This is a genomic window from Massilia genomosp. 1, from assembly GCF_011682185.1.
Taxonomy (GTDB): domain Bacteria; phylum Pseudomonadota; class Gammaproteobacteria; order Burkholderiales; family Burkholderiaceae_D; genus Telluria_A; species Telluria_A rubra.
In genome coordinates this window covers 1-57671 of sequence record NZ_WHJF01000018.1, presented here as the reverse complement: position 1 = coordinate 57671, position 57671 = coordinate 1, and the positions used below count along the sequence as shown (strand labels likewise).

Annotated in this window: 39 protein-coding genes; 22 read left to right on the top strand and 17 right to left on the bottom strand. The window is 64.5% G+C overall.

The window, feature by feature from the left end; all coding sequences use genetic code 11:
- Positions 1–186 precede the first annotated feature (186 nt).
- Together F1735_RS09265 and F1735_RS09260 are read left to right on the top strand one after the other, a co-directional pair.
- Positions 187–8937 carry a GH36-type glycosyl hydrolase domain-containing protein gene (locus tag F1735_RS09265; protein WP_373888490.1) on the top strand — a complete coding sequence of 2917 codons (8751 nt, stop codon included), beginning with the start codon at positions 187–189 and terminating at the stop codon, positions 8935–8937.
- A 434-nt stretch (positions 8938–9371) separates the two neighbouring features.
- A complete protein-coding gene (locus tag F1735_RS09260) occupies positions 9372–11834 on the top strand; it encodes a CehA/McbA family metallohydrolase (protein WP_167236668.1) in 2463 nt (820 codons plus the stop codon).
- Between the two features lie 254 nt (positions 11835–12088).
- Here the strand turns inward: F1735_RS09260 and F1735_RS09255 are convergent, their stop codons facing one another.
- Positions 12089–12667, bottom strand: coding sequence for a TMEM165/GDT1 family protein (locus tag F1735_RS09255; RefSeq protein ID WP_166895255.1), 579 nt, complete (start codon positions 12665–12667; stop codon positions 12089–12091).
- A gap of 158 nt (positions 12668–12825) precedes the next feature.
- Here F1735_RS09255 and F1735_RS09250 point away from each other — a divergent pair, with 158 nt between their 5' ends.
- Complete coding sequence (locus F1735_RS09250; RefSeq protein WP_167236667.1) at positions 12826–14691, top strand: M1 family metallopeptidase; 1866 nt, start codon at positions 12826–12828, stop codon at positions 14689–14691.
- 22 nt (positions 14692–14713) lie between these two features.
- Positions 14714–16366 carry a serine hydrolase gene (locus tag F1735_RS09245; protein ID WP_167236666.1) on the top strand — a complete coding sequence of 551 codons (1653 nt, stop codon included), beginning with the start codon at positions 14714–14716 and terminating at the stop codon, positions 16364–16366.
- Positions 16367–16373: 7 nt separating this feature from the next.
- On the opposite strand, the gene F1735_RS09240 is transcribed toward F1735_RS09245, so the two are convergent.
- From F1735_RS09240 to F1735_RS09225, 4 genes are all read right to left on the bottom strand, one after another.
- Entirely contained in the window at positions 16374–17540 is a 1167-nt protein-coding gene (locus F1735_RS09240; RefSeq protein ID WP_167236665.1) for a hemin-degrading factor, read from the bottom strand.
- Between the two features lie 26 nt (positions 17541–17566).
- Positions 17567–19906 (bottom strand): TonB-dependent receptor domain-containing protein, encoded by a 2340-nt coding sequence (locus F1735_RS09235; protein WP_167236664.1) that lies wholly within the window; start codon positions 19904–19906, stop codon positions 17567–17569.
- Positions 19907–20053: 147 nt separating this feature from the next.
- Complete coding sequence (locus tag F1735_RS09230; RefSeq protein ID WP_167236663.1) at positions 20054–21601, bottom strand: S1C family serine protease; 1548 nt, start codon at positions 21599–21601, stop codon at positions 20054–20056.
- Positions 21602–21729: 128 nt separating this feature from the next.
- Positions 21730–22527, bottom strand: a complete 798-nt coding sequence (locus tag F1735_RS09225; RefSeq protein ID WP_167236662.1) for a class I SAM-dependent methyltransferase — start codon at positions 22525–22527, stop codon at positions 21730–21732.
- Between the two features lie 387 nt (positions 22528–22914).
- Between F1735_RS09225 and F1735_RS09220 the strand changes: the two genes are divergently transcribed.
- From F1735_RS09220 to F1735_RS09170, 11 genes are all read left to right on the top strand, one after another.
- A complete protein-coding gene (locus F1735_RS09220; protein WP_167236661.1) occupies positions 22915–24552 on the top strand; it encodes a TldD/PmbA family protein in 1638 nt (545 codons plus the stop codon).
- Positions 24553–24567: 15 nt separating this feature from the next.
- Positions 24568–25905 carry a TldD/PmbA family protein gene (locus F1735_RS09215; RefSeq protein ID WP_167236660.1) on the top strand — a complete coding sequence of 446 codons (1338 nt, stop codon included), beginning with the start codon at positions 24568–24570 and terminating at the stop codon, positions 25903–25905.
- A gap of 136 nt (positions 25906–26041) precedes the next feature.
- Positions 26042–27679, top strand: coding sequence for a TldD/PmbA family protein (locus F1735_RS09210; RefSeq protein ID WP_167236659.1), 1638 nt, complete (start codon positions 26042–26044; stop codon positions 27677–27679).
- A gap of 12 nt (positions 27680–27691) precedes the next feature.
- Complete coding sequence (locus tag F1735_RS09205) at positions 27692–29029, top strand: TldD/PmbA family protein (protein WP_167236658.1); 1338 nt, start codon at positions 27692–27694, stop codon at positions 29027–29029.
- Between the two features lie 14 nt (positions 29030–29043).
- Positions 29044–29664, top strand: coding sequence for a DUF4159 domain-containing protein (locus F1735_RS09200; RefSeq protein WP_187364197.1), 621 nt, complete (start codon positions 29044–29046; stop codon positions 29662–29664).
- A gap of 2 nt (positions 29665–29666) precedes the next feature.
- Positions 29667–30665, top strand: coding sequence for an AAA family ATPase (locus F1735_RS09195; RefSeq protein ID WP_445081573.1), 999 nt, complete (start codon positions 29667–29669; stop codon positions 30663–30665).
- A 7-nt stretch (positions 30666–30672) separates the two neighbouring features.
- The gene (locus F1735_RS09190; RefSeq protein WP_167236657.1) at positions 30673–31560 is read left to right on the top strand and encodes a DUF58 domain-containing protein; all 888 of its coding nucleotides are present in this window, start codon (positions 30673–30675) and stop codon (positions 31558–31560) included.
- Entirely contained in the window at positions 31557–32540 is a 984-nt protein-coding gene (locus F1735_RS09185; protein WP_167236656.1) for a BatA domain-containing protein, read from the top strand. Before F1735_RS09190 ends, F1735_RS09185 begins: the two co-directional genes overlap by 4 nt.
- Positions 32524–34479: a DUF4175 family protein gene (locus F1735_RS09180; protein WP_167236655.1), complete on the top strand. Its 1956-nt coding sequence runs from the start codon at positions 32524–32526 to the stop codon at positions 34477–34479. Before F1735_RS09185 ends, F1735_RS09180 begins: the two co-directional genes overlap by 17 nt.
- Positions 34476–36005: a hypothetical protein gene (locus tag F1735_RS09175; protein ID WP_167236654.1), complete on the top strand. Its 1530-nt coding sequence runs from the start codon at positions 34476–34478 to the stop codon at positions 36003–36005. Before F1735_RS09180 ends, F1735_RS09175 begins: the two co-directional genes overlap by 4 nt.
- Before the next feature lie 190 nt (positions 36006–36195).
- On the top strand, positions 36196–36963 hold the full coding sequence (locus F1735_RS09170; RefSeq protein WP_229505693.1) for a DUF817 domain-containing protein: 768 nt from the start codon (positions 36196–36198) through the stop codon (positions 36961–36963).
- A gap of 16 nt (positions 36964–36979) precedes the next feature.
- On the opposite strand, the gene F1735_RS09165 is transcribed toward F1735_RS09170, so the two are convergent.
- The 10 genes from F1735_RS09165 to F1735_RS09120 all read right to left on the bottom strand — a co-directional run bounded on the left by F1735_RS09165 (position 36980) and on the right by F1735_RS09120 (position 48534).
- Complete coding sequence (locus tag F1735_RS09165) at positions 36980–37261, bottom strand: type II toxin-antitoxin system RelE/ParE family toxin (protein ID WP_167236652.1); 282 nt, start codon at positions 37259–37261, stop codon at positions 36980–36982.
- On the bottom strand, positions 37258–37542 hold the full coding sequence (locus F1735_RS09160) for an antitoxin of toxin-antitoxin stability system (RefSeq protein ID WP_167236651.1): 285 nt from the start codon (positions 37540–37542) through the stop codon (positions 37258–37260). The genes F1735_RS09165 and F1735_RS09160 overlap by 4 nt, the downstream gene beginning before the upstream one ends.
- A gap of 147 nt (positions 37543–37689) precedes the next feature.
- Complete coding sequence (locus tag F1735_RS09155) at positions 37690–40167, bottom strand: TonB-dependent receptor plug domain-containing protein (RefSeq protein WP_167236650.1); 2478 nt, start codon at positions 40165–40167, stop codon at positions 37690–37692.
- Between the two features lie 244 nt (positions 40168–40411).
- On the bottom strand, positions 40412–41185 hold the full coding sequence (locus F1735_RS09150) for a spermidine synthase (RefSeq protein ID WP_167236649.1): 774 nt from the start codon (positions 41183–41185) through the stop codon (positions 40412–40414).
- A 46-nt stretch (positions 41186–41231) separates the two neighbouring features.
- Positions 41232–42575 (bottom strand): sensor histidine kinase, encoded by a 1344-nt coding sequence (locus tag F1735_RS09145; protein ID WP_167236648.1) that lies wholly within the window; start codon positions 42573–42575, stop codon positions 41232–41234.
- 3 nt (positions 42576–42578) lie between these two features.
- The gene (locus F1735_RS09140; RefSeq protein ID WP_167236647.1) at positions 42579–43907 is read right to left on the bottom strand and encodes a sigma-54-dependent transcriptional regulator; all 1329 of its coding nucleotides are present in this window, start codon (positions 43905–43907) and stop codon (positions 42579–42581) included.
- Positions 43908–43947: 40 nt separating this feature from the next.
- Positions 43948–45186 (bottom strand): ABC transporter permease, encoded by a 1239-nt coding sequence (locus F1735_RS09135; RefSeq protein WP_167236646.1) that lies wholly within the window; start codon positions 45184–45186, stop codon positions 43948–43950.
- A gap of 17 nt (positions 45187–45203) precedes the next feature.
- The gene (locus F1735_RS09130; RefSeq protein ID WP_167236645.1) at positions 45204–46517 is read right to left on the bottom strand and encodes an ABC transporter permease; all 1314 of its coding nucleotides are present in this window, start codon (positions 46515–46517) and stop codon (positions 45204–45206) included.
- 9 nt (positions 46518–46526) lie between these two features.
- Positions 46527–47243 (bottom strand): ABC transporter ATP-binding protein, encoded by a 717-nt coding sequence (locus F1735_RS09125; RefSeq protein WP_167236644.1) that lies wholly within the window; start codon positions 47241–47243, stop codon positions 46527–46529.
- Between the two features lie 22 nt (positions 47244–47265).
- On the bottom strand, positions 47266–48534 hold the full coding sequence (locus F1735_RS09120; protein WP_167236643.1) for an efflux RND transporter periplasmic adaptor subunit: 1269 nt from the start codon (positions 48532–48534) through the stop codon (positions 47266–47268).
- 222 nt (positions 48535–48756) lie between these two features.
- On the opposite strand from F1735_RS09120, the gene F1735_RS37425 reads away from it, so the two are divergent.
- A complete protein-coding gene (locus F1735_RS37425; protein ID WP_167236642.1) occupies positions 48757–50406 on the top strand; it encodes a MutS-related protein in 1650 nt (549 codons plus the stop codon).
- Here F1735_RS37425 and F1735_RS09110 read toward each other — a convergent pair.
- Positions 50400–50669, bottom strand: coding sequence for a hypothetical protein (locus F1735_RS09110; protein WP_167236641.1), 270 nt, complete (start codon positions 50667–50669; stop codon positions 50400–50402). The two genes, F1735_RS37425 and F1735_RS09110, sit on opposite strands and share 7 nt — an antisense overlap.
- A gap of 8 nt (positions 50670–50677) precedes the next feature.
- Entirely contained in the window at positions 50678–52495 is a 1818-nt protein-coding gene (locus tag F1735_RS09105) for a phosphoethanolamine transferase (protein ID WP_167236640.1), read from the bottom strand.
- Between the two features lie 277 nt (positions 52496–52772).
- Between F1735_RS09105 and F1735_RS09100 the strand changes: the two genes are divergently transcribed.
- The 6 genes from F1735_RS09100 to F1735_RS09075 all read left to right on the top strand — a co-directional run.
- Entirely contained in the window at positions 52773–53156 is a 384-nt protein-coding gene (locus F1735_RS09100; protein WP_167236639.1) for a hypothetical protein, read from the top strand.
- Positions 53157–53247: 91 nt separating this feature from the next.
- A complete protein-coding gene (locus F1735_RS09095; RefSeq protein ID WP_167236638.1) occupies positions 53248–53724 on the top strand; it encodes a hypothetical protein in 477 nt (158 codons plus the stop codon).
- Positions 53725–54029: 305 nt separating this feature from the next.
- Entirely contained in the window at positions 54030–54413 is a 384-nt protein-coding gene (gene rpsL / locus F1735_RS09090; RefSeq protein WP_025603541.1) for a 30S ribosomal protein S12, read from the top strand.
- Positions 54414–54540: 127 nt separating this feature from the next.
- The gene (gene rpsG, locus F1735_RS09085; protein WP_054265804.1) at positions 54541–55011 is read left to right on the top strand and encodes a 30S ribosomal protein S7; all 471 of its coding nucleotides are present in this window, start codon (positions 54541–54543) and stop codon (positions 55009–55011) included.
- A gap of 132 nt (positions 55012–55143) precedes the next feature.
- Positions 55144–57249 carry an elongation factor G gene (fusA, locus tag F1735_RS09080; RefSeq protein ID WP_166895198.1) on the top strand — a complete coding sequence of 702 codons (2106 nt, stop codon included), beginning with the start codon at positions 55144–55146 and terminating at the stop codon, positions 57247–57249.
- Positions 57250–57448: 199 nt separating this feature from the next.
- Positions 57449–57671: GTP-binding protein (locus tag F1735_RS09075; RefSeq protein WP_229505690.1), on the top strand; the 223-nt coding region annotated here is incomplete at its 3' end.

Below are 57671 nucleotides of genomic sequence, written 5' to 3'. Positions count from 1 at the left end.
CAGACGCAATATTTCTGCCGGATTGCGTCCAATCTGTGCAGCTTGCTTCTGGCGGACAAGCCCGAAATGTTCGCTGGCGCACAGTCGCCTACGTGTCATCGTTATAAGATTGCAACAGCCGTACGACCCGGTCGCAACTCGCTGTCCCGCAGCGTGTTGGCTACTCATGCCCACGCGAGGTCTCTGTTGAACCAAGAAAACACCAAATTAGCCGACACCCTGTATGCCTGGCGCAATGTCCACGACGGCGAACGCCTTGCCGGCGATGAATTCCCCCTGCGCTCGGAACTGTTCAGTGCCGCACAAATGGCGATGCACGGCAAGCATCTGGCTACCACGCACCAGCTCAGCGAGCGCGGCGGCCCCGACCGCCTGCTGCCGCGCCTGACCGAAAACGCCGCGATCATCACCGACACCTGCTCGGAGCTGACCGCCGCCATCAAGGCCGGGCGACAGATTACGCCGGCCTCCGAATGGCTGCTCGATAACTTCTACCTGGTCGAAGAGCAGATCCGCATCGCCCGGCGCCACCTGCCGAAAGACTATTCCAAGGAGTTGCCGCGCCTGGCCAATGAAGAGGCGGACGGCAATCCGCGCGTGTACCAGATCGCGCTCGAAATCATCTCGCACGGCGATGGCCGGGTCGATCCCGAGAGCCTGTCGCGTTTTGTGGACGCCTACCAGGAAGTAGCGACCCTCAAACTTGGCGAACTGTGGGCCATTCCGATCATGCTGCGCCTGGCGCTGATCGAGAACCTGCGCCGCGTGGCCGCGCGCGTGTACGACAACCGCGCCCAGCGCGACCGCGCCAACGACTGGGCCGACCAGATGGCCGAGACGGCCGAAAAGAACCCGAGCGACCTGATTTTGCTGGTGGCCGACATGGCCCGGTCCGGCCAGCCGATGAACAGCGGCTTCGTGGCCGAACTGGCGCGCCGCCTGCAGGGCCAGAGCCCCGCATTGACCCTGGCGCTGCAGTGGGTGACCACGCGCCTGGCCGACGCGGGCCTGACCATCGAACAGCAGATCCAGGCCGAAATCGGCCAGCAAGCGGCCGACCAGGTCTCGATCAGCAACAGCATCGGCAGCCTGCGCTTCCTCGGCACCATGGACTGGCAGGAGTTCGTCGAGACCATGAGCGCGGTCGAACAGACCTTGCGCCTGGACCCGGCCGGCACCTACGGCAAGATGGAGTTCGCCACGCGCGACAACTATCGCCACGTCGTCGAAAAGCTGGCCAAGCGCAGCGACTTCACCGAAGTGCAGGTGGCCGAAATCGCAGTCGAACTGGCGCTGGCGAACCGCTCGGCGGCCGCCGGCGGGCTCGATGAACGCACCCGCCACATCGGCTACTACCTGGTCGGCAGCGGCCAGGAGCAACTTGAACAGCGCCTGGCGGTACGCAATCGGCCGCTCGAAGCGTTGAACAAGAGCGGGCGCGCCTCGCCGCTGTCGACCTATTTGGGCGGCATCGTGGTGCTTACCCTGCTGTTTACCGGCACCGCCATCATCCACGCGCGCGCCGACGGCGCCGACGACTGGATGCTGGTCGTGCTGGGCGTACTGGCCCTGCTGGGATCGAGCCAGCTGGCCTTAGCGCTGGTCAACTTCATGGCCACCCAGCTCACGCGCCCGCACCCGTTGCCGCGCATGGACTTCAAAGAAGGCATTCCGACCGACGCGCGCTCGATGGTGGTGGTGCCGACCTTGCTGTACAGCCGCGACAACGTCGCCTCGCTGTGCGAAGCGCTGGAAGTGCGTTACCTGGCCAACCGCGATCCGAACCTGCGCTTTTGCCTGCTGACCGATTTCGTCGACGCGCCCAAGCAGCACATGCCGGGCGACGAGGAACTGGTCGAACAGGCGCGCGCCACCATCGCCGAACTCAATGACAAATACGGCTGCGACGTCGACGAGGAAATCCTCGGGCCCGACGGCGAGACGAGCATGTCGCGCTGCCACCTGCAGCCCTTCCTTCTGCTGCACCGTCCGCGCATGTGGAGCGCCAGCGAAAACGCCTGGATCGGCTTCGAGCGCAAGCGCGGCAAGCTGGCCGCCCTCAACGCGTTCCTGCGTGGCGGCGCGCGCGACCAGTTCTCCATGGTCGCCGGCTCCACCGACGGCCTGGCGCACGTGCGCTACGTGATCACGCTCGATACCGACACCCAGCTGCCGCGCGACGCCGCGCGCCAGTTCATCGCCACCATGGCGCACCCGCTGAACCGTCCCACCCTCGACAAGGCCGGCCGCCGCGTGGTCGAAGGCTACGGCATCCTGCAACCGCGCGTGGCGGCGGCGCTGCCGGGCGACACCGCCTCGCGCTACGAGCACCTGTGCGGCGGCGAACCGGGCATCGACCCGTACACCCGCACCGTCTCCGACGTGTACCAGGATGTGTTCTACGAAGGCTCTTTCGTCGGCAAGGGCATCTACGATGTCGACACCTTCGAAACGGTGCTCGGCCACCGCCTGCCCGACAACCAGATTCTCAGCCACGACCTGCTGGAAGGCTGCTACGTGCGCGCCGGTTTGCTGAGCGACGCCCAACTGTACGAAGAATACCCGGCGCGCTACAGCGACGACGTGAGCCGGCGCCACCGCTGGATCCGCGGCGACTGGCAACTGGCCGGCTGGCTGCTGCCGCGCGTGCCCGGCGCGAACGGCAAGCGCGAACCGAATCCTCTGAGCGCGCTGTCGCGCTGGAAGCTGTTCGACAACCTGCGCCGCAGCCTGATCGCCACCACCCTCACCGCCTTGCTGATCTTCAGCTGGGCCTTGATGCCAACCCCGCTGTTCTGGACCCTGGGCGTGCTGTCGGTGATCTTCCTGCCGACCTTCTTTTCCACCATGTTCGACATCATCGAAAAACCGCACGACGTGCTGTGGGAGCAGCATCTGGCCACCGCCTCCAAGAGCGCGCGCCTGATGTTCGGCCACTCGGCGCTGCAACTGGCCTTCCTGCCGTACGAAGCGCACTTCAGCCTGGACGCCATCGTGCGCGCCTCGTGGCGCATGCTGGTCACGCACCGGCGCTTGCTGGAATGGCGTCCATCGAGCCTGAACCGCTCCAGCACCGACATGGAGAGCAACTGGAAGAGCATGTGGATTTCGCCGGTGCTGGCCGTGGCCACCGCGCTTGTGCTCGCCTACTTCCACCGCGCCGCCTTGCCGGTCGCCGCGCCCGTGCTGCTGCTGTGGTTCTTCGCGCCGGTGGTGGCCTGGTGGATCAGCCTTCCGCAAGAACGCGCCGCCACCGCCCTGTCGTCGCCGCAAACCATGTTCCTCGAAACGCTGGCGCGCAAAACCTGGAGCTTCTTCGAGACCTTCGTCACGGCAGAAGACAACTGGCTCGCGCCCGACAATATGCAGGAGCACCCGGTCAAGGTGGTTGCGCACCGCACCTCGCCGACCAATATCGGCATGGCGCTGCTGGCCAACCTGACCGCGTGGGACTTCGGTTTCATCACCACCGGGCGCCTGCTCAAGCGCACCCGCGACACGCTCAACACCATGGCGCGCATGGAACGCCACCAGGGGCATTTCTATAACTGGTACGACACCCTGACCTTGAATCCCCTGCACCCGATGTATGTGTCGGCGGTCGACAGCGGTAACCTGGCCGGCCACCTGCTCACGCTGGCGCCGGGGTTGACCGCCTTGGCCGACCAGCCGATCGTGGGCAAGCAAACCTTGGACGGCATCTCCATCACCCTGAACGTGGTGCAGGAGTACGCGCTTGATGCCGGGCCGGCGGTCAAGGCGGCGATCGACGCCATGCGCAGCCACCTGTCGGCCGACCGGGTACGCGAAACCGAAAACCTGCCCGGCATGGCCGCCGAACTGGCGCGCCTGTCGGGCTGCGCCGACGCCATCCTGGCCGCCATGCACCCGGTGGGCGAGCCGAACCTGCAAGGCTGGGCCGACAAGCTCGCCGACCAGTGCCACAGCGCGCGCGACGAACTGCTGCAACTGGCACCGTGGATGCGTTCGGCCCAGGAATACGTGGTCGACACCAGCCTGACCCGCATTCCGACCCTGCGCGAGCTGGCCAGCTTCGCCCTCACCGGCAGTGCCAGCACCGACCTGGCCCCGAGCGAGCGCGAACGCCAGCAAACCCTGACCGACCTGGTGGCCCAGGGCAGCACCCGCGCCGCCCAGCGCATCGAAGACATCAACCGCATGGCGACTGAAGCGCGCGCGTTCGCGAACATGGACTTCCGCTTCATGTACAACAGCACCACCAACCTGCTGGCGATTGGCTACAACGTCTCGGACCGGCGCCTGGATGCGGCCTGTTACGACTTGCTGGCGTCCGAAGTACGCCTGTGCAGTTTCGTCGGCATCGCGCAGGGCCAGTTCCCGCAAGAGCACTGGTTCGCGCTGGGCCGCCAGCTGTGCATCATCGGCAACGAGCAACTGCTGCTGTCGTGGAGCGGCTCGATGTTCGAGTACCTGATGCCGCTGCTGGTCATGCCGACCTACCAGAACACCTTGCTCGACCAGACCTACCGTTCGGTCGTCAACGCGCAGATCGAGTACGGCAAACAGCGCGACGTGCCGTGGGGGATTTCCGAATCCGGCTACAACACCGTCGACGCCAGCCTCAATTACCAGTACCGCGCCTTCGGCGTGCCGGGCACGGGCCTCAAGCGCGGCCTGGCCGACGACCTGGTGGTGGCCCCGTATGCGACCATGATGGGCCTGATGGTCCATCCCGACGCCGCCGTCGAGAACCTGCAGCGCATGGCCGACCTGGGCTTCATGGGCAAGTACGGTTTTTACGAAGCGATCGACTACACCGCCGCGCGCCTGCCGCGCGGCCAGACCTTCGCCGTGATCCGCTCCTTCATGGCGCACCATCAGGGCATGGGCTTCCTCGCCCTGAGCTATCTGCTGCACGACCGTCCGATGCAGCGCCGCTTCGAGTCCGACCCGCTGTTCCAGGCCACCTTGCTGGTACTGCAGGAACGGGTGCCGCGCGCCGGCGCCTTCTATTCCAACACTGCCGAACTGGCCGCCATGCGCGCCCCGGCGCAGGAAGTGTCGACCTCCGCGACCCGCATCATCACCCAGACCACCACGGTGCAGCCGGAAGTGCAGCTGCTCTCGAATGGCCGCTACCATGTGATGGTCACCAGCGCCGGCGGCAGCTACAGCCGCTGGAAAGACCTGGCCGTGACGCGCTGGCGCGAAGATGGCACCTCCGACAACTGGGGCAATTTCTGCTACGTGCGCGATGTCGAGAGCGGCCAATTCTGGTCGACTGCCTTCCAGCCAACCCTGGTCGAGCCGAAATCGTATGAAGTCATCTTCTCGGAAGGGCGCGCCGAATTCCGCCGCCATGACCGTGGGCTCGACCTGTACACCGAAATCGTGGTCTCGCCGGAAGACGACATCGAAATGCGGCGTACCCGCATTACCAACAAGTCGACCGTGCGGCGCACCATCGAGTTCACCAGCTACGCCGAAGTGGTCATGGCGCCGGCCGCCGCCGACAACGCCCACCCGGCGTTCAGCAAACTGTTCGTGCAGACCGAAATCCTGCGCAACGAGAATGCCATCCTGTGTACCCGCCGTCCGCGCGCCAAGGACGAGCAGATGCCGTGGATGCTGAACCTGATGACGGTGCATGACGGCGCGCTGCTGGACGTCTCGTTCGAAACGAGCCGCAGCGAATTCCTCGGCCGCGCCAACAGCACGGTGGCCCCGCGCGCCATGCTCGAACCCCAGCCGCTGGGCGGCGGCGAAGGGTCGGTGCTCGATCCGGTGGTGGCGATCCGCTACAAGGTCACGCTGGAACCCGACCAGGTGGTCGTGCTCGACGTGGTGACCGGCATGACCGACACGCGCGAGCAAGCGGTGCACCTGATCGACAAATACCAGGACCGCCATCTGGCCGACCGCGTGTTCGAACTGGCATGGACCCACAGCCAGGTCGTGCTGCGTCAATTGAACGCCACCGAATCGGACGCGCAGCTCTACAGCCGCCTGGCCAGTACGGTAATCTACCCGAACGCCTCGCTGCGCGCCGACGCCGGCATCCTGATCCGCAACCAGCGCGGCCAGTCCGGCCTGTGGGCCTACGCCATTTCGGGCGACCTGCCGATCGTGCTGATGCAAATCAAGGACCCGGCCAATATCGACCTGGCGCGCCAGATGGTGCAGGCGCACGCGTACTGGCGCCTCAAGGGGCTGGTGGTCGACCTGGTCATCTGGTACGAAGACCAGTCGGGTTACCGCCAACTGCTGCACGACCAGATCATGGGCCTGATCGCCTCCGGCATCGATGCGCAAGCGATCGACCGCCCGGGCGGCATCTTCGTGCGCCTGCTCGACCAGATCGCGCAGGAAGACCGGGTGCTGATGCAGTCGGTGGCGCGGGTCATCATTTCCGACAGCAGCGGCAGCCTGGCCGACCAGGTCAAGCGCGCCACGCCGGTGCTGCCGAAACTGCCCTTGCTGGTGGTCGAATCGCGCGGCGAGCAATACGAGCCACGTGCGAATATCCCTGCGGCCGGCGCACCGGTCGCCGCACACGAGCTGATCCTGCACAACGGACTGGGAGGCTTCAGCGCCGACGGTACCGAATACGTGATCCGCACCGATGCGCAGAACCGCACGCCGGCGCCGTGGGCCAACGTGCTGGCCAACCCGAACTTCGGCAGCGTTGTGTCGGAGAGCGGCCAGGCCTACACCTGGAGCGAAAACGCGCACGAATTCCGCCTCACGCCGTGGGAAAACGACCCTGTGTCGGACCGCGGCGGCGAGTCGTTCTATATCCGCGACGAGCAGACCGGCCGTTTCTGGTCGCCCACCGCCTTGCCGGTGCGCGCAGCCGGTCAATACATTACCCGCCACGGCTTCGGCTACAGCGTCTTCGAGCACAGCGAAGAGGGCATTCACACCGAACTGTCCACCTTCGTGGCGCTCGACGCCTCGATCAAGTATTCGGTCATCAAGATCCGCAACGACAGCACCGTGGCGCGCCGCCTGTCGGCCACCGGCTATGTGGAGTGGGTGCTGGGCGACCTGCGCGCCAAGTCGGCGATGCATGTCACCACCGAGCAGGATCCGATGAGTGGCGCGATCTTTGCGCGCAACGCCTACAACACCGAGTTCACGGGCCGCGTGGGATTCTTCCACGTCGACGCGCAGCAGAAAACCTTTACCGCCGACCGCAATGAATTCATCGGCCGCAACCGCACCTTGGCCAGTCCGGCGGCGATGGGGCGCGCGCGCCTGTCCGGCAAGATCGGCGCGGCGCTCGATCCGTGCGCCGCGCTGCAGGTGATGGTGGAACTGCAGCCGGGCCAGGAACGCGAACTGGTGTTCATGCTCGGTGTCGGTGGCCGCCGCAATGCGGATGCCAGCGGCCTGGTGCAGAAATACAGCGGCAGCGCCGCCGCCGCGGCCTCGCTGGCGATGGTGCGCAAGCACTGGGACCACACGCTCGGCGCAATCCAGGTGCAAACGCCCGATCCATCGCTCGACGTGATCGCCAACGGCTGGCTGATGTACCAGACCATCGCCTGCCGCCTGTGGGCGCGCAGCGGCTACTACCAGTCCGGCGGCGCTTTTGGCTTTCGCGACCAGCTGCAAGATGCGATGTCGATGATCCACACCGAACCGCACCTGCTGCGCGAGCACCTGCTCATGTGCGCGGCCCACCAGTTCGTGGAAGGCGACGTGCAGCACTGGTGGCATCCGCCATCGGACCGGGGCGTGCGTACCCATTGTTCGGATGACTATCTGTGGCTGCCGCTGGCGGCGCACCGTTACGTCATCGGCACGGGCGACCGCAGCGTGCTGACCGAACCGGCGCCATTCCTCGAAGGGCGCATGCTCAAGCAGGAAGAAGAGTCCTATTACGACATGCCGGGCCGTTCGAGCCAGACCGGCGACCTGTACGAGCACTGCGTGCGGGCGATCAAGCGCGGCCTGCGCTTCGGCGAACATGGCTTGCCGCTGATCGGCACCTGCGACTGGAACGATGGCATGGACCGGGTCGGCAACGAAGGCAAGGGCGAGAGCGTGTGGCTGGCGTTCTTCCTGTACGAAGTGCTGCAGCGCTTCTCGGAAGTGGCGGTGGTGTACGGCGACCATGCGTTTGCCGAGACCTGCAAAACCGAGGCGGCCACCCTGGCGGCCAATGTGGAAGCGCATGCGTGGGATGGCCAGTGGTACCGCCGCGCCTACTTCGACGACGGCACGCCGCTCGGATCGCACACCAACGACGAATGCCAGATCGATTCGATTTCGCAGAGCTGGGGTGTGATTTCGGGCGCGGCCAATCCGCAGCGCACGGCGTCGGCCATGAAGGCGGTCGACGAGCGCCTGGTGCGGCGCGACTACGGCCTGGTGCAGCTGCTCGATCCGCCGTTCGACGACGGCGTGCTCAATCCCGGCTACATCCGCGGCTATGTGCCGGGTGTGCGCGAAAACGGCGGGCAGTACACGCACGCCGCGATCTGGACCGCGATGGCGTTCGCCAAGATGGGCGACACCGAGCGTGCCTGGGAGCTGCTGCGCATGATCAATCCGGTGCAGCATGGCAGCACGCCCGAGAGCGCGGCCTTGTACAAGGTCGAGCCGTACGTGGTGGCGGCGGACGTGTATGCGGTTTCGCCGCACATCGGCCGTGGCGGATGGAGCTGGTACACCGGTTCGTCGGGATGGATGTATCGCCTGATCGTCGAGTCGCTGCTGGGCGTGAGCCTGGCCGGCGACAAGCTGACCATGACGCCGCATCTGCCGGCCGACTGGCCGGGCTTCAAGCTGCAGTACCGCTATCGCGAGACGGTGTACGCGATTTCGGTGCAGGCTGGCGACACGGATGCGATCTCGGTCGACGGCGTGGCGCAGGAAGACAAGGTGATCCAAATGGTTGATGACGGCCGGCCGCACACGGTCGACCTGCGGGTGCGCCGCCCAGGCTAAGCCGCTTAACAAACCGCCGTCATTGTCATTGTCATTGTCATTGTCATTGTCATTGTCAGTGCAGGAGCGTTTCCTGCCACTGACAATGACGGCGTTTTTGCATTTGACGGGTGTTTTGGGGGCATGCCGGTGACCGCCACCGCCCGCCATGCGCAACAAAGTGTCTCAATCTGGACATTTTCATGTTTCGCGCAACAAACGGACTATTTAGTTTTCCACAGGCGCATCGCGCTGCTCTACGGCAACAAGTCCCTCTCTCCCTGCTAGGTCCGCCTCCACCGCGTTGACTGTCGGCAAGTCACGTGTTGTTTCACCTAAGGAAATCTCCTCGCCTTCGGAAACTCATTTCCAAATGTAAATACTCTGTCACGGTAAGGTCATGCATAGTTGCGAGAATTCAGTTGTCTGTACCTATTCATGTTAACGGGATTCCCATGCGCCACCTCACCACGTTCAAGCTGTTCCGCCCGCTCGCCATCGCCCTGGCCCTGTCCGCCAGCCACGCCGTCATGGCGTCCGAAGCCGACCACCAGGAATTCGAAGCCACCTTGCATGTGCCGTACGCGGCCGCCAGCGCGGCGCGTACCTTCACGCTCGCCTTCGACTATCCGCACGTCGAGCGCCTGCAAGAGGTGAGCTGGAAACTGGAACTGCTCGGTCCATCGGGCCAGGTGGTCCAGCAATGGCACGGCGTGCAGCGCATGTTCCAGAAGCCGGTCGATGTCAAGGTGTACTGGGCGGGCAAGGCTGGCCTTGCTGACGGGGTTTACCAGGTGCGCATGCAAGCCGTTTCCAACGATGCCGCCGAGCGCGGCCGCGCGCCGGACCAGTCGCCCGAGTCCGTGGAGCGCCTGCTGGCGGCCGGCGCCGATGAGATGGTGGAACAAGGTTGGGACTTGGCGATCGGCAAGACCGTCCAGCCCGCCATGCCGGCCTTCCGCGCTTTGCCCACCAACAAGGTCAACGGCAAGGCGGGCGAACTGTCTTCCGTGCAAATGGCCACGCCAGCGCCGGGCGCGCTGCCGTACACCATCTATTTTGCCAACCTGCACAGCCAGACCAATCACAGCGACGGCGGCGGGGCCATCAGCAGTTGCAGCGGCTCGCAAGCACCGCAAAGCGCCGCCTTCGGGCCGGCCGACGCGTACGCGTACGCCCGCAACAAGGGGCTGGACATCCTGATGACGTCCGAGCACAACCACATGTTCGACGGCTCCGACGGCACCAACACCTCGGCCAGCCCGGCCACGGCCAAGGCGCTGTTCCAATCTGGCTTGACGGCCGCGGCCGGTTTCAATGCCGCCAATCCCGACTTCCTGGGCGTGTACGGCATCGAATGGGGCGTGATCAACAACGGCGGCCACCTGAACATCTTCAATACGCCGGAACTGTTGCAGTGGGAGCTCAACAGCAGCGGCCAACTGATCGGCGACACGCTCACGCCCAAGGGCGACTACAGCGGCCTGTACAGCCTGATGCGCCAGCGCGGCTGGGTGGGGCAGTTCAACCATCCCTCGTCGAGCGGGCAATTCCTGGTCGGCGGCGTGCCGCTCGGCTACAGCGCCGACGGCGACCAGGCGATGGCGCTGTGCGAAGTGCTCAATACCTCGGCGTTCTCGACCAACACCAGCGAGACCGAAACCGGGCGCAGCAGCTTCGAAGGCGCCTGCAACAAGGCGCTCGAGGCGGGCTTTCACATCGCCTTTTCCACCAATCAGGATAATCACTGCGCCAACTGGGGAGCCTCGTACACCAACCGTACCGGCGTGTTGATTCCCAACGGCACACCGCTGACGCAAGCGAGCTTTATCGAGGCGCTGAAGGGGCGGCGCGTGTTCGCCACCATGGACAAGACCTCGCAACTGGTGCTCACCGCCAACGGCAAGGTCATGGGCGAGCGCTTCAGCAACAGCGGCCCGCTCAAGCTGATCGCCAACTTCGCCAGCAGCAGCGGCAGAGTGGCGTCGACGGTATCGATCGTCGAGGGCGTGCCGGGGCGCAAGGGTACGGTCAGCCAGCTGGCCAGCACGGCCGACACCACCATCACCCCAGCGCTCGGCGAGCACTTTTACTACGCCAAAGTGACGCAGGACGACGGCAAGATCTTGTGGTCGGCCCCGATCTGGGTCACGCAGACGGCGGGCGGCGGCGGCGACACCACCGCGCCGACGGTCAGCGCGAGCCAGAGCGGCACCAGCGGCACCATTTCCCTGGCGGCGACGGCGAGCGATGCCGGCGGCATCAGCCGGGTCGAGTTCTATGTTGACAATGTACTGAAAGGAACGGACAGCACGGCCCCGTATGTGCTCAGCCTCGACTCGGCGACCCTGAGCAATGGCAGTCACCAGTTGACGGCCAAGGCGTATGACGTCGCGCTCAACAGCGCGGTCTCGGCGCCGCTTGGTTTCAGCGTCAGCAATGGCGGCACGGCGCAGCAGCAACTGCTGACCAATAGCGGATTCGAATCGGGCGTGAGCGGGTGGGTGGCGCCGAGCGGCGTGATCACCTCGGCCGGGCCGGCGGCGCACGGCGGCAGCTGGAAGGCTGCGCTGAACGGCGAGGGTGCAGCCAACACCGATACCGTGTACCAGCAGGTCGCGATTCCATCGACGGTGACGAGTGCCACGCTGGGCTTCTGGCTCAAGGTCGTCTCGAGCGAAACGACGACGACCAGTTCCTACGACAAGCTGAAGGTACAAGTGAGAAGCGGCGGCAACGCCGTGCTGGCGACCCTGGCCACGTACTCCAACCTGAACAAGGGAACGAGTTACGTGCAAAAGACCTTCGACCTGAGCGCCTACAAAGGGCAAACGGTGCGGATCTACTTCGAAGGCGTGGAAGGCTCGACGATTCCCACCAGCTTCCTGATCGACGACGTCACCCTCACGACCAGATAACCAAAAGCAACAACCCCCACAACCGGGGTCAGAGCTTTAATTTGCAACTTTTTTGTTGCATAACCGGGGATGAACTCCGGTTATGCAACAAAACGTCGACGGAGGGCAGTGCTGGGCAAAAAAATCCATCAACTATATGCCCAACCGCCGTCGGCCCCCACTTTTGCACGGTTTTGCAAGTTTTAAGTTTGCAATGTTTCGATTAAAAGCTCTGACCCCGGTTGTAGGAGTTGGAGTCGGAATTTGGTAGGAATTCAGAAGCCGAAGCGGGCGCCGGCGCCCAGCAGGGTGGCGATGCCAAGGGCCGCGAAAATGGCGGCGGCGATGCCATGCACCAGTTTTAGCGGTACTTTGTTGGCAATCCGCTCGCCGAAATACACCGCCGGCACATTCGCCAGCATCATGCCGAACGTGGTGCCGGCCACCACTGCCACCATCGATTCGTAGCGCGCCGCCAGCGCTACCGTGGCAATCTGGGTCTTGTCGCCCATCTCGGCCAGGAAAAATGCGATCAGGGTCGTCAGGAATACGCCGTAGCGCCCCAATCCCGGCTGTTCGTCGTCATCGAGCTTGTCGGGCACCAGGGTCCACGCGGCCATCGCCAGGAACGATACGCCCAGCACCCAGCGCATCACGTTCGGCCCGAGCAGGGTGCTGACCCACGCCCCCACCGCCGCCGCAAACGCATGGTTGGCCAGCGTCGCCACCAGAATTCCCAGCACAATCGGCACCGGCCGCCGGAATTTGGCCGCCAGCAGGAATGCCAGCAGTTGCGTCTTGTCGCCAATTTCGGCGAGGGCGACGATGCCCGTTGATACAAGGAAGGCGTCCATACAGTGTGATCCTAAGGGGAAGCGCGGATCATAACAGAGCCTCCCGTGTGGCTGCGCGCACCACGGTGCCCGTCAATACGCGCCTGCGCGCTTTCGCGCGGCCTGCGGAAGTGATATTCTGCCTGCGCCAATCCACATGCCACCGACCCGGAAAAACCATGAAGACATCGACCCTCCTGCGCGCCACCGCCTGCGCCGTGTTCTGCCAACTTGGCGCCCACGCGTACGCCCTCGATCCCCTGAGCTACGCGCGCTACGACCAGGTGAAAACCAGTGCCCTGCACATGGACCTGACGGCCGATTTCGCGAAGAAGACGCTGTCCGGCCACGCCGAACTGACCTTGAACTGGGTCGATAAGTCGGCGCGCATCCTCGATCTCGATACGCGCGCGCTGACCATCTCCAAGGTCCAGGCGCTCGACTCCAGCGGCAAGTGGGTGACCGTGCGCCACACGCTCGACAAGCTTGATGCCGAAAAAGGCCAGGCCATGCATATCGACCTGGCCGCGCTGCCGGCGCAACCTGAGAAAGTGCGCATCTATTACCGCACCTCGCCGACCGCCACCGCGTTGCAGTGGCTGGCGCCGGTGCAGACCATGTCGGGCAAGCGCCCTTTCATGTTCAGCCAGTCCGAGACGATCGAGGCGCGCTCCTGGGTGCCGCTGCAGGATACCCCGGCCGTGCGCTTCACCTACAGCGCCCACATCGAAGCGCCCAAGGACCTGCGCGTGGTCATGAGCGCCGATAACGATCTCAATGCCACCGGCAAGGGCGGCTGGGACTTCAAGATGCCGCAGCCGATTCCATCCTACCTGCTGGCCATCGGCATCGGCGAAATCGACGTGCGCGCACTCGGTTCGCGTACCGGCGTCTATGCCGAGCCAAAACGCATCGGCGCGGCCGCCTATGAATTCGTCGATACCGAAAAAATGGTCGCCGCCGCCGAATCGCTGTACGGCCCTTATCGCTGGGGGCGTTACGACATGCTGGTGCTGCCGCCGTCGTTCCCGATCGGCGGCATGGAAAACCCGCGCCTGACCTTCCTCACGCCGACCATGATCACGGGCGACCGCAGCCTGGTCGACCTGATCGCGCATGAACTGGCGCACAGCTGGTCGGGCAACCTGGTCACCAACGCGTCGTGGAAGCACTGGTGGCTCAACGAAGGCTTCACCACCTACGTCACCACCCGCATCCTGGAATCCCTGTACGGCCCCGAAGTGGCGGACATGAACCTGCAGCTCGAGCAGGAAGAAGCTATCGCTTCGCTGGCCACCATCCCGGCCGCCAAGCAGGCCTTGCTGACCAAGGACCCGGACACCTCGTCGGCCAACTACACCGATGAAGGCCTGGCCTATCCGAAAGGCGCGTGGTTCCTGCGCACCCTGGAGCAGCGCGCCGGCCGCGCGGTGTTCGATCCCTTCCTGCGCGGCTGGTTCGACCAGCATGCGTTCCAGAGCGTGACCACCGAGCAGTTCGTGGCCTACCTGCGCAAGAACCTGCTGGCGAAAAATCCCAAGCTCTTGAGCGAGGCCGAACTTGAAGAGTGGCTGCACGGCGCCGGCATTCCGGCCAGCGCCAAGCGCGTGGTTTCGACCCGCCTGGCCGCACTCGATGCCACCCGCGCCAGCTGGCTGTCTGGCGCCACGCCAAGCGCCAGGCTCGATACCAAAAAATGGAATTCCACCGAGTGGATGAAGTTCCTGAACGATATCGACAACAAGGCCACGGCCGCCCAGCTCAAGGAACTCGACCAGGCCTTCCACCTCGCCAAGAGCACCAATAACGAAGTGGCCTTCCGCTTCTTCCGGGCGTCGATCAACGCCGGCTACACCGATGTGCGCATGCCGCTCGAAGCCTTCCTCATGAGCGTGGGCCGCCAGAAGTTCGTGCTGCCGCTGTACGCCGCACTGCGCGCCAAGCCGGCCGACAAGGTCTTTGCGGAGTCGGTCTACAAAAAAGCGCGCGCGCGCTATCACCCGGCCACGCAGGTCGGCGTCGATAAAAAAATGGCAGGCAAATAAAAGGACCGGCACTGTGCTCCATATGAACCGTATTGCGGCAGCGATCCTGCTGGCCTTGAGCAGTGTTGCGGCCGTCGCGCAGGCGCCAGCGGCGCCCGCAGTGGCCAATACACTGGCCAGCGCTCCGGCCAGTGCCTATGACCTCGACGCCGATGTCGCGCGCGTGATGAAGACGTTCGATGTTCCCGGCATGGCGATCGCCATCGTCAAGGATGGCAAGGTCCTCGCCGCGCGCGGCTTCGGCGTGCGCAAGCTGGGCGAGCCGGCGCCGGTCGACGGCAAGACCATCTTCGAGGTGGCGTCGAACTCCAAGGCCTTCACCGCAGCCGCGCTGGCCATGCTGGTCGACGAGGGCAAGCTCGATTGGGACGACAAGGTCATCAAACATCTGCCGGATTTCCAGATGTACGATGCCTACGTCACCCGCGAGATGACGGTGCGCGACCTGCTGGTGCATCGCAGCGGCCTGGGGCTGGGCGCCGGCGACTTGCTGTGGTGGCCGACCACCAGTTTCACGACCGACGAAATCATCGGGCAGCTGCGCTACGTGCGTCCGGCCACGAGTTTTCGCAACAGCTACGCCTACGATAACCTGCTGTACATCGTGGCCGGCAAGATCATCGCGCAAAAGGCTGGCAAGCCGTGGGGCGATGCGGTGCGCGAGCGCATCCTCAAACCCCTGGGGATGAACGCGACCACCACCAGCCTGGCCGACAACGCGGGCAACGCCAACGTGTCGGCCCCGCACAGCAAAATCGACGGCAAGATCGCCGCGGTGCGCGCGCTGCCGGTGCCGAACGCCGTTGGCGCGGTCGGCATCAACACCAACGCCGAGGATATCGCGCGCTGGATGACGGTGCTGCTCGATGGCGGCGCCATCGCGGGGGCGCCCAAGGATGCGCAGGGCAATCAAGCGCGCCTGTTCAGCGAGGCGCAAAGCCGCGAAATGTGGACCGCGCAAACGCCGATCAAAATCAGCGAGCCGAAACCGACGCTGGCGGCCACCAGGCCGAACTTCTTCGCCTATGGCCTGGGCTTCCAGCTGCGCGACTACAAGGGCCGCAAGCTGGCCTTGCACGGCGGCGCGCTGCAGGGCTTCTATTCGCGCGTGGTGATGGTGCCGGAAGCGAAGCTGGGCATCGCGATTTTGACCAATGCCGAAAGCGGCGGGGCCATGACGTCGCTGCAGTATCGCCTGCTCGATCATTATCTCGGTGATTCCCTCAATCCTGCGCCGAGCGACTGGATCACCTTGATCGGCGATGTGGAAACCGAGTCCCGCAACAAGGACCTGGCGAAACAGAAGACGGCCAGCGCCGCCCGCGCCGCCGCCTCGCGCCCGTCGCTGCCGCTGGCCGCCTACGACGGCGAGTACAACGACGCCTGGTACGGCGCGGTGACCATCAAGCCGGTCGGCGCCAGGCGGGTGCTGAGCTTTACCCGCACGCCCGACCTGAGCGGGGAGCTGGAGCACTTCCAGCACGATACCTTCATCGTGCGCTGGAAGGAGCGCAACTTCAACGCCGACGCTTACGTCACGTTTTCGCTGAACCCGGACGGCAGCATCGAACGCATGAAGATGGCGCCGGTGTCGACCGAGACCGATTTCAGCTACGACTTCGCGGACCTGCTGTTCACGCCCGCGAAGAAGAAGGACGTCAAGGACGCGAAGTAAGCCTCGCTCATCCCTTCGGCAGCGCGGCGGTCAGGTCAACCCAGCTTTTCGGCTGCGGTTGGCCGCGTTCGCGCACCCCGAAAAAGCTCACCACCTGTTCGCCCTCGGTGTCGTAGAACTCGACCGAGGTCACGCCCGCGCGCCGCACCACCCAGCCGCTCTTGAAGGCGCTGTCGCGCAGGTGCAGGTTAAACGCCGGATCGAGCACGTTGTACCAGCCCGCGCTGGCCGCCGTCTTGGTGATTTTGCCGCTGAAAATCTGGATCAGGGCGCCGTTGCCAAGGAAGGACATGAGCGGCAACTGCTGCCTGGCCGCTTCGTCGAGCAGGGTGCGCACCGCTTCGGGTTTGAGGCGCTGCACCATGCCGGCCGGCGCCAGGCGCATCGCCTGTTCGCGCGTGATCTTGAACTCGGTCAGCAGGCGGTTGAACTGGTGTACGTCGCTCATCTCGTTCCAGGCCTGCTGGAATTCCTTGACATCGACCTTGCTGTCGGCCAGTTCGGGCGCTTTCGGCGCGCGCGCGGCCACCTTGAGGGCGGCGTTCTGGTCGGGGTGGCGGAAGTCGGCCACCAGCTTGTCGAACACGGCCACGCCGGCGGCGTCTTTCGGATAGATCTTGTGGATCGCGGCGCCGTTCTCGTCGAAGAACTGCAGGCTGCGTTTGACCACGCCATCAAAGCCCGGCTGCGCCACCGCAAAGGCATGCTTCCACTTCGAGAACGTGAAGCGCAGGTCGATCTCGCCACCGAGGTAGCCACCGGCGATGTTGCGCTGGCGTGCTTCGCGCTCCTCATCTTTCACCCCCGCGTCCTTCGCCACCTCTTTATCGTCGTCCGGTTGCGGCTTGACCTTGGTGGCCACGCCGGTGCGTTCGATCACGCCGTTTTCGTTGCGCGTGAGCGCCAGCACGGTGCCCAGGTCGAGCGCGCGGCGCATGATTTCGCGCGGGTCGTTGCCGTCGCTGCGCAAGCGCGTGACGGTGCTGCCGATGCCAGTCGCCAGCAGCTCGGCTTCGGATACGCCGAGCGTGCGCGCGGCGTCGCGGATCATCACCTTGGGCTGTTCGGTGCGGAGCTGGCCCCAGCGCTCGGCCAGGGTGGCGGCGCCGGCGTGGCCGGCCAGCACAAGCAGGGCGCCGGCAATGGCCAGCGGAAGGGTGCGTAAGCGTTTCATGAAAGTCTCCTGGTGGGTGGGAAGGGTTAGTATTGGAATGTCAGCATGGCCGCCGCATTGCGGCCGGGGCGTGTCTGGCGTTCGATGTCGGCCAGGGTGGCGGCGTCAAGGCCGGCGGGCAGCGAGCGCGATGTCGCGTAGTCCCAATAGCGCTTGTCGCCCAGGTTGTAGATGCCGACGTTGAGTTTGACGTTCTTGCCGATGTTCCAGTACGCGGCCAGGTCGATCACGGTGGCGCCGGCGATCCGGAAACGCGGCATGCTCGCGTCGCCGATGGTGTCCGACGCCGGTTGCTTGCCGGCCGTGGCCACGGCGCTCAGCGACACGCCGTAGGCATCGCCCGCTGCGTCATAGCCCAGGGTGGCGCTGGCCTTGCGCGGCAGGGTGGAGGCCAGTTCGCCTTCCTTGCCGGTGGCGCTGTCGCGTGCCTTGCCGTGCGAGACGCCGGCGGCGGCCGCGATGCTCACGCCGGCTAGCGTCGGCGCCCAGCTACCGAGTTCCGCGCGCAGCGACGCTTCGCCGCCCCAGGTGCGCGCGCTGCCGTTGTTCTGCGGCCGGTACAGGCCGCGCGTGATGGTCGGGTAGTTCACCGGGTCCGGCGCCTGCGTTACGTAGTCGATGAAGTTCTTGTACTCGGTGCGGAACACCGATGCGGAGAGCTGCATGCCCTTGGCCGGACTGCTTTTCATGCCCGCCTCGAACGCCTGGCTGGTTTCCTTTTTGAGGTTCGGATTGCCCAGCACCGCGTAGCCGACGCCCGATCCGGTGTAGCTGAACGAGTCGTAGGTGCCGGTGCGTTCGGCCGCCGTCGGCAGGCGCGCGCCGCGGTTGATGCGGGCATACACCGACAGGTCGTCGCGCAAGGCGAGCGACAGGTTCAGGCCCGGGGTGGCGTAGGCCTCGCTTTCGGTCTTGATTTCGCCGGCCGCCGAGGGCACCGCGACCACGTAGGCGGCCAGGTTCTTGGGCGTGAGCTTGCGGTATTCGGCACGCAGGCCGGGCGTGAGGGTGGCCTTGTAGCCGCCCGCCATAAACCCGAATTCAGCGCGCAGGTAAGCGCTGGCCTTGTCGCTGTCCATGTCGGCCATGCGGTTCTTCATCGTGAACTGCTGCGCTCCGGTGGCGATGACGGTGCGCTCTTCCAGCCACGGACGGCGCGTCTCGGCCTGTTCCCAGGCGGCGCCGTAGGCCAGGCTGAGCGAGTCGCCCAGCTTGACGCTGGCGTCGGCGCCCGCGCCGGCGCTCTTGTTGTAGTAGCCGGTATCGATATTGCGCAGGTAGGCTTGGTTGCCGCTGATGTAGCGCGCGCGGGTGCGATCGATCACGCTGGCGTCCTGCACATACAGGCGGCTCTCGAGCGTGTCGAAGATGCCGTTGGTGGCGCCGCTCATGCGGTGCTCCAGGCTGACCCGGGTGCGCCTGGTGTGCGAATCCTGCCGCACCCCGTCCGGATACAGGCCGCCGGTCTTGTTGACGTAACTGCGCGCGTTGTCGCGCTCGTAGCCGTCCAGGGTCAGGCCGATGCGTTGGCCCCGGCTTGGGGTCCACTGGAACTTGGCCAGCAGCGCGTTCGAATCCCAGTCGTCCGGGTTGGCCGCCACGCTGCCCTTGTTTTCAAGCTCCTTGCCGCTGCGATGCACGGCCACGGCCAGCGCGTCGAGTACGCCGCCTGCGCCGATGCGCGCGGCGCCCGTCAGGCTGTGCGAACGGCTCTTGTTGGCGGCGCTGTAGCCGAGCGCATAGGCCAGGTAGCTGCGCTTGTCGTCGCTCAGGTAGTCGCCCGGCGACTTGGTGACAAAGGCCACGCTGCCGGCCAGGCCCGGCGTGCCGGCCGCCGCCGGGCCGGTGCCGGAGCCGATGCGCACTTCGCGGAACATGGCCGGGTCAAAATAATCGCGTCCGATGCCGAAGGTGTTCATGGCGGTGCCGTCCGGCTTGGGCGCGGCGTCGGGCAGGGCGATGCCGTCGATATCGAGGCTGACCCGATTGCCTTCGACGCCGCGGATATTGAAGCCGGTGTTCCCGGCGCCATCCCACACGCTGCCGCTGCCGCTGAAGGCGGCCGGCACCGACACCAGCGGCTCGTAGCGCGCGATGGCGCTCATGTCGCCGGCGTTGCGGCGCGCCAGTTCCTCGGCGCTGATGACGGTCACGCTGCCTTGCAGCGCATCGGGCGCCTTCTCGCGCAAGGGCGTGACGACGATGCCGGCCAATTGCTGCGGCTCGCGCGGGCCTTGCGCGTGCGCCGCGCCGGCGCCCAGCACCGCCAGCATGGCCGCGTTGAGGGTGGTGTTGACAAGGCGGCGCGATGGTGCGGCAGGCCGGCGCGCAATCGCGCGTGCCGGCAGCGGGGTCGAAGTGATCATGGTGGTCCAGGTCGGAGAGTGTCAGGCTGGCTCTCGGACCTGGCGACGCGATGGCGTCGGGCAGGGACACTTGCTGGCGGGTGTCAGATGATAACAAGAATCATTATCATTTGCAATGCAGCCCGCCTCACAGGTTTGACAGGTGGCTTACTTGCGGTTCCAGACGTCCATCATGTCCTGGCTGCCCTGCAGGCGGATGCCGTTATCGGACAAGATACTTTCGGTCGCGTCGACCATCTCCTTGCGCCGCACGACCATGGTCTCGCCGCCGCGCTGGTCGAAATGGATCACGATCAGCTCGTCCTTCGAGTCGCGCAGCAGCTGCACCATGTGGGCCAGGCTGCGTACCGGGACCTTGTTGACCGAGTAGATCACCGAGCCGAAACGGTTGGAGTAGCCGCTGACCGATTTATGCGGGAAGAAGGGCGAGCTGACCACCACCAGTTCCTGGCGCTCCGGCGTCGGCGCATCGCCGCGGCGCGTCACCAGCGGGCTGGCGATGTAGCTGGCCGCCGCCATCACGTTGACGCTGGAGCCGAGAAAGGCCAGGAAGTCGGTGCTGGCGCGCGAGAACACGATCGGGCCGTAGATGAAGTACGACGGATAGCCGTTGTTCAGGTCTGGAATGAGCAGCTTGCGTCCGCCCACCGCCGGCACCTTGACGTTCATGCTCTTGCCGGCGCGGACAATCGTCAGCGGCACCGCGCCATCCTTGGTCACCTGCTGCACGCGGTACTGGAAGCGCACGCGCAGGTTGGTGCCCAGCTTGACCATGCCCTGGTTGTCGATGGGCGAGTCGCCGATATGGGTGATGACGTCCCATTCCTTGAGCGGATAGGCCGCGTCGTTCTGGTTGGGGCGCTGCACCACGGCGCCGGCGATGTCTTTGTCGAGCTTGAGGAATTCGCGCAGGACCGGGTTTTCCAGCGTCTGCACTTCGTCGGTCAGCGAGGGCTTGCCGTCGTATTTGCCGTCGGCGACATCGCGCAGGAACAGGTCCACTTCTTCGTTCGGGATGATGTAGCCGATGTTCTGGGTGTTGGCGGCGCCGCCGAAGGCCAGCCCCACCATCTTGTCGTTGGCGATCGCCGGGCCGCCGCTGTTGCCGGGGTTGATGGCGGCGTCGATCTGGATGCGCAGGCCGGTGGTGCCCATGCTGTAGTTGGCAAATTCAATGCGCGAGACGATGCCCTTGGTGATCGACAGCGAGGTGCCGCCGGTCGGGTAGCCGTAGGCGAAGACCTGGTCGCGCACATCCGGCAGCACGCTCGCGCGCGCGACCGGCGCATGGGTATCGAAAAACGATTCGTCGTCGAGCTTGAGGATGGCCAGGTCGATCCCGCGCGCGACCGCCACTACCGTGGCCGAGACCTTGCCGCCGGCCTGGCTGGCCTGCACCTGGACCTGGCTGGCGTAGCCGACCACGTGGGCGTTGGTGAGGATGCGCTTGCCGTCGATGACCACGCCGGAGCCGCTCACCTCCAGCGGCGAGGCCTTGGTCCATGGCTTGTACGGGTCCGGGCGGCGCAAGGTGGCGAACACCTTGACCACCGAATTTTCGAGGTTGGCGGGAATGGCGGCCACCGGCGCGGCCGGCGGGGCCGCCGAACCCGAACTGGTGACATCCTGTGTTGCATGGGCCAGCAGGCTCGCCGCGGCGAGGGCGGCGGCGACGGCGATACGCGATATGTTCATTGGGTAATTTCTGGTTGGGAGAAGGGGCGGCGAGCGTTAATCATACACGCGCGCGGCGCGTCGTTCCAGCGCTGGGGAACGCAACGGGCGGACAAAAAAACGGCCCCTTGCGGAGCCGTTCTTGGGTGTTACTGTTTCACGAACTTGAGCGTCATGCGGTCGCTTTCGCCGATCGCCATGTACTTCTCGCGGTCGACATCCTTATTGGCCAGCACCGGCGGCAGCGCCCACACGCCCTTGTTGTGGTCAGCCTTGTCCTTGGGATTGGCGTTCACTTCCGACTTGGCGGCCAGCTTGAAGCCGGCGCTTTCGGCGATCTTGATCACGTACGCTTCCTGTACATAGCCGCTGTCGGGGTCCGGCGCCTTGCCGGCCGGCGCGCGGTGCTCCACCACGCCGAACACGCCGCCCGGTTTCAGGCTCTCGTGGACTTTCTTGAAGATCTCCTTGACCTTGTCGTCGCCGTTGCCGGTCCAGTTATGGATGTTGCGGAAGGTGACCACCAGGTCGGCCGTACCCGGCTTGGCGAAGTCGTACGCGGTCGGCACTTCAAACACGCCGCGCTGCACCTTGTCGAACATGGCCGGTTTCGAATCGAGCTTCTTGGTCAGGTTGGCGGCGTACTTGCGCGCGCCTTCCTTGGCCGACGTGGGCGACTCGCCGGCGGCGATCAGCTTGCCCTTCTCGCGCAGGTAGGGCGCCAGGATTTCGGTGTACCAGCCGCCGCCCGGCGACAGCTCGACCACGGTCATGGTCGGCTTGATGCCGAAGAAGGTCAGCGTTTCGTAAGGATGGCGGGCGCTGTCGCGCGCGGCGTTGGCGGGGGTGCGCTCGGTGTTGGCAATGGCTGCCTTGAGTGCGTCGTCGGCGTGGGCTGCGCCGGCCATGCCTGCGGCCAGCATCGCGGCCAGGATCAATCGTTTCATGTTGTCGTCTCCGGTATGAGCAAGTGTTGCGGTAAGTACCGCGGGGGAAGCTGCGGCAGGCGATGCAATATCGCCAACTAGCGCGATGATCGAGTATGCACGCTTGAAGGTCAAGCCGAATCTGATGTGTACATACTGTCCGATACAGGCGGCGGACAGTGCTGCGGACAGTGCGGACAGGGTCCGCCGGACAGTCCCGGAATCCCGAATCAAGCACTTAGCAAGTGGCATCAATTTTGCGTATTCTTTTCGCCATTTTGCTGGTAAGGTTCTTGTTGATTTTTTGGTTCAGGCCAGTGATCGGCATGGTCCAGGTGAGCAGAAAAACAAAGAGCGCTCGCGTAGTGCGGCGGGACGCTCCCTTCGTGGTGAATGTCAGGAGATACTATGGAACGACGTGCTTTTCTCAATATCAGCGGGCTCGCACTGGGCACGATGCTGGTGCCGGTGTTCGGCAACGCCATCGCCGCTGAAGAATTACTCAATCCCCTCGCGGCAAAGTTCAAGAAGACCCTGGCCGACACGGCCCTGAACGCCGCCACCGGCGCCGGCGCCAGCTACTGCGACGTGCGCATCGGCCGCTACCTGAACCAGTTCATCACCACGCGCGACCTGAACGTCGAAAGCGTGACCAATACCGAATCGGCCGGCGTGGGCGTGCGGGTAATCTGCAACGGCGCCTACGGCTTTGCCGCCACTTCCGACATGTCGCCCGACGCGGTGGCCGGCGCCGCGCGCCAGGCGGTCGCCATCGCCAAGGCCAACGCCAAACTGCAATCCGAACCGGTGCGCCTTGCGAGCGTCAAGGGCGTGGGCGAAGTGGCCTGGGCCACCCCGGTCAAGAAGGACTGGCGCACGGTCCCCATCAAGGAAAAAGCCGAGCTGCTGATCGCCGCCAACAAGGCCGGCATGGACGGCGGCGCGAGCTTCATGCAGTCATTGATGTTCCAGGTGAACCAGCAAAAATACTTCGCCTCGACCGACGGCTCCTACATCGACCAGGACGTGCATCGCATGTGGATGCCGGTGTTCGCCACCGCCGTCGACAAGGCCAGCAACAAGTTCCGCTCGCGCCAGGGCTTGTCCACGCCGGTCGGCATGGGCTACGAATACCTGGACGCGCGTTCCGACGACAAGATCAAGGCCGCCGGCGGCGTGTGTACCCTGTACAAGAATTCCTACGACCTGATCGAAGACGCGCGCGCCTGCGGGCGCCAGGCCAAGGAAAAGCTGACCGCCAAGTCGGTCGCGCCGGGCAAATACGACCTGGTGCTCTCGCCCGAGCACCTGTGGCTGACGATCCACGAATCGGTGGGCCACCCGACCGAACTCGATCGGGTGCTGGGCTACGAGGCCAATTTCGCCGGCACCAGCTTCGCCACGCTCGACAAGTGGGAAACCAGGAAATTCAAGTACGGCTCCGAGCGCGTACACATCGTGGCCGACAAGACCACGCCAGGCTCGCTGGGCGCGGTCGGCTACGACGACGAAGGCGTGCCGGGCAAGCGCTGGGACATCATCAAGGACGGCATCCTGGTCAACTACCAGGCCACGCGCGACCAGGCCCACATCATCGGCGAAAAAGAATCGCACGGCTGCTCGTACGCCGACAGCTGGAGCAGCGTACAGTTCCAGCGCATGCCCAACATTTCGCTGCAAGCCGGTAAACCTAAGCTCACGCCCGACCAGATGGTCAAGGACGTCAAGAAGGGCATCTATATCGTCGGGGCGGGTTCGTTCTCGATCGACCAGCAGCGCTACAACTTCCAGTTCGGCGGCCAGCTGTTCTACGAAATCAATAACGGCAAGATCGGCGCGCCACTGGAGGACGTGGCCTACCAGTCGAACACCCAGGAATTCTGGAACGCCTGCAGCGCCATCTGCGACGAGAGCGACTGGCGCATGGGCGGCTCCTTCTTCGACGGCAAAGGGCAGCCGAGCCAGGTCAGCACGGTGTCGCACGGGTCTGCTACCACCCGCTTCAATGGCATCAACGTCATCAACACCGCACGCAAGATCGGCTAAGCCAGGGAACCGCACATGAACATTCTGACTCAAGAAGAAAGCAAGCGTATCGTCGAGCGCGTGATGGCGCTGACAAAGGCCGACGAATGCACCGTGCGTGTGAGCGGCGGGCGCACCGGGAACATCCGCTACGCGCGCAATAACGTCTCTACCGCAGGGCTGGTGGACAACGCCGACCTGGTGGTGCAGGTCGCCTTCGGCAAGCGCCAGGGCACCGCCGCCATCAACGAATTCGACGACAAGTCGCTCGAAAAAGTCGTGCGCCGCGCCGAGGACCTGGCGCGCCTGGCGCCGGAAAATCCGGAGTTCATGCCGGCCGTCGGCAAGCAGGCGTTCAAGGCGTCGGAGACATTCAGCCGCGCCAGCGCCGCCATCGACCCGGAGTTTCGCGCACAAACGGCCGCCTACAGTATCGAGGCAAGCCGCAAGAACAAGCTGGTATGCGCGGGCTTCTTCACCGACAGCCATCTCTTCCAGACCGTCGCCAATTCGAACGGCGTGTTCGGCCACCAGGAAGAAACCAGCGTCGACTTTACCTGCACCGTGCGCACCGAAGACGGGCGCGGGTCGGGCTGGGTCAAGCGCTCGGCCACCGACGTGGCGCGCTTCGATGCGCGCGAAGCGTCCGACGTGGCCATCGAAAAGGCCCTGCGCTCGGTCGACGCCAAGGCGCTCGAGCCGGGCCGCTACACGGTGATCCTGGAGCCGGCCGCCACGTCGGACCTGATCGGCTTCATGCTCGGCGGATTCGACGCGCGCCAGGCCGACGAGGGCCGCAGCTTCCTGGCGAAGAAGGGCGGCGGCACGCGCCTGGGCGACAAGCTGTTCGACGCGCAGGTCAATATCTGGTCCGACCCGTGGGACAAGGATGTGCCGGTGCTGCCGTGGGATGCAAACACCATGCTGGCGCGCGAGCGCATGAACCTGATCAAGGACGGCAAGGTGTCGGCGCTCGATTATTCGCTGTTCTGGGCCAAGAAGAAAGGCGTGCGCGCCATTGGCGCGCCGGGGAATATGATCATGGGCGGGACCGACAAGTCGACGGCTGAACTGATCGCCAGTACCAAGCGCGGCGTGCTGGTCACGCGCACCTGGTACATCCGCGAGGTAGACCCGCAGTCGGTGCTGCTGACCGGCCTGACGCGCGACGGCACGTTCTATATCGAGAACGGCAAGATCAAGCATCCGGTCAAGAACTTCCGGTTTAACGAAAGCCCGGTGACGATGTTGAACAATATCGAAGCGATCGGCAAGCCGCAGGTGATCGCGGGCGACGAAGTGCCGTATTCGATGCTCATTCCGCCGATGAAGGTCAGGGATTTCAACTTTACGTCCTTGTCGGACGCGGTGTAAGCGTCACGCAGGGACTCGGCATCAATTATTCGATAGCCGTCTTCCCCGCGAAGGCGGGGATCCATAGCACATCGGTTGAGCGAAGGTGCTATGGGTTCCCGCCTTCGCGGGAACGACGAGCAAGCAGGAGCAAACAGTGGAACGACGTACCTTCCTCAAGATCAGCAGCGGCGCCGCCGGCGCCATCCTGGTGCCGGTCTTCGGCAACGCCATCGCGGCCGAAGAGTTAATGAACCCGGTCGCCATCGCCTTCAAGAAGTCGCTGGCCGATGCCGCCATGAACGCCGCCACCAAGGCCGGCGCCACCTACTGCGACGTGCGCATCGGCCGCTACCTGAACCAGTTCATCACCACGCGCGACCTGAGCGTGGAAAACATCGTCAACACCGAATCGTCCGGCGTGGGCGTGCGCGTGATCGCCAACGGCGCCTACGGCTTCGCTTCGACCAACGACATGGCGCCGGACAGCATCGCCGCCGCCGCGCGTCAGGCCGTGGCCATCGCCCGCGCCAACAGCAAGCTGCAAAGCGAGCCGCTGCAAATGGCGCCGCTCAAGGGCGTCGGCGAAGTCGCCTGGGCCACGCCATTTACCAAAGACTGGCGCACGGTCCCCATCAAGGACAAGGCCGAGATGCTCATCGCCGCCAACAAGGCCGGCCTGGACGCCGGCGCCAGCTTCATGACCTCGACCCTGTTCCAGGTGAACCAGCAAAAGTACTTCGCCTCGACCGACGGCTCCTACATCGACCAGGACATCCATCGCCTGTGGGCGCCTTTGAGCGCCACCGCCGTCGACAAGGCCAGCAACAGGTTCCGCACGCGCGACAGCCTGGCCGCCCCGGCCGGCATGGGCTACGAATACTTCGACGCGCGCCCGGCCGACAAGATCAATGCCGCCGGCGGCGTCGCCACGCTCTACACCAAGTCTTACGACATGGTGGAAGACGCGCGCGCCGCCGGCCGCCAGGCGCGCGAAAAGCTGACCGCAAAAACCGTCGAACCGGGCAAGTACGACCTGGTGCTCTCGCCCGAACACTTGTTCCTGACCATCCACGAATCGGTCGGCCACCCGACGGAACTGGACCGGGTGCTCGGTTACGAGGCCAATTACGCCGGCACCAGCTTCGCCACGCTCGATAAATGGAAGACCAGGCAATTCAAGTTCGGCGCCGACCGGGTCAACTTCATCGCCGACAAAAACGAACCCGGTTCTCTCGGCGCGGTCGGCTACGACGACGAAGGCGTGCCCGCCAAGCGCTGGGACATCATCAAGAACGGCGTGCTGGTGAACTACCAGGCCACGCGCGACCAGGCCCACATCATCGGCGAAAAACAATCGCACGGCTGTTCGTACGCCGACAGCTGGAACAGCGTGCAGTTCCAGCGCATGCCGAACGTGTCGCTACAAGCCGGCAAGGAGCGCCTCACGCCCGATGAGATGGTCAAGGACGTCAAGAAGGGCATCTACATCCTCGGGCGCGGCTCTTACTCGATCGACCAGCAACGCTACAACTTCCAGTTCGGCGGCCAACTGTACTTCGAGATCAAGAACGGCAAGATTACCGGCCCGGTGGAAGACGTGGCCTACCAGTCCAACACCCAGGAGTTCTGGAACGCGTGCAGCGCCATTTGCGACGTGCGCGACTGGCGCATGGGTGGCTCGTTCTTCGATGGCAAAGGCCAGCCCAGCCAGGTCAGCGCGGTATCGCACGGATCGAGCACGACGCGCTTTAACGGTATCAACGTCATCAACACCGCCCGCAAGATCGGCTAAGGAGAACGCGCAATGAAACAGTTGAACCAGGAAGAAGCAAAACGCATGTGCGAGCGCGTGCTCGGGTTTTCCAAGGCCGACGAATGCCGCGTGGCGATCAACGGCACCCGCACCGGCAATATCCGCTACGCGCAAAACAGCGTGTCGACCGCGGGCCTGAACGAAGACATGCAGATGACGGTGAGCGTCGCCTTCGGCAAGCGCCAGGGAACCGCCACGATCAATGAGTTCGACGACAAGTCGCTCGAAAAGGCCGTGCGCCGCGCCGAAGACGTGGCCCGCCTGGCGCCGGAAAACCCGGAATTCATCGCCGCCATCGGCAAGCAGGAATACAAGGCGTCGAACGCGTTTGCGCGCGAGACTGCCGCCATCGACCCGAAATTTCGCGCCGATGTCGCCTCGCACAGCATTCTGGCGGGACGCAAGAACAAGCTGGTGACGGCCGGCTTTTTTGTCGATAACACCGGTTTCGAAACCATCGCCAATTCGAACGGCGTGTTCGGCCATCACGAATTCACCAACGTCAGCTTCACTTGTACCGCGCGCACGGAAGACGGCCGCGGCTCCGGCTGGGTGACCCGCTCGGCCAACGATGTGCGCAATTTCGACGCGCGCGAAGCGTCCGCCGTGGCGATCGAAAAGGCGCTGCGTTCGGTCGACGCCAAGGCGCTGGAACCGGGGCGCTACACGGTGATCCTGGAGCCGGCCGCCACATCGGACCTGATCGGGCGCATGTTCGGCGCGTTCGACGCGCGCCGCGCCGACGAGGGCCGCAGCTTCCTGTCGAAAAAGGGCGGCGGCAACCGCCTTGGCGAAAAACTCTTCGACGAACAGGTCAACGTCTGGGCCGATCCATGGAACAAGGACGTTCCGGTGCGTCCCTGGGACACCGAATCGATGCTGCCGCGCGAACGCACCGACATCATCAAGAATGGCAAGATCGTCTCGCTCGACTACTCGCTGTTCTGGGCCAACAAGCAAAAGATGAAGGCGCGCGGCCGCCACGGCAATATGATCATGGCGGGCGGGTCCAAGTCGCTCGACGAGATGATCGCCTCGACCAAGAAGGGCATCGTCGTCACCCGCACCTGGTACATCCGCGACGTCGATCCGCAATCGCTGCTGCTCACGGGGCTCACGCGCGACGGCACCTTTTACGTCGAAAACGGCAAGATCAAGCATCCGGTCAAGAACTTCCGCTTCAACGAAAGCCCGGTCTCGATGCTCAATAATCTCGATGAACTGGGCAAGCCGCAGATTCTCGGCGGCGACGGCATGAACTTCCAGATGATGATCCCGCCGATGAAGATCCGCGACTTCAACTTCACGTCGCTGTCGGACGCGGTGTAGGGCGGGGCCGGACGATGCGCAGCTACGACTTCTACTTCACGCGCCTGATGTACGAGTCGGGCGACTGGGACGTGGATATCCGCATGCCCAGCAACGTGCTCAATTCGCTGGTGGAGTACACCACCTTGCGCGTCGATCCGGTCGAGCGGGTGATCGCGCTGTCCGACGCGAAGATGCTGGAGGCTCCCTTTTGCTACCTGGCCGGGCACAAGCTGGTGCAGTTCACGCCGGCCGAGCGCAAGAACTTCGAGCGCTACGTGCGTGGCGGCGGCTTCGTGTTCGTCGACGACTGCAACCACGACATCGACGGCCTGTTCGCCAAGTCCTTCGAGGCCGAACTGGCGCGCATCTTCGGCCCGAAAGCGCTCAAAAAGATCCCCAACAACCACCCGGTCTATTCGAGCTTCTTCCAGTTCGACGGCCCGCCCAACACCGGCAATGAGCTCAATGGCTGGGGCGATGACCTGGTACACGACTACCTCAAGGCGATCGACATCAACGGCCGCGTGCGGGTGCTGTATTCGAACAAGGACTATGGCTGCGAGTGGGATTACGACTTCCGCAACAAACGCTGGCTGGTGGTCGACAACACCCGCTTTGCGGTCAATATCATTCAGTATGCTTTGGGAGCGTGACAGTGTCAGTAGCTTGGGAAGAGAAAGAAATCGCCGACCTGACGGCGAAAATCGGCGCGCTCAAGGCGAGCATGTCGACCGTGATCATCGGCCAGGACGAGGTGATCGAGTCGCTCGTCATCTGCCTGCTGGCCGGCGGCCACGCGCTGGTCGAGGGCGTGCCGGGCCTGGGCAAGACCTTGCTGGTCAAGTCGCTGGCGCAGGCCACCGACCTGACATTCCAGCGCGTGCAGTTCACGCCCGACCTGATGCCGTCCGATATCATCGGCACCGAAATCCTCGAAGAAAACCAGGAGACGCGCCAGCGCATCTTCCGCTTCCAGCCCGGTCCCGTGTTCACGCAGGTGCTGCTGGCCGACGAAATCAACCGCGCGCCGCCCAAGACCCAGTCGGCGCTGCTCGAAGCGATGCAGGAGCGCGCGGTGACCTTTGCCGGCGTCACCCACAACTTGCCGAAACCTTTCTTTGTGCTGGCCACGCAAAACCCGATCGAGCAGGCCGGCACCTATCCGCTGCCGGAAGCGCAGCTGGACCGCTTTTTGCTGCGCATCGACGTCGGTTACCCGAGCGAAGATGAAGAGATGATGATGATCTCGCGCACCACCCACGCCGGCCTGCTTGATGCGCCGCGGGTGATGGATGTGGACAGCCTGCTGCGCCTGCAAAAGCTGGTGCGCGATATCGAAATCGGCGAACACCTGCTGCGCTACGCCACGCGCCTGGTGCGCGCCACGCGCCCGCAGGAGTCGCGGGTTGCCGCCGTCACCAGGCATGTCGGCTGGGGCGCCGGTCCGCGCGCCGGGCAGGCGCTGGTGCTGGCCGCCAAGGCGCGCGCGCTGATGCACAAGCGCCTGGCCGTCACGCGCGACGATATCGGCGCCATGCTGTTGCCGGTGCTGGCCCACCGTGTGCTGCGCAATTTCGAGGCCGAAGCCGACGGCGTATCGATTGCCGACATCCTGCTCGCCCTGCGCGCAGAGATCCGCGCCGACAAGGATTAGCCATCGCATGCTGTCGACGTCCGCGCTGCTCGCGCACACCAATGACCTGAACCTGATCATCCGCCATGTGCTGGCGGGGCTCGGTCACGGCATCCATGCGGGGCGCGAGCGCGGCGCCGGCGTCGAGTTTTCCGAATACCGCGCCTACACGCCTGGCGACGAGTGGCGCCGCATCGACTGGAAGCTGCTGGCGCGCGCCGACCGTTACTACGTGCGCGAAGCGGAGCGCGACAGCCATGTGGCTCTCTGGCTCTGGTTGGATGCCACCGCATCGATGGCCGAACCGAGCCGCAGCGGTGTATCGGGACTCGATAAACTCTGGTACGCGCGCACCGTGCTGGCCTGCATCGCCGCCATCGCCCAGCGCCAGGGCGACGCCTTCGGGCTGGTCATCTGTAACGGTGAGCGGGTGCAGTTCACACAAGCCGCGCGCGGTCCGCGCCAGATGCAGCGCGTGCTGGCGCAATTGCAGCGCATCGAAGCCGGCGGCGCGCTGCCCGACAGCGAGACCCTGCGCGCCAGCATGCCGTTCGTGCGTTCGCCCGGCCTGGTGTTCGCCGCCAGCGATTTTCTGGACTGGCCATCAAGCCAGGCCGAAGCCCTGCTGCGCCTGCGCCGCATGCGCCACGACGTGCGCCTTCTGTGCCTGCAAACGCGCGCCGAGTGCGACGCCAGCTTTGCGCTCGACACCATCTGGCGCGATCCCGAGAATGCCGACGGCGTGTTCCGCTTCGCTCCCGAGACGGTCGGCGTCTATCGCAAGAACCGCGACGAGCACGTCGAACGGATGCTGGCGCAATGCCGCCATAACGACTTGCCGGTGCTGGCCGCCTGCATCGAAGAGCCGCTGCCCGCCGTGCTGCGTACCTGGTTGCGCCGGGGCGCACGCGCATGAATACCTTGTGGTGGCTCGGACTGGCCCTGCTGGCGCTGCCGGTGTTGTGGCACCGCCAGCGGCGCCAGCGCATGCGCCAGGAGCCGCTGGCCACCGCGCGCTTCCTGCCGCGCACCGATCCGCAGCAACTGCGCGTGTGGCGCTGGACCGGGCGCCTGCTGCTGCTCGCGCGCTGCCTGCTGATCATCGCCGTACTTGCCTGGCTGGCCGACCTGGTGCTGCCGTGGCGGCGCGACGCGGTGCTCATTGCCGCCGCTACGGACAGCGACTGGGCCGAGCGCCAGATCAAGCAGGCCGGCTTTTACGACGCCAGCTGGATTGCGGTGCCCGGCGGCGATCCGCTGGCCTGGCTGGCGCGCCACGACCGCGAATGGCGCTCCGATTCGCGCCTGCTGGTGCTCGGGAACGTGCCGATGCCGGCCGCGCCGCCACGCTCGCGCCACCAGATCGAGGTGCGCAGCAAGGCGCCGGCGTTCGCGCAGACCGAGCAACGCGTGGTCATCGCCAGCAAGCGCGCGGCGCAGTGGCGCGCCATGTTCGCCGCGCTCGACGGGCCGCGCCGCTACAAGCTTGACGAAGCACCAGAAGGCATTGCCGAACTGGTGATCTGGGATGTGCCGCAAGCACCGCCCGCAGGCTTGCGCGCGCCGCTCTGGTGGGCTGGCGACACGACCTCGTTCCCGGAACTGCAAAAGGCGGCGCAGGTCGACGGCATTCGCTACGCCGGCAGCGCGCGCGGTCGCGTCTGGGCCTCCGGCGCATGGCCGCCCGCCGGGCCGGACGCGGCGCGCCGCCTGTTCGAAACCTGGCAGGAACTGCACTACGCGCCGCTGCCCTACACGATGCCGCCGCAAGTATTCGCCGCCACGGCGGCGGCCACGCCGGCGCAGTCCAGCGGCGCCTTGCGCTATCTGCTCACGCTTGTGCTGCTCGGCCTTTTTGCGACGGAACGGATACTCGCCCATGCAAGCCGACGCTGACATTCTCGGCCAGTTGCAGTTTGCCGCCACGCGCCGGCGCGCGCCGCTGTGGATCGCGGCGATCCTGCCGTGGGTGCTGCTGCTCTCGGTCCCAGGCATCGTGATGTGGAGCGCCTGGGCGGCATGGGATTGCCGGCGCCTGCGCGCGCGCGTGCGGCGCGACTGGACCGGCTGGATCGACGCCACCGTCCCCGCGCTGGAAGACAGCACCGCGCTGCTGGCCGGCGCCACCAGCGCCATCGGCCAGCTGCAGCGCCGCCGTCTGCTGGCGCGCCTCGCTACCACGCTTACCGACGACGTGCTGGCGGCCATCGCCAGGGAACGCGTGCGCTTCGATGCGCGCTGGGCCGCTTTGAGCGTGTGCATGGCACTGGCCTTGTTCGCGTGGCGCCAGGTGCGCGATGCACCGCCCACGCCGCGCGAAGTCAAGGCCCTGATTGCGCAGCAGACCAGCGAAATTGCCGTGCGCGTGACGCCGCCCAAATACACCGGCGTGGCCCGCTCCGAGGGCGCACCGCGCGAGCTGCAGGTGCCCGAGCATAGCGTCGTCGAATGGTGCCTGCGCGCGCCGCAGCCGGTCGATACGCCGATTGAGTTGAGCGACGGCCAGTCGCTCGAGATCGGCCGCGAATGCGCGCGCTGGAGTGCCACCGAGTCGGTGTTCTGGCGCTGGCGCGGCGCGCGCTACAAGCTGCGCGTGATTCCCGACCAGGCGCCCGAAGTCACCTTGTCCGCACCGCGCGAGATGATTCACACGCTGGCGCCCGACGCCGCCAGCGCTACCATCACGCTGGCGGTGCATGACGATTACCAGGTGCGGCGCGCCACCTTGCACCTGACGCTGGCGCGCGGCAGCGGCGAGAATATCCGCTTCAGCGACCGCGAACTGCCGCTGCCCGAATCAGGCAACCCGCGCGCGCGCAACTGGCACAAGCAATGGACGCTGGCCGAATTGGGCATGGAGCCCGGTGACGAACTGTATTTTTTTGTGCGCGCGACCGATAATGCCGAACGGGCGCACACCACCGTCTCGCCCACCTACACCCTGCGCCTGCCAGGGCCGGTGGAAGAAACCGGCGACTCGTCGGCCCAGCCGATGCTGGTCAAGCCCGAGAACCTGCGCAGCCAGCGCCAGATCATCATCGACACCGAGCAGTTGCTGGCCGACCTGAAGGCCACGCCCGGCATGAACCCGGCCACCGTGCGCGCGCGCAGCGAGTCCATCGCCGACGACCAGGCCCAGTTGCGGCGCCGCTACGGCCAGTTTCTCGGTGAGGAGTCGACCCTGTTCGGCGGCGAAGGGCATCACGACGATCATGAAAAACACGACGTGGTCGCCGAATTCGGCCACATGCACGACCAGGCTGAAAATGCGACCCTGTTCGACGAGTCGACCAAGAAAATCCTGCGGCGCGCCCTGGGCGCGATGTGGGACGCCGAAAAAGCCCTGCGCGCGATCGGGCCGAAAACCGCGCTGGCGCCCGAACACAAGGCGCTTGAAGCGATCAAGCAGTTGCAGCAGGCCGACCGCATCTACCTGCACAAGACCGCCTTTGTGCCGCCGCCGCTCAAGGAAGAGATCCGCATGACCGGCGATGTTGTCGGCGCCAGAAGCTACCGGCGCGAACAGGCCACGGCGGCCGTGCCGGTTCCCGACGAGGTGCGGCGCCTGATCGAAGCGCTCGATGGCGATGGCGCCTTGCCCGCCCTGTGGAGTCGTGGCGTACACGAGTGGATTCGGGAGCGCATCGCCAGCGACGAGCAGCGCCTCGAAGCGCAGCGCGCCGTGCAGGACGTGGCGGACGGCTGCGTCGCGTGCCGCCCGGTACTGCGCGCCTGGCTGCGCGGCGCCATCACCCGGGCCCCGGTGCTGTTACAGGCCAAAGCCACCCCGCAAACCCCATTCACGCGCGCGCTGCGCAAGGAAGCCCCACGATGATCGCTGCCGGCCTGATTTTCTTGATGGGCATCGGCAGCGCCGCAGTGTACCTGTGGCGACGCCAGTGGATCGACGCCTTGCTGATCCTTGTCGCTGCGGCGGCGCTGGGCGTGATGGTCGGCGACTTCAGGCTGCCGGCGGGGGTGGGTGGGACGCTGTCGATCGATTCCGACGCCGAAGCGATCGACCTGAATAAGGCTGCGGCCGTGCGGCTCAGCGGCGACGGCCTGTCCGCCGCGCAGTGGCGCGACCTGCCGGCGCGGCCCTTGCTGTGGGAAGCACCGGCCAGCGAAGTGCTGCATCTCGATTTTCCGCGCGAGCTGACCTTGGGACGGATGTTCGCGCTGACCGTGCGCCGCAGCCAGGCATCGAGCTGGCGCCTGCAACTGCTGGCCGAGAACAGGCAGGTGATTGCGGACGTCGCCGGCGACGGCGCGGCCCTGACGGTGCATTGGCTGCCGCCGGTGGCCGAAACGCTGGTGCTCAGCGCGCGCATGCTCGACGCCAGCGGCAAGGTGATGGCGCAGGGACCGGTGCCGTTTTCGGTGTCGGCCCCGGTGCCGCTGCAAGTGGTGGGGCGATTTGGCGCGCCGTCGTTCGATGCGCGCGCGCTCAATGAACTGCTGGTCAACAGCGATGCGGCGCTCGACTGGCAGGTCGTGCTGGGCAAGTCGGTGACCCGTAGCGAGAACGCGCGCGCGGCGCTCACCGAGCCCAATTTGCTGGTGGCCGATGCCGCCCATGTGGAACGCCTGGGTGACGCGGCGCGCACGGCGCTGCTGGCCCAGGTGGCGGCGGGTACGCCGCTGGTGATCCTGGCGGCCAACGCCGAGGACAAGCAAGTATGGTCACGCGCGCTGCAGCTCGAACTGCGCGAGCAGGCCGAGGCCAGGCCGTCCGGCGCCCCGATGGCGCTGGCCTCGGCCCCGCTCAATCCCTCGACCGCCTTGGGCACGTGGCGTGCGGCTGGCGACAGGATCTGGACGCGGTCGTGGGAAAAGGGCCGCATCGTCTGGCTTGGCGTGGCCGACTGGCACCGCTATGCAATCAGCGAACCGCAGGCGCTTGCGCTGTGGTGGCAGGGTGTGCTCGACTACGCCGGCGTCGAGCGCGCGCAGGATGTGGCCTGGCTCGATCCGCAAGAGATGCCGCTGCCCGGCCGGCGCCTGGAAGTGTGCGCGCTCGGGGTGCGGGGCAACGTCACCTTCCCTGAATTGAAACAGACGCTTGCCTGGCAGCGCCGCCCGGACAAGGCCGACGCCTCCTGCGTGGCCGTGTGGCCGCGCAAGGCCGGCTGGCTGGCGATGGAAACACAGGACGCAAAGCCCGTCACGGGCAAGCTGTACGTGTATGAGAAGGCCGACTGGCCCCTGTGGCAAAAGGCGCAGCGGCGCGAGGCTACCGCGCGTTATGCGGCGCGTACACCGGCTGCCATGGCGGCGGGTACGGCGCCGCTGCCGGCGTGGCCGTTCGCGCTGTTGTTCGCGGCGGCGATGCTGCTGCTGTGGTGGCGCGAGCGGCGCTGACGGCTTGGCAGCTTCGCTGCTTCGGGTAAGATGCCGTTGCCAATCCGCCCATCCCCCTTCATCCTGGAGTTTCGCCCGCATGGCCGCCCACATCCTGTCACGGCTGTTTTCCTTGCGCCCAAGCGCGCTCGATGCGCATCTGCTGGGTTTTCAGGCGCGGCCCGGACTCACCGGCCTGGCGCGCTTTGCGATGGAATTTCTCTACTTCGGCCTCAAGGAAGCGCGCGCCTGCCTGTTCGCGGGACTGTTTTTTGCGGCCGTGTTCCTGGTGCCGCGTACCGGTTTGTGGGGCGTCGCGCGCTACGACGCGCTGCTCGTTGTCGCCCTCGCGATCCAGGCGGCGATGATCTGGTCGCGGCTGGAGACGGTCGATGAACTCAAGGCGATCACCCTGTTCCACGTGGTCGGCTTTGCGCTCGAAGTGTTCAAGACGTCCGCGGCGATCCAGTCATGGTCGTACCCGGATGTCGCCTACACCAAGCTGTTCGGCGTGCCGCTGTTCTCGGGATTCATGTACGCGGCCGTCGGCAGCTACATCATCCAGGCGTGGCGCTTGTTCGACCTGCGCGTCGAGCACCATCCGCCGCTCTGGATGGGGGTGGTGATCGCGCTTCTCATTTATATCAATTTTTTCACGCACCACTACATCGGCGACTATCGCTGGTATGTGGCGGCGTGCGCGCTCGGGCTGTATGCGCGGTCCTCGGTGATCTTCCGGCCGCTCGATGTCGAGCGCCGCATGCCCTTGCTGCTATCCTTCGTGCTGATTGGTTTTTTCATCTGGCTGGCCGAAAATATCAGCACCTTCTTCGGCATCTGGAAGTACCCCAACCAGCTCGGCGCATGGTCGATGGTGCATGTCGGGAAGTGGAGTTCGTGGTCCCTGCTGGTCGTGATGACGTTTACGATTATCGTCAACCTCAAGCACATCAAGGCGCGGATTCACGTGCCGGCATAAGTCCCGACATTCCCAGTCAGCGCTGAGGAGGCCATCGGCGCGACGTGTTCACGAGTGCTAACACCCAGATTGCGTCATCATTGATCTCGTATACGAGGCGATAGCTTTGATGAACAATGAGTTCGAGCGTGCCTCGAATTTTTCCCGGATGCCCGAGAAATGGAAAATCTGCCAATTTTGCCGCCGCTTGCGAAAAGAGTTCGTCCATGTCCACCGCTGCTGTTACTTTGTCTTTGGCGATATATTCCAACACATCCCATCGATCTTGTTCAGCTTGCGGCGCCCAGTAAACGTTCACTTCTTGCCCGCGTTGGACAATTCAGCGCGGCGCGCAGCGAATCGCGCTTCGACGTCGTCGCTGGAGCTTCCTTTTCCGGCTTTCATGGATTGGCGCGCGGCTTCCACTTTCAGTCGTAGAAATTCGTCGTATTCTCGTGCTTCTTGTTGTTTTACGACAAATTCGCGCATCATTTCGCGAACAATCTGAGAGGCGGACCGATGCACTGCCGCTGCTTCAGCCATGAAATCTTCTCTCAACTCGGACTCAAGTTTCATTGTAAAAACAGCTTCCTTTTGCATCTTTCACCTCACGAGAATGATCGTATATACAAAGTGTATACTTCGTAAGTATGAATCGCAAGTTTGCGATTTGGTGAAAGCGACGTTCCTGAATGAAAAAAGGCCACGCCGTCGCCGGCGTGGCCTTGTCATGCAAGGTGGACCAGCTTAGAAAGCCCAGTCAACCTTGGCGTACATCTGGCGACCGTTGATGCCGATCGGGCAGGTTTCCCAGCAGCGGGTGAAACCCAGTTGCGGGAACGGTGCGGCGCGCGTCTTGTCCCATTCGGTCGGGTAGGTGTCGAACAGGTTGTTCACGCCGAACGAGGCGCTGAGCTTCTTGGTGAACGAGTAGCGCAGCGACATGTCGACCAGCCATTTGGCTTCCCAGGTCTGGATGAACGGGGCCGTAAAGCCCTGGCCCTGCACCGGGCCGTAGTAGTTGGCGCGGGTGTTCACGTTCCATGCGCCGCTCGTGTAGTCGGCCGCGATCACGTGCTTCTTGCGCGGCTGGCCGCGTTCGATCAGGGTCACCTGGGCGTCGTCGAACAGCTGGGCGCCGGTCAGCACCGGCGACTGCGATTTGCGGTTCTTGACTTCGGTCTTGTTGAAACCCATCTGGCCCGACAGCACCAGGGTCGAGCCGCTCCACTTGCTGGTGTGCTCGGCCACGATGTCCAGGCCATCCGTGGTGGTGTCGATCGCGTTGGTGAAGAACTGGGCCTGGCCGACCTTGAGCGGATCGAGGATCGCCTTGATCGGGCACTTGGAAGCCGGCACGCAGTTGCCCGATTCCGGCGCGACGTTACTCGAGAAGACGATGCGGTCGTCGATGTCGATGCGGTACAAGTCGGCCGTGACCGAGAAGTTCGGCATCGGGCGCAGGATCATCCCGATGCTGGCGCTCTTCGAGGTTTCTTCCTTGAGCGGCGAGATGCCGAAGGCGCGCGTGACAGGGCTGCCTTCGCGCGCGGTCAGGGTTTCGGTCAGCACGCCGGCCGAATTGAGGTTGGTCGACACCGAGCTGTAGAACTTCTGCTGCACGCTCGGTGCGCGGAAACCGGTCGAGACGCTGCCGCGCATGCCGAACTGGCGCGTCGGATCGTAACGCATGCTCAATTTGCCGGTGGTGGTGTTACCGAAGTCCGAGTACTTTTCGAAGCGCACCGCGGCGGCCACCAGCAGCTGTTCGGTGATGTTGTGTTCCGCATCGAGGTACATGGCGATGTTGTGACGGCCCTGGTCCACTTCGGTGCCCGGCGTGTAGCCCGGGAAGCCTTGCGCGCCCGATGCCGCAATGCCGCCGCCCTGGTCGGAGATCTTGATGGCCGGGTTGTTCGTGCGGCCGTACTGGTACGAGACCGGGTCGCCCGCTTCGATCGCGTAGTTATCGCTGCGGTACTCGAAACCGGTCGCCAGCTGCACCGTACGGTCGCCGAACTTGAGCGGGCCGCGGATATCGGCGTTGAAGGTGGTCTGGTTGAATTTGAGCGTGCCGGTATCGGCTTCGAGGGGCGACTCGGCATAGATGCCGCCACCCGGTTTCGGTTCATACCAGTAGCTGACGTTGATCGAGTTACGTTCGTGGAAACCAAGCTGGCTGCGGCCGTGGTTCACGCTCACGTCGAACTTCCATTCGTTGGCCAGGTCGCGTTTGTAGCCGACGGCGAACGAGGCATCCTTCACGGTGGTCATGATGTTCGGCAGGAAGCCGTTCGGGTACACGGCCGGCACGGTGCGGCCGTCGCCCGCCGAGCGGAAAAAACCCGCCGAGTCGCCGGTGCGCTTGGAGACGCCGCCGAAGGCGTAGAACTCGCTGCTGTCGTCGATCGGCAGGCCCGCATTCCACCACAGGTAAGCATCTTTGGCCAGGCTGTCGCCGATGCGCTGGGTCACGCGCGGCGGGTCGACCCGCAAGGAGTCGACGCCGGCGCGGTTGGTTTCGTTGCGGCGGCGCCCTTCGACCGACAGGTTCAGGTAGCCGCTTTCGCCCAGCTTGAAGCCGGTGTTGGCGCTGCCGGAGATCAGGTCGCCGTCGCCTTCGGAAGTGGTGCCGACGCTGCTGCTCACTTGGGTTTCGTTGGTCTGCTTCTTGAGGACGATGTTGATCACGCCGGCGATCGCGTCCGAACCGTACTGGGCGGCCGCGCCATCGCGCAGCACTTCGATGTGGTGGATGGCCGACAGCGGAATGGCGTTGATGTCGGTGCCGGCCGAGCCGCGTCCGACCGTTTGCTGCACATTGACCAGCGCCTGCTGGTGGCGGCGCTTGCCGTTCACGAGCACCAGCAACTGGTCGGGACCGAGGCCGCGCAGGGTGGCGGGGCGGATGATGTCGGTGCCGTCGCTGATAAAGGTCGAGCTGAAGTTGAACGAGGGGTCCAGCGTTTGCAGCAGCTTGCCCAGTTCCAGGGGACCTGCGGTCTGCATGTCCTTGATGTTGATCAGGCCAACCGGGGCGGCGGTATCGAGCGAGGTCTTGGCGGTCGAGCGCGAGCCGAGGATCACGACGGAAGCGGGGCTGTCTTCGCCACTGCGGGCGGCGGGTGCTGCGCCCTGCTGCGCGTAGGTGCTTGTCAGCGCGAGCAGGAGCGCCGATGCGAGCAAGGTGCGTTTAAGGTGCGGGCTGCCTGGGGTATTCGTCATGTAGATGTCTCGTTTTCGTTTTCATTTTTAGGGAATTGACTGGACACACCCTCGTGGGGCCAGCCAGTGTGAAAACGATACTACCCGACGAGTTTTGTGACGCGCAACGAGTCATGCGAGAGTGTTGTAAATGCGTGCAATGGCGGCAATCCGCAGCAAAATTTAGTGCTTGTACCCACAAAACGCTGTAATCTCGACTACGTACCCCGCGCGCGCGCATCACTTATGCGCTTCCGCTATATGCTTATTCCTGCTGGTCCTGCATCCAGCCTTTCAAACCTGCCACCCAGTTCTTGGCCGGCAGGTTCATGCTCTTTTTAATGGCCCCGGCGCGTTCGTACAACACCGAAAAATCGATCGATGGCGCGCGCTTGAACGCCACCACGACGATGTTCGCGTCATGCACTTCGGGTAGCCACACCACCGCATCGAACACCAGCTCCATGTTTTGCAGGTTCTTGTCGTAGTTGGCGAAGTCGCCGAAGACATTGGTGGTCATGATGCCGTCCTCGGACAGGCAATCCAGGCAGGCCTGGTAGAACTCGGGCGAATCGAGCACCGGGCCGCGCGCATCTTCGTCGTACAAGTCCACCTGCAGCACGTCGACCTTGCCGTGGTTGGCCGGGTCCAGCACGAAATCCATCGCATCCATCTGGCGCACGTCCAGCCGCGCGTCGTTCGGCGGCAGGCCGAAATGGGCGTGGCAGACGTCGATCACGTTGGGATTGAGTTCGGCCACCGTCACCCGCGCTTGCGGAAAACGCTGGTAACTGAACTTGGTCAGCGCCGCGCTGCCCAATCCCAGCTGGACGATGTGCTTCGGATGGTCGAGGAAGAGCATCCACATCATCATCATCTGCACGTATTCGAGCTCGATGTTGTCGGGCTTGGCCAGGCGCATGGCGCCCTGCACCCACGAGCTGCCCAGGTGCATGAAGCGCACGCCTTTGAATTCGGTGATGGTGGCCGGCGGATGGCCGGGTGCGTCGAAGCGGGTGGAAGCAGGGGTGGCGGACATCGCGGGCGGGGAATAAGAGGGAACCCGATCTTACCATTCCAGGCCCTTAGGCCGGCAGGATCAGGGTCACCGTCAGGCCGCCGCCGTCGCGGTTGCCGAGCGTGATGCGCCCGCCGTGCGCTTCGGCGATTTCCCGGGCCAGCGCCAGTCCCAGGCCGGTGCCGCTGCGCTTGGTGGAGTAGAACGGCACCAGCGCATTGGTCAGCACCGCGTCGCTCATGCCCTGGCCGCGGTCCATCACCTCGATGCGCAGCGTGCCGTGCGCCTGGCGCACCTGCAGCGTCACGTCGGCCGCTGGCGAACCCGATTCGTGGGCGTTCTTGAGCAGGTTGAGCAAGGCTTGCTCCATCTGGGCCGGGTCGATGCGGGCCGCCTCGACCGGCAGCGCGCCGCTCACCGTCAGCGCTACCTGCGAGGCCAGCCGGCTGACAAAAGCGGGCCAAGGGCATTCTTCGATGCGCGGCGAGGGCAGCTTGGCGAAGCGCGCGTAGCCGAGGATGAAGCTCTCCAGGTGGCGCGTGCGTTCTTCGATGGTTTCCAGGATCTGCGGCAGGCGTTCGGTCTGGCCGCGCCGCACCAGCTCCGCGCCCGAGTGGGCCAGCGAGGTGAGGGGCGCGAGCGAATTATTCAGTTCGTGGCTGATGACGCGGATGACCTTTTTCCAGGTCTGCACTTCCTGGCGCCGCAGTTCGTGGGTCAGCTGGCGCAGCAGCAGCAGTTCGTGCTTGCGGCCATTGAGGCTGAAGCTGCGGCGCGCCAGGTGGTACACCTCTTCCTCTTCGCCGTCGCCGGCTGTGAACAAGCCGTCCCCGCCACGCGCCAGCGCGTCCACCAGCGCCGGCGAGGCCTGGCTGAGAATCCCGGACATGCGCAGTCCTTCGAGTTTGCGGCCCTCGCCCAGCATCTGGCGCGCCGACAGGTTGGCGTAGACGATCGCCCCCGCGCCGTCGCAGGCAGAGTCGGCGACCAGCAGCATGGCCACCGGCGTGTTCTGGACCATGGTGTCGAGCAGCAGTTCGCGCTGCACCAGCGCCAGGCGCTGTTCGCGCAGCACGTTGCCGAGCGCGTTGTGGGCCGCCACCAGGTCGGCCAGTTCGTCGTTGCGCGGCCAGTGCAGGCTGAAGGAAAAGTCGCCATCCTTGTAGCTGGTGACGGTGCCTTCGAGCGCGCGAAACAGCGACAGGACCGGCCGGAGCTGGGCGCGCATGGCGATCGCCGCAAGCGGCGCCACGCACACCAGCGACAGGACCAGCACCACCAGCACACGCCCCGGCAGCAGGTGGTCCAGCCCGAGCGCGATGAGGATGCCCAGCGCCAGCAGGGCGCCCACCAGGATGGAGCAGCGCGTAATGAGAGACAAACGCAGGGACAAGCGCGGCGACTGGCGCATCGGCTAGCGCGCGATCCCGAGGCGCTCCATGCGGCGGTACAGCGCCTGGCGCGACAGGCCAAGATCGGCCGCCGCCTGGGCCACCACGCCGTTGGTGCGCGCCATGGCCTGCACGATGGCGTCGCGGTCCGGTTCCACCTCGACGCTGGGGGCCAGCGTCAGCGGCAGCCCCAGGTCGGTCGCCTTGATGATGTCGCCGGCGGCCAGCAGGCTGGCGCGCGCCATCACGTTCTTGAGTTCGCGCACATTGCCGGGCCAGGCGTGCGCCAGCAGCGCGGCCTGGGCGCAGTGGTGCAGGCTTTTGCCGCGCGCCAGGAAACTGCTGGCCAGCGGCAGAATGTCGGCCGGGCGCGCCGCCAGCGCCGGCAGGCGCAGTTCGATCACGTTCAGGCGGTAGAACAGGTCTTCGCGGAAGGTGCCGGCGCGGATCATCGCACCCAGGTCGGCGTTGGTGGCGCTGATCACGCGTACCTTGACCTGGCGTTCGCGGTTCGATCCCAGGCGCTCGAAGCGCCCGGTCTCGAGCACGCGCAGGAGCTTCATCTGGCCGGCCAGCGGCAGGTTGCCGATTTCATCCAAAAACAGGGTGCCGCCGTCGGCCGCTTCGAACTTGCCTTCGCGCGCGCGCGAGGCACCGGTGTAGGCGCCCGCTTCGGCGCCGAACAGTTCGGCCTCGATCAGTTCGGCCGGCAGCGCGCCGCAATTGAGCACGACGAACGGGCCGCCGGCCACCAGCGAATTGGCCTGGATGATCTCGGCGATGCGTTCCTTGCCGGTGCCGTTGGGGCCACTGATCAGGACCGGCACGTCGGCCCGCGCCACCTGGCAGGCCAGGTGCAACACGCGTTCGGTGGCGGCGTCCTGCCACACCATGCCGCGCAGGTCGAAGCCCTGTTCCAGGTCGCGCCGCACGCGCCGCTCCTGCTGCACGCGCTGGCGCAGGGAGCGGTTGGCCTGTCCCAGTTCGATCAGGTTGGTGACCGTGGCGATCAGGCGGTTGTCGTTCCAGGGCTTGGACAAATAGTCGGCCGCGCCCGACTTGACCAGGTCGACCGCCGCGTCCAGGTGGGTCCAGGCGGTCAAGAGGATCACCGGCAGGTCCGGGTGGCGCTGGCGGATGGCGCGAAACAGCGCCCTGCCTTCCTCGCCCGAGGTGGTGTCGGCCGAAAAATTCATGTCCTGGATGACCAGGTCCACGCGGGTAACGTCCAGGATGGCCAGGCCTTCTTCGGGCGAGGTGGCGCGCAGCGCACCGATGTCGTGCAGCGAAAACAGGACATCGAGTGCGATGGCGACGGCGGCGTTGTCGTCGATGATCAATACAGTAGGCATGGCCGCTAGCATACCATCGGAACGCGGCTGGTGAAGTGGGTCAGGCACTGCGCGTCGCCGTGGCCGGCGATATCGACGCGGCGCGCCAGGCCGGCCCGTACACGGCGGCCACGCCGAGCGCCCAGAACACGCAGGCGCCCCCCATCAGGTAGGATGGCGGCAGGCGCGCCATCTCGAGCTGGGCCACCAGCAGCTGGTTCAGCGCGACCGCCATGGCCACCCCGCACAATACGCCCACGCTGGTGATTATGAAGTTCTCGGTGATGAAGTAGCGCAGGATGTCGCCGCGGCGCGCGCCCAGGGCGCGCCGTACGCCGATCTGCTTGCGGCGCTGGGTGACCCACAGGCTGGCCATGCCGACGATGCCGCTGGCGGTAATGAACAGCAGCAGCACGCTGACTGCGATCAGCATCCATGCCAACGCCAGGTCGGCCCGGTAGCGCTCTTTGCGGTCCTGCTTCACGTTCTTCATGCTGATAATGGCGCGCCCCTGGTTGGCGGCGCGCATGGCGGCGTCGGCTTCCTTCATGACCCGCTCCCGTTCGCCGGCCTCGGCGCGCACGGTAAACATGGTGCTGTCGGACGTCTTGCGCATCGGCGCAACCAGCGCAAAGCCGCCCGCGTCGGACGCTTGCGCGCTTGGCGACTGCAGCGTGGCGATGACGCCGACTACCGTGGCGGCATTGGCGTCGGCCTCGTTGCCGAAGTAGAGCGTCTGGCCGAGCACCTGGCCAGCGCCCGGCCACAGCTTGGCGGCCAGCGCCCTGGTGACCAGCACCGACCTGGGAAACAGCGAGTCGGGCGAGGTGTTGCCATCGATGTCGACGACATCGGCTGCGGTCAGGTCGCGTCCTTCGACCAGGGTCAGACCCCAGGTCTTGACCAGCGAATCGCCTGAATAGTACATGGAGGCCAGCGAACTGTTGCTGCCCTTGGCGCGTCCGGCGGTGATCAAGCTGGACCAGCCCGATTGCGACATCGGCGCCTGGTTGGCAAATGCGGTCGACGCCACGCCGCCGATGGCGCGCAGGGCCAGTGTTTCGGCCTGCTGGCGCGCCAGCTGTTCCTGGTGGCTCGCATCGACCAGGTGGCGCACCCGGATGTGGAACACATCTCCTTCGTCGGCAATGCCGCTCGGGCGCGCGGCCACGGCCTGGCGCTCGCTCACGATATGGAGCGCGTTGCTCAGGATGGCCAGGCTGAGCGCCACTTGCAGCGCCACCAGAATGGCGCCGGTTTTGCTACGCAGGAGCGCGGAGATGATCGGTCGGATTTCCATAGCGGGTCTTTCGAAGGTCACTGCGATTTAAGTTGAAGGGCGGGCGTGACCTGGCAGGCGCGCCAGGTCGGCAGCAGGCCGGCCAGCATGGCTGCGCCCAGCGACATCAGGAACGTCAGGCCGAGCATCTGCCAGTCCATGCGCGTGACGGCCCGCAGTTCCTGCGACTGCATGCCGATCAGGGCCAGCGCGCCAAGGGCCAGCCCCAGTCCCAGCACCCCGCCGGCCAGGCCGATGACGGCGGTTTCGGTCAGGAACTGGCGGAAGATCTCCTTGCGCGAGGCGCCCAGCGCGCGCCGGATGCCAACCTCGGAAGCGCGTACCGAAAATTTGGCGAGCAGCAGGCCGACCGTGTTGACCAGGCAAAGCAGCAGGAAGCCGAACGCCAGCCAGGTCGCCAGGCGGCTGTCGTTGCCGACCACCTTGTTAAATTCGAGCCACTGCATGACGTCGAACAGCTGGTTCGGCCGCTTGCGCTGCAGGCGTCCCAGCTTGCGCTGTGCAGCCGTGTAGTTGTCCAGGTAATCCTGCAACGGCGCGCGCCCGGCGGCGGTTTTGGTTTCGAAGAAAAACTGCAGCCAGGTGCATTCCGAATCGAGAAATCCCTGCCATCCCGGTTCGACGCGCTGGCGGCAACTGAGGCTGCCTTGCGGGCTGGCCTTGTGCCGCACGGCGCTGGCGAAGGGCAGCAGGATGTCGTCCTCCTCGCCGAAGCCGGCGCCGCCGATCAGCTTGTAGAATTTCGGCGCCGGCAGCCACGGCTTGAGCACCCCCACCACCTGGAACTGGGCGTCCATCAGGCGAACGCGCTTGCCGACCGGGTCGACCGCGCCGAACAGCTTCTCGGCCAGCGCCGCGCTCAACACCAGCACATCGGCGCCGGCGCGGTCATCGGCCTCGCTCCACGCTTGCCCATAGCGCATCGGCACGTCCATCATGGCGAAAAAATCGCGCGTGACGGCCAGTCCCTTGGCCGCCAGCACCGACAGGTCCTTGCGCTCCGGTTCGAGCGGCGCCGACACGCCGTACAGCACCGTACGGCGTTCGCCATGGCCATCCCTGAGGAAGTTGGTGGCGTCGATGTAGCTCAGTTGCGGGTCGCTGTCATCCTCGCCCTGCGGGTTGAAGTCCTCGATTGTGCCATTGTCGATTTTCGGCACGAACAGGCGCTCGCTCTTGTGTGGAATCGGATTGCCCGACATGACGTGCAGGATGGTCAGGGTACTGACGCTGGCCGCCACGCCGACGGCCAGGGTCAGCACCATCAGGGCGGTCAGCCCCGGGTTGCGGCGCAGGCTGCGCACGCCCAGCATGAAGCAGTACGAAAACATGGGTTCTCCTTATGATGCCTGGCCGGACGTGTTGGCGCCGGCCAGGTTGACGGGATTGCGCACCAGGTCCGAGACCTGGCCGTCGATGATGTGGACATTGCGCTGCGCGCGCTCCGCCAGTTCGGGGTCGTGCGTGACCATCAAAATGGTGGTTCCCTGGGAGTTGATCTCTTCCAGCAGTTCCATCACCCCGCGCGCCATTTGGGTGTCGAGATTGCCGGTCGGTTCATCGGCCAGCAGCAGCTTGGGCGAGCCGGCCAGCGCGCGCGCGATCGCCACGCGCTGTTGCTGGCCACCCGACAGTTCGGCCGGATAGTGCTTCATGCGCGAGGCCAGGCCGACCTTGGAGAGCGCGTCTTCGATGCGCTCCTTGCGTTCGGCGGCGTTGAAACCGCGGTAGCGCAGCGGCACGTCGACGTTGTCGAACAGCGACAGGTCGGCAATCAGGTTGAAGCCCTGGAAGATGAAGCCCAGCTTTTCGTTGCGCAGGCGCGAGCGGGCGTTGTCGTCCATGCCCTTGACGTTGACGCCGTCGAGCACATACTCGCCGCCAGTGAATTCTTCGAGCAGGCCGGCGATGTTCAAGAAGCTGGTCTTGCCCGAGCCGGAGGGGCCGGTGACGGTGACGAATTCGCCCTGGCGGACGTGGATTTCGAAGCCGCGCAGCGCGTGCGTTTCGATCATGTGGGTGCGGTACACCTTGCTCAGATTGGTCATGCGCAGCATGGAAGTTCCTTTCGTTGACATGTTAGTTGTTGATGACGACGCGGGCGGCGTTGGCGAAGCTGTCGGTGCCGGCGATGACGACCTTGTCGCCCGGTTTCAGGCCGCTCAGGATCTCGACCGAGGACACGCTGGTCGCGCCCAGTTTGATGGGGGTGCGCACGGCCACGCCGTCCCGCATGACGTAGGCGAAGCGCCCGCCCTCGCTCTCGACGAAGGGGCCGCGCGGCAGCAGGATGACGTCGCGTTTTTCTTCGATCAGCAGGCGTGCGCTGACGCGCTGGCTCTGGCGCAGGCCCTTGGGCTGGTCGCCGTCGAAGCGCACCCGCGCCAGTACCTGGTTCTTGACCACTTCGGGCGAGAGGGCCGACAGCTTGCCGCTGGCGCTGGCGTTGCCGAGCGCGATGTCGGCGCTCATGCCCAGGCCCATGTCGTCGACGTAGGTTTCCGGGACTTCGAGTTCGACTTCGAGGCGCGACAGGTCGACCAGGGTCATGAGGGCCGCGTTGGCCGCCACCACGCTGCGGTTCTGCACCGACAAGGTGCCGATGAAGCCATCGACCGGCGCCCGTACCGACAGTTCATCGACGCGGCGCTGGGCGTTGGCCATCGACAGGCGCTGGCGATCGAGTTCGGCCACCTTGGTTTGCAGCGCCAGGCCGACGTCGTCGCCCTCGAGCGTGGCCGCCTGCGCGGCGTGGCGCGCGCGGATGCCGGCCGAGTTGAGCGCGTCCTTGGCTTTCTGGTAGTCGATCTTGGCGATGATGCCTTCCTGGACCACGCTGTCGTAGCGCTCGAGCGTGCGCTGGGCCGACAGGCGGTCGATTTCGGCGGTGTCGGCTTCGCGCTGGGCCAGCAGTTTCTGTTTCCTGGCCAGGATGCGCTGGCGCGCCACTTCCGCCTCTAACTGCTGGTAGCTCGATTGCTCGCGTTTGAGCGCGTCCGACAGGTCGGGCGATTCGAGCAGGGCCAGCACCTGGCCCTTCTTGACCGTGTCGCCGGCGGCCACCTTGAGCGTGACCGTGGCCGGCGCGGTGGCGTACAGGGTGGGACTGACGGCGGCCACCACGCGGCCGTTGACCGAGGCGTCGCGCACCAGCGTGCCGCGCGTGACGTCGGCCACGCGCAGGCGCGCCGCGCTGACCGCGTGCTCGCTGCCGCGCCAGGCCGACAGCAGCAGCGCCGCGCCGCCGAGGGCGAGCGCCGCCAGCACGGCGGCAAGGATGCGGCGCTTGGCCTTGTACGCTGGCGGCGCACTGATGGTGGCGTCCTGGGAAGAGGTATCTCGAATCATGGGGCTGGCCTGTTGGGTCAATGTTCATCGACTAATGCAGGAAGCGTGCCACCTCTTAAGTTATTGATTCGTATGGATTTCTGCGTTGGCACAAGGCTGTCCGCGCTGTCCGGACGGCGTGCCTGGACGGTGCCCGGACAGTGTGGTCTTGCATTTTGTTAATTAATCCGCATCTTGCAGGCAGGCTGCGCGACCCGCGCCGCCGCCGCCCAGAAAGGCCGTATGTCCGCGTTCGTATCGAAGTTGTCCGCCCTGGGTCGCCGTGTCGTGACGTCCTTGCGCGTCTTGCTCGTCATTCCCGACAGGGAGCCGCTCGATTACGGCTTTGCCGCCAGCGACGTGGCCCAGCTGCACCGGCTCTGTCCCAACCCGGCGCGCGGCGCGCTCGACGACGCCACCTGGAAGGACCTGCTGCTCGATCCCTACCGCGCGCAGTTGTCGGGTGAGGTCAGCATCTTCGGCCAGCAGGTGCTGTACCGGCGCCTGCGCGAAGGGCTGGGCGACCAGGATTGCGCCGCCGTGGGCGAGCGTGTGCGCGAGTTGATGCGCAACCCGGTGCGCCTGGCCGCGCTGCAGCGCGACTGCGCTTCGCTGCGCCATGCGGACAAGGAGATCGCCACCTTGCTGTTCCAAGACGCCGCGCCGGCCGCGCCCTGGTGGGTGGGCAAGACCTGGCCGCTGCCGATCCTGCTGCTGGCGTCGATCGCGGCCGTCATCGTCACGCCGGCCGCCTGGCTGGCCACCGGCGTGGTGGCCTATATATTAATGAGCACCCAGATGCGCTACTACGAGCGGGTGGACGAATGGGACCGCTCGATGAATGCGCTGCAGATGCTGCTGCGCACGGCCAGCATCCTGGGCGCGCGCGCCGATGCGGGTGCGCTGCTGCTGCCGTTCGCCGGGCCGGCGGCGGCGGCGGGCAAACTCAATCGCCAGCTTTCGCGCCCGCCGATGGTGATGATGACGCCCGGCGCGCGCGCCTACCTGGACTGGTTCATGCTCGACAATGTGAACCATTACTACAAGGGCGTGCGCCTGGTGCATGGTCATCTGGACTTTTTGCGCGCCTGCTTTGCGCGGGTGGGCGAACTGGAAGCCGATATCGCGCTGGCGCGCCATCTGTTGAGCGCGCCGGCGCTGTGCTGGGCCGAACGGCATGCGCACCAGGCGCTGGCGCTGGACGATACCGTGCATCCCTTGCTGCCGCAGGCGCAAGCGCTGTCGGTCAGCCTGTCCGGGGGCGGGGCCTTCATCTCGGGCCAGAACGGGATCGGCAAGAGCACCTTGCTGCGCACCGTCGGCGTGAACCTGGTGGCGGCGCGGGCCTTCGGCTTTTGCTATGCGCGCCAGGCCAGGGTGCCCGACCTGCCGGTCTACACCAGCATGCAGAGCGAGGATTCGCTGTTCGGCGGCGAGAGCCTGTACATGGCCGAACTGCGGCGCGCGCAGGAACTGCTGGCGGCGGCCGACGGCCCGCATCCGGGCATCTGCATCATCGACGAGATTTTCCGGGGCACCAATCACCTCGAATCGGTGTCGGCGGCCGCCGCAGTGCTCGACGTGCTGGCGGCCAAGGGGCTGGTGATGGTCTCGTCGCACAACCTGGTGCTGGCGTCCTTGCTGGCGCAGCGGCTCGCGCCCCTGTGCGTGCGCCTGGACGGCGCCGGGCGGCTGGTGCTCGAAGCGGGCGTGCTGGCCCATACCAACGGCATCGCCCTGCTGGCGCAGCGCGGTTTTGGCCCTGCCATCGAGGACAGGGCGGGGCGGGTGTTCGACTGGCTCGATGGCTATCTGGCGCATCCCGGCGATTGCGATGGCGTGCTGGCCGGTACCTCCGCATCGGCAGTCCGGGCAGGCGCTTATCGTCAATGATCGCGCTTGCGCAGCGAATGCCAGGTTCCCACGGCCAGCGCCGCTGCCACGACCAGCAGCGCGATGATGTTCGCGGCCGAGGCGCGGCCTTCCAGGATCGCCTTGATCCATACCACAGGCCCGAGCGGCGAGAGCACCATGAACAGGCCGCCCGGAACGTGTGCGTGCGGCGCTTCGAGCACCAGCCACAGTTGGGTGGCGATGAAGGTGGCGGCGAGATACCACAACAGCAGCTTGAAGCCGGTTTCTACATATTTGCTCATGGTCTTTTCTATTTGTCGCGTTTGAGCGGCGTGCCCTTGTCGATCACTTCGCGGCAGTCGCCCTTGAAGGTGGCATTGTCGTAGTCGCTCCAGCCATAGCTGTCGACGTAGCGCTTGTGCTCTTTGAAACCGGGATTGACGAAGCTCCATTCCAGGCGCTCGCCGGCGTAGCGGATGTCGGCCAGGTCGAGCAGGGTGTGGAACATGTTTTCGGTCGCCAGGCGCGCCTTGCCGTGGCGCCGCAGTTGTTCCACCTTGGCGGGATAGCGCCCCTGGTACTGGTCCGAATACCACACCAGCGCCGGCACGTGGAATTCGTACTGGGTATTGTGGCCGTGGAAGGCCTGCTTGCAGCTGTTGTCGTACAGCGTCTGGCCGTGGTCGGACACGTACAGCATGGCGCTGCGCTGCTGCGATCCCTTGAGTTGGCCGATCACGCTGGCCAGGAACCAGTCGGTATACAAGATGCTGCTGTCGTAGCTGTTATTGAGCTGCGCCTTGAGCGCCGGGTTGCTGTAGACCGGTTTGTCGATGCCGAACAGCGATGGCTGCCAGCGGTCGAACTGCTTGGGATAGCGCTGGCTGTAGTTCCAGTGGCTGCCCAGCGAGTGCAGCACGATCAGCTTTTTCGGGGCCGGGTCGGCAATCGCGCGGCGCAGGGGATCGAACAAAATCTCGTCGAAGTTCGAATTGTTGGTAAAGCCGCCCAGGTTGAGGAACTGGATCACGTCCGCCTCCCTGGCAAACACCGATACCGGCGTGTCGAATTCGCCGAACGAGATCTGGTTCGACAGCCACCAGGTCTTGAAGCCGGCTTCCTTGTAGGCGGTCAGGAAGGATTTTTCGGCGAAGCCGTCCTTCAGGCTCTGGGTGGCCGGTTTGCGCGAGACGATCACCGGCACCGACAGGCGCGTGGCCGACACCGAGGTGATCACGTCGGGCAGGGTGACCAGGTTGGTTTCCTTGCCCAGCAGGGGATTGGTCTCGCGCGCGTAGCCGTTCAGGCTCCAGCGGTCGAAGCGCGACGATTCGCCGATCACCATCACCACGATTTCGGGCTGGGCGTCGGGCGCGCCCTGGCGCGCGCCGAAGCGGAAGTCGCTGTTGCGCTGGCCCAGTTCGGCCAGGTGCTTGTGTTCCTTGTAGAAGTCGACGCCGCGCGCCGTGATGCCGAAGGGCCAGCTTTGCGCGAACGCGCCAAAGTCGAGCGGCAGCGCGGCCCAGTGGGGCAGGGGAGCCCACTTCCAGCCGGTGCCGGCGGCGCCCGGGGCGGCTTTGGCGGCGCTGGCGGAGGCCTTGACGGCGGCCGTTGTGGCGGCGGCGCGCGGGGCGACCCCGAATTCGTGGCCGTAGGCCCACAGGGCGGCGCCGATGGCCAGCAGGCCCAGGCTCAGCCGGCGCGAGCCGTCGTCCCAGTCGAGTTCGCGCGCGCGGCGGGCCGCCCGGAAGCTGGTGACCCACCAGGCGATGACGGCGGCCATCACGGCCAGCATCAGCCACACCGTGTTGCCGAGAAACTCGAGTGCTTCCTTGGGGCTGGTTTCGGCGATGATGCCGAGGTGGTGGGTGGAAATGCTCTGTCCGTAGAAACTGAACAGGTAGAGCTCGGTCGGCAGCGCCAGGAAGGCTGGAATCAGCAGCCAGTGGAACCAGGCGGGACGCTTGAACAGCGCCCACACCGCCACCCAGGCCACCGCTTCGATGCCGAGCACCTGCCATGGGCGCTCGAGTCGCGTGCCCAGCAGCATGGGAAAGAAGGGGATGGCCGACAAGGCCGCGTAGGTCAGCAGCAGGTAGAGCGGGGCGGGGCGCAGCAGGTGTCGCATCAGGGAAATGTGGGGGCGGCGAAAGCGGCCATTATCCGGGGTTTTTAGTTCTCATTGCCAAATATTCGAGCCGGCAGCGCGAGCAGCGGCGAGCCATTGCGCGCCGTGTGCGGGCGCGACAGCATCAGGTGATCGCCAATGGACATTTTTAATAGTCGAATGAACATTTATTATAATGATATTATTTGGCGGTTCACCTGGCGGCGGCAATGGCGGAAACATGGCTGGCGGCTGGCGCCCGGGATCTTGCAATCAACAACATCGCTGAAGGGCTGCTATGGCAATCGATCTGGAAAAATTTGTAAAACACTTGAAGGACCATGCGCTGCCGGGATTCGGCGACTCGAAGTGCGCCCTTTATGTACGCAGGGCGCTGCAAGCTGGCGGGGCCTACGTGACGCCGAATGTCATGTCCGCAAAAGATTATGGCCCGGTTCTGCTTCAAATCGGCTTCCGTGAAATCGAGGTGGAGGACCCGGGCAGCTTCCGGTTTATCAAGGGCGACGTGATGGTCATGCAACCGTATACCAACGGTAATATCAACGGGCATGTGGCCGGGTATTCCGGAAGCAGATGGATTTCAGATTTCGTGCAAACCGATTTCTGGTCCGGCCCCGGATACCGCTCGCACAAGCCGGCCTATGTCGTCTACCGTTATTAAGCGCCTGTGCGCAGCCGTCGTCTTCGCGGCTTTGAGCGCCGTTGCGGGCGCCGCCGAGAGCAGCCATGCTCCCACATTCGTGGCCGATCCCATGCTGGGCCTGCGGTTGCCGGTCGCCAGGCTGAAACTCGATCCGCTACCTGACGAGATCCGCGCCCTGTGCGAGCAGATGGCCGACAATGCGAGCTGGACCGGGCGTCAATGGATTTTCGGCGTCGCAAAATCGCCGACGGCGACGTATTACCTCGCGAACGGGTATTTCAAGCGCAATCATCCGCAACGTGGCCAAGGCCGGTATTTCCAGCCGGACGAGGGCGGCGTCTATCACGTTGCGGACGGCAAGTGCAGTGGCGACCCGGCACGGGAAACCTTCGCTGTGCGCGACCCCAAGCAAATTCCTCACGAGGTGCTGCAACAACTTGCCGCCGACCTGGCCGCGCGGCTGGTGCGGGCGGCCGGCGGCGAGGATCGTTTGCGTGCCGACATCAAGAAGCGCAAGATCGGCTTCGACCAGCTCTCGCCCGAGATGCAGGAAGCGTTCAAACCCTACTTCGCGCCTGTTAAGTAGGCGTCGCGCGGCGCACCGGTCAGTGGCCGGCCAGGTGGCGCGTTGCGGCCCTGACCGGCTCCGAGCCCGCCCGGCCCTCGCCGCCACCTTTTTGCATTGCCGGGCATTAAACTGTTTGACTGCCTGTCACTTCGCGTCTATACTCGCGAGTTCTCGATTTTATTCTGCGCATTGTTTACGCATTCAGCGCCGCTCCTCGCAGGGCGGCTGTCGGTGCCTCCCCTGCGCAGTGCTCGAGACTCCGTTTCAGTCCCCGGACAGTTGGTCCGGGTTATTCATGTTGTAATTTTGTTGGATTTATAACGATGCCAACCATCAATCAACTGATTCGCAATCCACGCGTCGCTCTGACCGTGAAAAGCAAATCGCCGGCGCTGGAAAACAGCCCGCAAAAACGTGGTGTTTGCACCCGTGTGTATACGACGACTCCAAAGAAGCCAAACTCGGCTCTGCGTAAAGTCGCCAAAGTTCGCCTGACCAACGGTTTCGAAGTCATTTCGTACATCGGCGGTGAAGGCCACAACCTGCAAGAACACAGTGTCGTGCTGCTGCGCGGCGGTCGTGTAAAAGATTTGCCGGGTGTGCGTTACCACATGGTTCGCGGTGCATTGGATACCCAGGGCGTCAAAGACCGTAAGCAAGCTCGTTCGAAATACGGTACGAAGCGCGCTAAAGCAGGCAAGAAGTAATTTTTCGCCCCGCTTTCACTAGAAGTTTAACGAGTTGAACCGACCGTAATGGTCGAGTAAGTGGATGGCTATGATGGCCTCCGCGAGTGCGCACAGCGCGCTCAACTGAAGATAGGAAGGAATTGATATGCCACGTCGTCGTGAAGTACCCAAGCGCGAAATCTTGCCAGATCCAAAGTTCGGTAACCAAGATGTCGCCAAATTCGTCAACGTACTGATGTTGTCCGGTAAAAAATCGGTCGCAGAAAACATCATCTACGGTGCATTTGAGCACATCAAGCAAAAGTCCGGCAAAGACCCGCTCGAAGTGTTTGCAACCGCGATCAACAATGCCAAGCCGATGGTCGAGGTTAAGTCCCGCCGCGTCGGTGGCGCCAACTACCAGGTGCCAGTTGAAGTTCGTCCGGTTCGTCGTATGGCGCTGTCCATGCGTTGGTTGCGCGAAGCCGCAAACAAGCGCAGCGAAAAATCCATGCCGCAACGCCTCGGTGGCGAATTGATGGAAGCCGCTGAAATGCGCGGTGGTGCTATGAAGAAGCGGGACGAAGTTCACCGCATGGCAGAAGCGAACAAAGCGTTCTCGCATTTCCGCTTCTAATCAATTGGCCACGTCCCGGTTTGCACGCTTGTGCAAGCCAGGATGCGGCCATGTATCTGTTGTTCGAGGCCGGGCTCATTTTGTTCACAAAATGCCGCTCGGTTTTGTCCATTAAAAGATTTAGGAATAATTATGGCACGCAAGACCCCCATTGAGCGCTACCGCAATATCGGTATCTCGGCTCACATCGATGCTGGCAAGACGACCACGACCGAGCGCGTCCTGTTCTACACGGGCGTGAACCACAAGATCGGCGAAGTGCATGATGGCGCGGCCACCATGGACTGGATGGAGCAAGAGCAGGAACGCGGTATCACGATTACCTCGGCTGCAACGACCTGCTTCTGGAAAGGGATGGCTAACAATTTCCCTGAGCACCACATCAACATCATCGACACCCCGGGCCACGTTGACTTCACGATTGAAGTTGAACGCTCGATGCGCGTACTCGACGGTGCTTGCATGGTTTACTGCGCTGTGGGCGGTGTTCAGCCACAGTCGGAAACCGTATGGCGCCAGGCGAACAAGTACAAGGTTCCACGTCTGGCTTTTGTGAACAAGATGGACCGTACCGGCGCCAACTTCTTCAAGGTCTACGAGCAGATGCGCGCGCGCCTGAAGGCGAACCCGATTCCGCTGCAGATTCCAATCGGCGCCGAAGACAACTTCAAGGGCGTGGTCGATCTGGTCAAGATGAAAGCCATCTACTGGGACGACGCGTCGCAGGGCATGAAGTTCGACTACCGCGACATTCCTGCTGAGCTGCAAGAGCAGGCTGCCGAGTGGCGTCTGAAGCTGGTCGAAACCGCTGCTGAAGCGAACGACGAACTGATGAACAAGTACCTGGAAGAAGGCGATCTGTCGGAAGAAGAGATCAAGGCCGCCTTGCGCCAGCGTACCATCGCGTCGGAAATCGTCCCGATGATGTGCGGCACCGCGTTCAAGAACAAGGGCGTGCAAGCCATGCTCGACGGCGTGATTGAATACCTGCCATCGCCAGTCGACATCCCGCCAGTCAAGGGCATGGACGAAGATGACCAGCCGACCACGCGTAAAGCGGAAGACACCGAGAAATTCTCGGCGCTGGCATTCAAGATCATGACCGACCCGTTCGTGGGCCAGCTGATCTTCTTCCGCGTCTACTCGGGCATGATCAAGTCGGGCGACACCGTCTACAATCCGATCAAGAACAAGAAAGAACGTCTTGGCCGTATTTTGCAGATGCACGCGAACCAGCGCGAAGAAATCAAGGAAGTCCACGCCGGCGACATCGCCGCCGCGGTCGGCCTGAAAGACGCGACCACGGGCGAAACCCTGTGCGATCCATCGTCGATCATCACGCTGGAAAAAATGGTCTTCCCTGAGCCGGTGATTCAACAGGCTGTTGAGCCAAAAACCAAGGCTGACCAGGAAAAAATGGGCCTGGCGCTGAACCGCCTGGCACAGGAAGATCCTTCGTTCCGCGTCAAGACCGATGAAGAATCGGGCCAAACCATCATCGGTGGTATGGGCGAGTTGCACCTGGAAATTATCGTTGACCGCATGAAGCGCGAATTCGGCGTCGAAGCGACCGTCGGCAAGCCACAAGTGGCTTACCGCGAAACGATCCGCAAGGTGTGCGAAGAATCCGAAGGCAAGTTCGTCAAGCAGTCGGGCGGTCGTGGTCAGTACGGTCACGTTGTCCTGAAGATCGAGCCGCAAGAAGCCGGTAAAGGTTTCGAATTCGTCGACGCGATCAAGGGCGGCACCGTTCCACGCGAATACATCCCTGCGGTTGAAAAGGGTGTGCGCGGTACGCTCAACGCCGGCGTGATGGCTGGTTATCCAGTGGTCGACGTCAAGGTCACGCTGTTCTTCGGTTCGTACCACGATGTGGACTCGAACGAAAACGCGTTCCAGATGGCCGCTTCGATGGCATTCAAAGATGGCTGCCGTAAAGCATCGCCAGTCATCCTCGAGCCAATGATGGCCGTGGAAGTGGAAACGCCGGAAGACTACGCCGGTACCGTGATGGGCGATCTGTCGTCCCGCCGCGGTATGGTGCAGGGCATGGACGAGATTCCAGGCGGCGGCGGCAAGATCATCAAAGCCGAAGTGCCGCTGTCCGAAATGTTCGGTTACTCGACCTCGCTGCGTTCCGCAACGCAAGGCCGTGCTACCTACACGATGGAATTCAAGCACTATTCGGAAGCGCCTAAGCACGTTACCGATGCGATCATCACGGCCAAGGCCAAGTAATTAAGCTTGATCTTTTGCGGGACAGGGCAGGGTTCATCGCCGTTGCCCAGTCCTCAACGGATTGACGCGATTGCGGGACAGAGCAGGGTTCACCGCCTTTGCTCTGTCCTCAACTGAATAATCGATTTGCCGGGCGCAGCCATAAGCCGCGCTGGCAACAAACAAAAATTGTAAAAATAGTCTTTAAAGGAAGATCAAAATGGCAAAAGGTAAATTCGAACGGACCAAGCCGCACGTCAACGTGGGCACCATCGGTCACGTCGATCACGGTAAAACCACCCTGACGGCTGCGATTGCAACCGTTCTGTCGAAGAAATTCGGCGGCGAAGCAAAAGCATACGACCAGATCGATGCAGCACCGGAAGAAAAAGCACGCGGCATCACCATCAACACCGCGCACGTCGAGTACGAAACGGCTAACC

Bases quoted from the DNA above. Each gene is read 5' to 3' on its own strand.
- F1735_RS09260 (WP_167236668.1), top strand. From the start codon at position 9,372: ATGCGCCACCTCACCACGTTCAAGCTGTTCCGCCCGCTCGCCATCGCC.
- F1735_RS09255 (WP_166895255.1), bottom strand. From the start codon at position 12,667: ATGGACGCCTTCCTTGTATCAACGGGCATCGTCGCCCTCGCCGAAATT.
- F1735_RS09250 (WP_167236667.1), top strand. From the start codon at position 12,826: ATGAAGACATCGACCCTCCTGCGCGCCACCGCCTGCGCCGTGTTCTGC.
- F1735_RS09245 (WP_167236666.1), top strand. From the start codon at position 14,714: ATGAACCGTATTGCGGCAGCGATCCTGCTGGCCTTGAGCAGTGTTGCG.
- F1735_RS09240 (WP_167236665.1), bottom strand. From the start codon at position 17,540: ATGAAACGCTTACGCACCCTTCCGCTGGCCATTGCCGGCGCCCTGCTT.
- F1735_RS09235 (WP_167236664.1), bottom strand. From the start codon at position 19,906: ATGATCACTTCGACCCCGCTGCCGGCACGCGCGATTGCGCGCCGGCCT.
- F1735_RS09230 (WP_167236663.1), bottom strand. From the start codon at position 21,601: ATGAACATATCGCGTATCGCCGTCGCCGCCGCCCTCGCCGCGGCGAGC.
- F1735_RS09225 (WP_167236662.1), bottom strand. From the start codon at position 22,527: ATGAAACGATTGATCCTGGCCGCGATGCTGGCCGCAGGCATGGCCGGC.
- F1735_RS09220 (WP_167236661.1), top strand. From the start codon at position 22,915: ATGGAACGACGTGCTTTTCTCAATATCAGCGGGCTCGCACTGGGCACG.
- F1735_RS09215 (WP_167236660.1), top strand. From the start codon at position 24,568: ATGAACATTCTGACTCAAGAAGAAAGCAAGCGTATCGTCGAGCGCGTG.
- F1735_RS09205 (WP_167236658.1), top strand. From the start codon at position 27,692: ATGAAACAGTTGAACCAGGAAGAAGCAAAACGCATGTGCGAGCGCGTG.
- F1735_RS09200 (WP_187364197.1), top strand. From the start codon at position 29,044: ATGCGCAGCTACGACTTCTACTTCACGCGCCTGATGTACGAGTCGGGC.
- F1735_RS09190 (WP_167236657.1), top strand. From the start codon at position 30,673: ATGCTGTCGACGTCCGCGCTGCTCGCGCACACCAATGACCTGAACCTG.
- F1735_RS09185 (WP_167236656.1), top strand. From the start codon at position 31,557: ATGAATACCTTGTGGTGGCTCGGACTGGCCCTGCTGGCGCTGCCGGTG.
- F1735_RS09180 (WP_167236655.1), top strand. From the start codon at position 32,524: ATGCAAGCCGACGCTGACATTCTCGGCCAGTTGCAGTTTGCCGCCACG.
- F1735_RS09175 (WP_167236654.1), top strand. From the start codon at position 34,476: ATGATCGCTGCCGGCCTGATTTTCTTGATGGGCATCGGCAGCGCCGCA.
- F1735_RS09170 (WP_229505693.1), top strand. From the start codon at position 36,196: ATGGAATTTCTCTACTTCGGCCTCAAGGAAGCGCGCGCCTGCCTGTTC.
- F1735_RS09160 (WP_167236651.1), bottom strand. From the start codon at position 37,542: ATGCAAAAGGAAGCTGTTTTTACAATGAAACTTGAGTCCGAGTTGAGA.
- F1735_RS09155 (WP_167236650.1), bottom strand. From the start codon at position 40,167: ATGACGAATACCCCAGGCAGCCCGCACCTTAAACGCACCTTGCTCGCA.
- F1735_RS09150 (WP_167236649.1), bottom strand. From the start codon at position 41,185: ATGTCCGCCACCCCTGCTTCCACCCGCTTCGACGCACCCGGCCATCCG.
- F1735_RS09145 (WP_167236648.1), bottom strand. From the start codon at position 42,575: ATGCGCCAGTCGCCGCGCTTGTCCCTGCGTTTGTCTCTCATTACGCGC.
- F1735_RS09140 (WP_167236647.1), bottom strand. From the start codon at position 43,907: ATGCCTACTGTATTGATCATCGACGACAACGCCGCCGTCGCCATCGCA.
- F1735_RS09135 (WP_167236646.1), bottom strand. From the start codon at position 45,186: ATGGAAATCCGACCGATCATCTCCGCGCTCCTGCGTAGCAAAACCGGC.
- F1735_RS09130 (WP_167236645.1), bottom strand. From the start codon at position 46,517: ATGTTTTCGTACTGCTTCATGCTGGGCGTGCGCAGCCTGCGCCGCAAC.
- F1735_RS09125 (WP_167236644.1), bottom strand. From the start codon at position 47,243: ATGCTGCGCATGACCAATCTGAGCAAGGTGTACCGCACCCACATGATC.
- F1735_RS09120 (WP_167236643.1), bottom strand. From the start codon at position 48,534: ATGATTCGAGATACCTCTTCCCAGGACGCCACCATCAGTGCGCCGCCA.
- F1735_RS37425 (WP_167236642.1), top strand. From the start codon at position 48,757: ATGTCCGCGTTCGTATCGAAGTTGTCCGCCCTGGGTCGCCGTGTCGTG.
- F1735_RS09110 (WP_167236641.1), bottom strand. From the start codon at position 50,669: ATGAGCAAATATGTAGAAACCGGCTTCAAGCTGCTGTTGTGGTATCTC.
- F1735_RS09105 (WP_167236640.1), bottom strand. From the start codon at position 52,495: ATGCGACACCTGCTGCGCCCCGCCCCGCTCTACCTGCTGCTGACCTAC.
- F1735_RS09100 (WP_167236639.1), top strand. From the start codon at position 52,773: ATGGCAATCGATCTGGAAAAATTTGTAAAACACTTGAAGGACCATGCG.
- F1735_RS09095 (WP_167236638.1), top strand. From the start codon at position 53,248: ATGCTGGGCCTGCGGTTGCCGGTCGCCAGGCTGAAACTCGATCCGCTA.
- rpsL (WP_025603541.1), top strand. From the start codon at position 54,030: ATGCCAACCATCAATCAACTGATTCGCAATCCACGCGTCGCTCTGACC.
- rpsG (WP_054265804.1), top strand. From the start codon at position 54,541: ATGCCACGTCGTCGTGAAGTACCCAAGCGCGAAATCTTGCCAGATCCA.
- fusA (WP_166895198.1), top strand. From the start codon at position 55,144: ATGGCACGCAAGACCCCCATTGAGCGCTACCGCAATATCGGTATCTCG.